Raw genomic sequence first — 57,671 nt, forward strand, 5'->3', positions numbered from 1 at the left:
TTGTAGTTCATGTGCGGACCCGGTTTCTAATGGATGAAATTGTTTCTGCTGTTTGTTGTATAATAAGAGTCCCTGATTTGTTCCCACCCATAACCGGTTCCGGCTATCTTCAAAAACGGAAATCACAGAAATGCGTGTGGAGGAGGAAGATGCATTTGTGTTAAGAGGGATATTCGTTATTTCCTTAGTTGCCGGATTCAGCTGGTGTAAACCACTATAATCGCCAATCCAAAGGTTGCCTGATGTGTCGCTACAAATAGTTTTGATGGCGCTGTTTAATACTTTTGCCCCGCTATAGCTGCCGATATGTTCAAAAGCGTCTTTTTTCCTGTCATACAAATCCAGGTAGCCTCCATTGGTGCCTATCCATAAGTTTCCGGCTTTATCCTCGTAGAGGCAGTTGATATCATTGGCTGAAATGCTGGTTGTATCATTGGGTTTATGGCGATAGATAATAAACTGAGTACCATTGAATCTGTTCAGACCGTCTTCTGTGGCAAACCACATCCATCCGAATTTGTCTCTCAGCATATCGTTCACCATATTGGATGAAAGACCATGCCGGGTATTCAGTGATGAGAAACTGATATGACCGGATTGTGCATAATTTATACCTGCAACGAAAAAGCAGAAAATGGCAGTAGCAAAAGTTCGAAACAGCATATACAAATGTAAAAGGAACCCCACAAAAAATGGTAACGCCATACTATTCCGGATGGAAGAAATGTAGATAATTGAAGTATTTATGTTTTAGATGGCCTATATGTGGTGTGTGCAGATGGTATTGGACATTTTTGCTATCATTTTCGTCAATACTAAACTTGCGTGTATCTGCCGGATACTACATTTGATTATATCTAAAGAGGGGCACATCCCTGCATCTCAAAATATTACTAACTACTTGCCAATGAAACTATTAAAACGAACCGGGATCATTTCCTGGCTCTCCCTGCTGACATTACTTCCTTCCATTTTACAGGCTCAATTCACCTTAACAGGTAAGGTAACAGATGAAACCGGCCAGCCTTTAAGTCATGCCAGTGTTAAACTTAAAAACAAGCCTGTTGGGACGAATACAGACAGTCAAGGCGCATTTTCTCTTCAAATTCCTGTTGGTGTAACTGCCATTGTGGTGTCTTATGTGGGATACGCTGATATTGAGCGGAACATTTCTGGTAAAACACAAAGTATTGTTGTTCAACTCACACCCAATGCCAAAAGCGATGATGTAATTGTGATCGGCTACGGTTCGCAACGAAAATCAGATCTTACCGGAGCAGTTGGGTCGGTAAAGGCAGAAATTATCGAAAAATCAGGCGCTACATCTATTGATCAGGTGCTACAAGGAAGAATTGCTGGTTTGCAAATGACGCAGAATTCGGGTATGCCTGGTGGTGGCTCATCTATCCAGATACGGGGATTAGGGTCTATTAATTCAACCAATGAGCCCATTTTTGTGATTGATGGGGTGATTATTAGTTCGGGAACAGGTTCTTACAGTGACAATGCTTTCGCCGCTATCAACCCGGCTGACATTGAAACGATTGATGTATTGAAAGACGCCTCAGCAACAGCAATTTATGGCGCACAGGGTGCCAATGGAGTTATTATTATTACCACCAAAAGGGGCAAGGCCGGATTAACGCGTATTACGGCAGACGCAAAATATGGAGTACAAAGCTTACCTAAAGAACTTGCGGTTTCAAACCTTCAGGACTATGCCCGGCATCAGAACGCGTTGTATACTTTACTGGGATATCCCATCAATAATTATTTTGCCGACCCTTCATTACTGTCGAAAGGAACCAACTGGCAGCGGGAAATTTTCAAGCCGGCTTCAATGGGCAACTATTCACTGGCGTTTTCCGGCGGGAATGAATATACCACCTACCGCCTTTCCGGTGGTTATTTAAAACAGGAAGGCGTAGCCAGTGGTTCCGGATTTGATCGCATCACTGTTACGTCGAATCTCGATACTAAAATCAAAAGCTGGTTAAAAGCGGGGGGGGCTGTTACAATCAGCCGTACTAGCCAGGTTATTACCATTGCCGACTGGAATCTGATCAACGCTGCTGTAAGGCAATCTCCTTCTGTGCCTGCCAGAAATTTGGATGGTAGTTATGGAGGTCCCGAAGACCCCAACGACCAGTTATCCAATCCATTAGCACTTTCAGAACTCTACGATAAGGGAAACAAAAAGCTTGGACTTCGCGGAAATGTATACCTCGACATGAAATTGTTGAAGAATCTTTCACTCAGATCTGAGTTTTCTTCGGACATTAACCAGGAACGGGTCTGGAGTTTTGTACCCACTTTTACGCTGGGTGGCCGGACCAATTCAGAAATTACCAACAGCAAATCACAGCGCCTCTCTGCAAACTGGAACCTGCGTAACGTACTTACTTACAATGGTCAGACACGCAGTGGCCATGTGTTGAATGCAATGCTGGGACAGGAAATTACTGAACGTACGTCTGACTATCTATCCGCATTCCGTTTTGGTGGCAATAATTCGCTGAGAGATATTGATGCCGGTAATGCTTTAAATGCCACTAACGGAGGTAATACCAGCCGTTATGCTTTCAGTTCTTTGTTCGGACGTGCTATTTATTCCTATAAGAAAAGATACCTGTTAACCACCACATTACGGTATGATGGTTCTTCCAATTTTGCGGATGGTAATCGCTGGGGCCTGTTTCCATCTGCGGCATTCGCCTGGAAACTTTCTGACGAAGCTTTTATGAGACATTTGAAAGACGACATGAACCTGAAGGTACGACTAGGATATGGTAAAGTAGGTAATTCAAATGTTCGACAGTTTGCATATACGGCTAATATATCCAATGTGCCTACTACCTGGGGAAATGGTTCACTGATAGCGAATGTACCTAATCCTGATCTTACCTGGGAAAGTACTGACTCTTATAACCTGGGCTTAGACCTGGGGATACTTGATAACCGTGTAGAAATTGTAGCTGATGTTTACCTGAAGCGTACCAACCAGCTATTACTGGAGTTAACCTTGCCTGGAATTACCGGTGCACAGCAGGATGGCCCTCCCGGATCTGCTGCTGCTCCCTGGGCTAACGTTGGGGCTATGCAGAACAAGGGAGTGGAATTAACGATCAACACTATCAATTTACAGAGTAAACAATTCCGGTGGACTTCTAACGTGGTATTTACCCTGAACAGGAATAAGGTGATTCGCCTGAATTCAGATGTGGCACAAATCAATAAAACGTATCAGCTATCAGGGAGCCCTATTATTGTAAGTAGAACAGAAGCAGGAAAAAGCATTGGGGAATTCTGGGGTTATAAAACTATCGGACGCATTAATTCTGCGGCAGACCTGTATGACAAAGAGGGTAAATTAAGAATTGCCTTGCCTGAAAAGCAAACTGTAAATGAAAAGACCGGTATATGGGTAGGTGATCTGATTTGGGACGATTATTCAAAAGATGGAGTGATAAATGACAAAGATCGCCAATACCTGGGAAGCCCGCTTCCTTCTTTCACCTATGGATTTGGCAACAACTTTACTTATAAAAATTTTGATCTTAATTTTTTCTTTACAGGATCTTATGGTAATAAAGTAATGAATTTCCTTAACCTCAATCTGGACAATCCTAATGTTCAAACCGGAAATATTACGAGGCGGGCTGCAAGAGATTATGCGCAATTAGGGTTGATAGATGCTGGTGGATCTGCCTCTGATATTAATAATGTAAGGGTGGTAAGTGGCGATCCGTCTATGCCCAGGATGACGGTAAATGATGTAAACAACAACAATAGGTTATCCTCACGTTTTGTGGAAAGTGGATCTTACCTGCGATTGCAAAGTGTTGCATTTTCCTGGTCTTTTCCTAAAAAAGTAATTTCCAGGCTAAAAGTGAGTAATGCAAAAGCTTATTTCAGTGCCCAGAATGTATTCACTGTTTCAAAATACTCCGGCTACGACCCTGAGGTGGGAATGACGAAAGATCAATATTCCAATGGTAGCCAGAATGCATTGCTGAACGGCCTGGATCCCGGACGTTATCCCACACCACGTACAATAACCTTTGGCCTTTCTATTGGATTATAAAACGAATTGCAAATCAACTGCCATGAAAATTAGTTTACGAATAGCGTTGTATGTTGCTATTATTATGATAGCCGGTGGCTGTAATAAGTTTCTTGATACGAAATCTAACAGCCAGCCTACCCTGGATAATTATTTTACTACACTAAAGGATTGCAGAAGTGCAACGGCTGCTATGTATAGCAGAGTTTGGTATAGCTTTTCCAGCAAATTTTATTTTGATATGGGTGATGGTAGAGGTAATAACCTGTTTCAGCCTTATACATCGGGCCAATCTTTTATACGATTAACGGAAACAGGTGAAACAACTACATTACAGGAAGGATGGGCTTCGCTGTATGTAGTGATTACCCAGGCTGATTATATTCTCAATAATATTGACAGGGCATTGCAATTCAATGTATCGGAACGCGATGTGAATGCCTGTAAAGCAGAAGCCCGTTTTATGCGTGGCCTGGCATATTGGTATGCAGGATCTACCTGGGGGAATATACCGATTGTGGAAGACCCGGTAGCATTATCAAAGAATGCTAAAGTACCTCCACATTACTTTGAGGACGTGTTACAATATGCTATTAGCGATCTCGAATATGCTGCAAAAAACCTGCGTACAACAGATGAAAAGGGAAGGGTAACCAGGTATAGTGCACTGGGTATATTATCCCGCCTTTACATCACTGCTGCCTGTTATGCACGGGGCAACAGGTTTAGTGAACGTTGGACAAAAAATGCTACAGAATACTATGAGCTGGCCAGAATAGCTGCCAAAGAAGTGTGTGAAAATTCCGCTTATACATTAATGAGCGATTATGAAGAACTGTTTCGGCCACAAAATAATAACAACACTGAAACCTTGTTTGCCTTACAGTTTGTGCCAGGCTCTACAGATTATGGAGCCGGCAATCGTAATCAGGAATGGCTGGCTTACAGTACCACATTAACTGACGGATTAAATGCTTATGGAAGCAGCACTTTTGCTTCCGGTGAACTGGTGAAGCTGATGCATGACAGGGGAGAGCTTAAGCGTAAAAAAGCGGCCTTCTTTTATCCGGGTGCGGTATATGATTATATAGGTACTCACACTGCTGATGGTAAATGGATTGTAACCGGCGCTAATGCAGTACGTTATCCGAATATTAAAAAGCATGTAGTAGGCAGCAAAAAAGATACGGATGGAATGGCTATTAATGGCAACTCCGGATTGGCAGCGCCCATGTTACGATTGGCGGAAGTGTACCTGCTATATGCAGAAGCAATACTGGGAACACAAGCCAGTACTACCGATGCAGAAGCGCTGAAGTATTTTAACCTTGTTCGTAAAAGAGCTGGCCTTGACCCGGTTACTGCTATTTCAGTAGCCGATCTATGGGATGAACGCCGGTGCGAACTGGCTTTGGAAGGGCAATTCTGGTTTGATATGGTGCGTCGCGGTTATTGGGATCAGGCCTGGGTATTGGACTATATGAACCACCAGCGACGCTCTGAGTATTACTACTACCTGAGCAATACAGCACCCAATGGTTTCGCCTGGAGGAATGTGGGTGACGGACAGGAGCAGAATACAGCAACAGAAGCGCGTTTGCTACTTCCGTACCCTTCCACTGAATTGGTAATGAATCCAAAGTTGAATGAAGCTCCTGTTCATTTTACATTTTAGATCAAACTATTTGAGTGTCTAAAAATTAAATTATGCGATCTGCTAAATATAAAGCCATACTGGTTGTTCAGATATTTACAGCAATAGTTTTGCTGAGTGCATGTAAAAAAGGTTATTGGGATGCGGAAGGGCCTACCTCAAAAGAGATAAGCGTAACCAACGTTACGCTGCAGAGTGCGGCCACTACTACACAGGTAATTACACAGGCGCGAGTAGGTACGCTTGTACGAATTAACGGCAAAGGCTTTTCAGAAGCTAAATCAGTATATATGAACGGGGTTAAGGTAGCTGTAAATCCCGGCTATGTTACAGAAACTGCTATTATGGTAACCATTCCGTCCAGTCTGCCTTTTGGTAAGGACATTACAGATACTGCTACAAGAAACACTATCCGGATTATTACGAGTAATGATGATTACGCTTTTAAGTTTTTGATCCAGGGGCCTGCACCTGCAATCAGCGGCGTATCACATAGCCTGCCTAAAGCAGGAGAAACAGTTGAAATATACGGCACAAATCTGCGTGACCTGGATACAGTGAAACTACCGGGAAATATAGTATTGCTGTCCGGTGAGTTTGAAACCTCTTCGGACTTTAGCAAACTCTCCTTTACAATGCCGGCCGCTGCAATAGCCAGTGCCGGCGGCATTTATGTTTCCGGCGCTAATGGCAGTGATTATTTATATAATTATATGAATCGCAGGAACTGTATTTTTATTGAGAAGTTTTCCAGTGATACGGCAGTAAGCGGGGGCACAGGCGATTGTTATCAGCGTACTTATAATTTCGGCAGCAGCACCATTTCTGCTAATCAAACTGCAGTACTGCCTGCTACTGGCACCGGGCATAAAAATCCGGCCACTTATCGTCAGTTTCCTGCTACTGCGGCAACTGCTGCCATTGATGCCACAGTTGGTAGTTTCGATTTTCGTACATGCCCGGCAGCCACATCTGTGTTGAGAACGACAGGAGGAGCTATTACAACAGCTTCTGCCTGTAATAACCTTGCATTACAGTTTGATGCCTATATTCCTGTAGAATGGTCCTGTGGTTTTGTACGCTTTGAATTTGTAAAAGGCAATACTGACTGGAGATATAACTACGCCCCCTGGTTGGTGAATGGAAGTGTAAAGCCGGTTAAAATGACTGGCTGGCAAACCATCAGCATACCATTAAGTGCTTTTAAGGCGCTCAATGGTAAGACGTATCAATACCTGGTGGACCAGGCGGTAAGCAAGGGGGGATATTTTGCTTTTATCAACGGCAGCTATACAGACGCCAGTGGAAAGAGCTGGCCTCCTGTTGCTATTCCAAACTTCCAGATGTCTTTTGGCAATTTCAGGATAGTGCCTTACGTCAAAAGCTTATAACTCTTTGCATCATCTCAATATAGTATCATGAAAGGCGGTTTATCATTTGTTTTTATTTTTTGGAGCTTGTGTTTGCAGGCTCAATCGATAGTTGCTGAACAAAGAGGAAAGGACGATTTTTCTATTCTGGAAAGCGGGAAGCCTGCATCTATTGTTTGCGATATTGACGATGATACATTAGTGAAAATTTCCGCCAGCCTGTTGGCGGAAGATCTGGGACGCATTGGTAATATGCCTGCAATGATACTGAATCAGGTACCGGCAAGCGGTAGTATCATCATTGCGGGCAGCATCGGCCAATCCGGATTAATTCGTCAGTTAGCGGATAGGCAGTTAATTAAAACGGATAGCCTGCAGGGGAAATGGGAAGCCTACCAGTTGCAGGTGGTAAAACATCCATTTGACGGCATTGAACAGGCCCTGGTGATTGCAGGCAGCGACCGAAGAGGTGTTGCGTACGGAATAATGGAACTGTCCAGACAGATGGGCGTATCGCCCTGGTACTGGTGGGCTGATGTTCCAGTACAAAAAAAACAGGATTTGTATATACCTGCTGCTACTTTCCTGGCCGATGCGCCCCACGTAAAATACCGGGGTATTTTTATCAATGATGAAGCGCCTTGTTTAAGTAGCTGGACCAGAAAAAAATTCGGAGGGTTTAATCATGAGTTCTACGTTAAGGTGTTTGAGTTGATCCTGCGTTTGAAAGGTAATTATTTGTGGCCGGCAATGTGGGGCAATGCTTTTAATGAAGACGATGTACAGAATCCTGTATTGGCAGATCAATGGGGAATTGTAATGGGTACCTCTCATCACGAGCCTATGCTACGTGCCCAGAAGGAATGGCGCAAGAACGGAACAGGCGATTGGAATTATACCACTAATAAGGAGGTGCTGCAACATTTCTGGACAAAAGGTATTGAGAAAATGGGCAGGCATGAAAGTGTTGTTACTATAGGCATGCGTGGCGACGGTGATGAGCCTATGACAGCGGGAACTGCTACGAAATTACTGGAAGGTATTGTGGCCGATCAGCGGAAAATTATTGAAACGGTGACCGGGAAGCCGGCTTCCCAGACACCACAGCTTTGGGCGCTGTACAAAGAGGTGCAGGACTACTATGATAAAGGAATGAGGGTTGCTGATGATGTGACGCTGTTACTTTGCGATGATAACTGGGGGAACCTGCGAAAGCTGCCCAGGTTAACCGATAAGCCAAGAGGAGGTGGATATGGCATCTATTACCATTTCGATTACGTAGGAGGCCCCAGGAATTACAAGTGGATTAACACTAACAATATTGCAAGGGTATGGGAACAAATGCACCTGGCTTATCAATATGGTGCAGACAGAATATGGATTGTGAATGTTGGTGATATTAAGCCTATGGAATTACCCATTTCCTTTTTTCTGGATTATGCGTGGAATCCCTCACGTTGGAATGAAGATAATATAAATACCTATTATACACAATGGGCAACTGGTCAGTTTGGAACTACATATGCTGAACAGATCAGCGAAATGCTGTCGCGGTATGCACAGTTTAGTGCGAGAATAAAACCGGAACTACTGAATGCAGGCACTTATGCTATTGAAAATTATAATGAGGCTGAAACGGTAATCAGGCAGTGGCGCCAATTGACAGAAGAGGCGATGCTGATAAACAAGGTTATTGCGCCGGAATATAAAGATGCTTATTTTCAGCTGGTATTACATCCCATATTAGCCCTGGGTAATTTGCATGAACTTTATTATGCAGTGGCTATGAATGCCAGCTGTGTAGCCAAAAAGAATATTGAGGCCAACAAGTATGCAGAAAGGGCTGCTTTTTATTATCAGCAGGATTCGCTCATTACCCGCAAATATCATCTTCTTGCCGGTGGTAAATGGGAACATATGATGAATCAGGTGCATATTGGTTATACCAGTTGGAATAACCCGCCTTTTAATAAAATGCCAGCTGTGGAATATGTGTCAAAAGAAGAAACAACGCTTACTCCAATTGTGTATAAAGAACTACCGGTTGCCAGATCTATTGTGCCCGCAACGGAAACCGGCAACGTTTTTTATGAAGAAAACGGTGTCATATCAATGGAGGCATCTCATTGGACGAGAGCGTTAAATGTCAACGGCATTCAGTGGAAAGTTATTCCAGGTATAGGCAGAACAGGTTCGGGAATCAGTACATTTCCTGTAACTGCATCAGTTAAAAAAACAGCCAACTCTCCTTATGTAGAGTATGATTTTTATGCTTATGACAGTGGTAAGGCGATTGTTCATCTTTATTTTTCACCCACATTAAATTTTCATCAGGATGACGGAATGAAGGTGGCAATTTCTGTAGATAACGGAATGCCGCTAATAATTACTATTAACAAAGAAGATTTTCTTACCAACTGGGAACGTTGGGTTGCCAGTAATGTGATATTGGGGAAAACAGAAATAGCAGTAAGGTATGCTGGTAAACATACACTTAAATACTGGATGGTGAGTTCCGCGGTAGTGCTTCAAAAGGTTATCATTGATTGGGGAGGAATGAAGCCCTCTTACCTGGGCCCTCCGGAAACATTGTCTCCTGCAAATGCATCGGAAACGATGAAAGGTCTAAAGGATTATTATCAGAACTATTTCCCGATAGGAGTGGCTATTGAGCCGGGAGATCTGAGGCACAAGGAAAAAGCAGACCTGATATGCCGTGAGTTTAACAGCCTTACACCTGAAAATGCAATGAAGATGTCCACTATTCATCCTTTACAACATACCTATCGTTGGGAGCAGGCAGATGCAATAGTTTCTTTTGCCCGCCAGCATCAGCTGAAGGTGAGAGGACATACACTCTGCTGGCATTTGCAGACGCCTGACTGGATGTTTGAAGACAAACAGGGAAATAAGGTTGGCAGGGATACGTTATTGCAACGTCTTCATGATCATATTAAAGCTGTTGTAGGCAGGTATAAGGGGCAGGTTTACGCCTGGGATGTGGTGAATGAGGCAGTTGCTGATGGGAAGGAGTTTCTGCGTCCTTCAAAGTGGCTGGAAATTATTGGCGAAGACTATATAGCAAAAGCATTTCAATGGGCTCATGAGGCAGACCCGGATGCTGTATTGTTTTATAATGATTATAATGAGATTAGCCCTGTAAAGGCGGAGAAGATTTTACAGTTACTTACAAAACTAAAATCGCAGAACGTGCCTGTTCACGGAGTGGGACTTCAGTCACATTGGGCTATAAATGAACCGGGTAGGGAACAATTAGACTCAACGCTGGCGCGTTTTGCCAGGTTGGGACTTGCAATGCAGATAACAGAGTTGGATATTTCCGCGTATTCAAAAGAGCATCAGGCCCGCGAACGAACAAAAAATGATTCTATTGCATTGTTTACGCCTGAAAAGCAATTAAAGCAGTCTTTACAGTACAAGATGTGTTTTGAAATGTTTCGCAAGTACAGACAATACATTACCGGTGTAACCTTCTGGAATCTTTCTGACCAACATAGCTGGCTCGATGATTTTCCTGTAAAAGGCAGGAAAGATTTCCCTTTACTATTTGATACAACGTTGAAGAGAAAAGAAGCATATTATGGCGTGGTAAACTGGTAAGAGTAAAATCTAAAGTCAATAAATAGTATTTAGCATATAGTTATGACAAAGTGGTTGCTTTTACCCCTGGTAATCGGTTTCGGTATGCAAGCTGCCGGTCAGTCTGTACCGAAATACAATAATCCTATTCTTGCAGGCTTCTATCCAGACCCCAGTATTTGCAGGGTAGACTCCAATTATTATCTGGTAAACTCCAGTTTTGCTTATTATCCCGGGTTGCCTGTATTTCAAAGTACTGATTTGGTTAGCTGGAAATTATTGGGTCATGCAATGGATAGACCCGGGCAGTTGAACACAATTGGCGTTCATGTGTCTGAAGGTCTGTTTGCTCCTACGATTCGGTATCATAAGGGTGTCTACTATATCGTGTGTACCCTTATAGGTAAGAAGGGCAATTTTGTGATTACTGCAAAAAATGCGGCCGGCCCGTGGAGCGATCCTGTCTGGTTGCCTGGCATCAATGGCATTGATCCCTCACTTTTCTTCGACAATAATGACAGTGCATATATTGTTTACAATAGTGTGGCACCTGATAACAACCCATTATGGAATGGTCATCGCAGTATCCGTATGCGTGGATTTAATTACCACTCATTACAATTGTCAGGTAAAGAGGAGCTAATTGTGAATGGAGGTGCCGACATCAGGCAAAAGCCGGTTTGGGTAGAAGGGCCTCATCTATATCATATCAATGAATGGTATTATTTAATGTGTGCGGAAGGAGGTACAGGAGATAGGCACTCTGAAGTGGTATTTAGAAGTAAGGCAGTGGATGGTCCATATCTGCCTTACGAACTCAATCCAATTCTTACTCAGCGGCAACTGGATGCTAACAGACAGGCGCCTATCACTTCGTCAGGACATGCAGATCTGGTAGAAACATTGGATGGTAAATGGTATGCAGTGTTTCTGGCATGCCGGCCATATGAAAAGGGTTACTACAATACCGGAAGGGAAACATTTTTGGCCCCCGTTACCTGGACCAGCGATGGGTGGCCGGTAATTACAAAAGAAAAGGAAGCCATTCAGTACAGTTACCCAACACCTTCAGGCAGGGCAGTAAAGGGCAATGGCGCAGTACCTTTTACTGGTAGTTTTACCTACAGAAATAATTTTTCCGATACCGGATTAGATAAAAGGTTTGTTTTTCTAAGAACGGTAACTGAGCCCTGGTATAATACGACAGCAAGAAAAGGCTTTTTTCGCCTGCAACTGCGTAAAGAGAATATTAGCGGTACCGGCAACCCCTCTTTTTTAGGATTCAGACAACAGCATCATAGCTTTTCAGCAACAACCTGTATTGAGTTTGAGCCAAAGGATAGCAGTGATAAGGCAGGATTGGTCATTTTTCAGAATGAACAACATTATTATTTTTTGTCTAAATCGTTATTGAATGGGCTGCCAGTTGTACAGGTGTTTTCGTCTGCCGGTATTGGTGATCGTATGCAGTTGTTAAGTACGCAATACCTACCTTTTAGAAAAAAAGAAATTTATCTGCACATCATTCAGCGTGGTGGTCAATATGTTTTTGCATACTCCTTCGACAATAAGCGGTGGCATAATATACACGAGGCAGATGCCCGTTTATTGAGTACCGCCGATGCGGGTGGATTTGTAGGATGCGTATTAGGCCTATATGGTATCACCGCTGAAACAAATAGAATACTGGATGCAGATTTTGATTGGTTTGAATATACGGGTAGATAGCAAATGAAGTTGGAGGATTAAATAGTTGAAGGGAATGGAGGCAGTCTTAAATTGTTTAAAAAAATTGTTTGATATGAGGTCTTCTGTTTTCATAATACGGACGTATAATTTCAAAAGAAAATCAAGGTAATCCCCAATTTTCAGATTTACTCAGTTTATGAGATAGTATCTTATGCGATGCTTGATTCTTTTTGATCTTTTTTGAATTTTCCCTATGCAGTAGAATTCATTTTAACCACTTCTTGATTGAATGCCGCTAAATACGCATCTGTAGTTTTTGTGTCTGTATGCCACATTGCATCTCTGATATATTCTTTGTCCACATTGGTATATTTCAGATCGGATGCGAATTGAATTCGGCTATGTTTAGCGGAAACAGGAGAGATGCATAATCTTTCTGAAATTTTGTTAGTCCATTCACGTATGAAGTCGTAGTCCGTTTTACTTTTAATGTTTGCTCCAGTTCATTCATACCCGGTTGAAGGATTGGAAACAGGTAGCTGTCAAGTGACTTGTTGGTATTTCCCCATTTTTCGATAATTCTTTGTATATCATCATTTACAAAAACAGTGATTGTAACCGTAGTGTCTGCTGTTAGTTCGCTTTTTGCCCTGATGAATGATATATACTGACCGTTAAAATCACTCCATTTTATGTAGCACATATCTTTTGGATTCATGCCATTGCCGAAGTACATAAAAAACCAGTAGTCTTTTGCTTTCTCTTCACTGGGGCAAGTTGGGGTATACTCATAAAACGCAGCCATATTTTCTGGTTTAATAGCAGTTTTCTGTTTTTTTACGCTTGGTATCTTATATCGTCTTTTGTCAAATGGATAGTTTTCGGGGGATTTTATCAGTAATCCATCTTCTATCGCATCATTAAAAGCACCGCGTAAGTGTCTGAATATTGAACCTACCCATGCGCGGCTACACCCATTTTTGTCTACCATCCAGTTTTCAAATGACTTTAAAAATCTAACATCGATTTCTTTAAAGCTTAGATTTCCTGCTTTTTTATAAATAGAGGGAAAGCTGTCATGGTATTTTAAGGCTGTTCCGATGCGTTTATCCTCGATCAGTTGTTTCACGATCTTTAAATAGGTATACCCGATTTTGCCTTTTTCCTGTAAGTTCTGCTTTCGCAGAATCATGATTTTTTTTCGTAGGGCTTAAAATCAAACTCAAACGGGTTTTGTTGAGTAGTAATTGCCTCCACTTTTTTTTGCTTTGTTTGTAGAAATAAGGGGTTATTAAAGATGTAGTTAAGCCTGAATTTTTCGTGGCAAAACGGGTCAAACTGCTTTAACACCTCTTGTGCTTTCTCCTCAATTTCCTTAATTCCATTCCGTATCTTCTTTAGCCGTCCATTAATATTAGGTGCTTTCAGTTTTAAATAATCCTGCGGAGTCATGCTAAGATTGTAGTGTACGGTACTGGATTCCGTTGGTTGGTAAGGAGTCAGCCGGATGGGACACTCTCCATCTTTTTTTTGGGTATGCACCCTGTTTGAAAGGAAAATGGTTTCAAACTTCTTTCAAACAAACCGGTAGTTAAACGCTCTTTAGGTTAGCAAGACGAAATTAAGCCTATTTAGATAAATCATTGATTTCTAAGTTGCTAAGTTAAATTGAGTAAGGATAGGTTAAACGGCATTCGCCGCCTTGGTGGTGGAACTGGTAGACACGCAGGACTTAAAATTCTGATCGCAAGAATGCGAGTAACGGTTCAACACCGTTCCGGGGGCACACATTGTTAACGGTTTTTAAAGTCGCTTCATTGGGGTTCTTGTCGTTTTAAAGGCTCTACACCAACATTATACAAACAAAATAGCTTTTAAATGTTTGATAGAGTTCTTAAACTATGCCTCCTACACTTTCCTTTTCAACTTGTATTTTAAAAAGCTTTTTAACTATAGATAATGCTGATTCTTGTCTTTGCGCTGATTAATAACAATCGTTGATGTTTTGGGCAATGAATATGTTTCGATCTTATGATTCTTCTGATCTGTTAAAATAGATTAAGTGGATATGTAGTTATCCTAATTAATTTTAATTCGGTTTCAACCTTGGTGAGTTATTTAAGTGCTAACTTTATAATGATAGTTCTTTTCAATTCCGTTTTAGGCAGATTCTAGTGTTTGAAATCCGTTTGTTTGCTAAATGTTTGCAAATGGGAAATTCAAGATTCTTATTGAAGGCATGTATTTACACTGTGTGAGTTACAATAAGAAATTTCAAATACTCATGGCAGAAATCAATTCAGAGTTTTCAATCTCAGTATCAGATGTTTATAAAGCGGTAAAGGTGGTGGACATAAAAAAGCCTCCATATTGCTATGAAGGCTTTCTCTGTGGGAGCACACGGGATCGAACCGCGGACCCTCTGCTTGTAAGGCAGATGCTCTAAACCAGCTGAGCTATGCTCCCGTTGTGCATTTCGTTAATTCTCAATGCGTTTGGGAGTGCAAATATAGGAATGCAGATATTAATTGCAAATTTTTGGGCAGAATATTTTTTTCTTTTTTTCTCAAACTATAACAAAACATAAATAATAAGCTGCTGGTATTACAACGTTTATGGGGTTATCACTTAGGTTTGTATCATGAAGATTGCGATTATTAACGGACCCAATCTGAACCTGCTGGGCATCAGGGAACCGGGTATATATGGAAACAGTTCATTTGAAGCTTTTCTGGAAAAGCTGCCGTCTCTTTTCCCCGGGGTGGAGTTTACTTACTTCCAGAGCAATATAGAGGGGGAGCTGGTAACGGAATTGCAGCGGGTAGGGTTTGAGTATACGGGTATTGTATTAAACCCCGCCGCCTACACGCATACTTCTGTGGCTATTGGCGATGCTATTGCAGCTATTGCCACACCGGTGGTAGAGGTGCATATAAGCAATGTGCATGCCCGTGAAGAATTCCGTAAAATTTCGCATGTTTCTGCCAAAGCCAAAGGTACTATCTGCGGCCTGGGTATGAAGGGGTATGAACTGGCAATACACTGGCTGGTAGCACAGGCGGGTGGTTTGTACCAATATGCATAGCAATACAATGAAAAACCTGAAAAATAACGACTGTATGAAGTGGGCTTTACTGATAATAATGCTGTTACCTGTGGCGGCAATGGCGCAATGTAAAACGTTTCGCATAGGGGCTAATGGCGATACGCTTAACTGCATAGATCAGCAGGATCGGAAGCAGGGAAAATGGGTAATACATGTGGAAGCTTTACGTGGTGAATCGGGTTTTGAGGAGGAAGGGATTTTTAAAGATGGGCAGAAAGAAGGGCTGTGGCGGGCTTATAACCTGAATGGCGATTTGCTGGCGTTGGAAAATTACCGCTGGGGCTATAAACATGGCACCTGCCAGTATTACAATATTTCGGGGATGTACCGGGAAGAGAACTGGAAAGCCACCAATCCGGAAAACCCATATGATACCATTGAGGTGCCCGATCTGCACGATCCTTATAAGGTAGATCTGAAGGTGGTGAAGGCCGAAGGTTCTACGGTAAAACATGGCAGATGGCAGTACTACGAACCTGCTACCGGAAGAATTATGAAAACAGAAAATTACATGCTGGGTAAGCTGGAAGATCCTGCCAAAAAGTATTTAACGGCAAATTCAGCTTCTGACTCTGCTATGCAGGTACGTAAGAAGTTATCAGACGAGGCGAAGCCGCAGGAAGTAAAGGACTACGACAAAAAGAACTCAAAGAAGAAAAACTATAAAGTGCGGGATGGCAAGGTGGGTTATTAAACCTGCTGCTATGCAGTACAAAAAAGCCCGGTGCAATGCAGCCGGGCTTTTTTGTGGAAGAAAGTAGAGGATCTGGTTATAACTACCGGTTAATGATGACCGGGAACAAGAATGGGATAAGGGTAATCGACACTCTGTATCAGTTGCAAGGGAATGCCATATGCCTGTTGCAGGGTGGCAGGTTGAAGCACCTCCGCAGCAGTACCTGCTGCCAGCAGGCTGCCTTTTTGCAGCAGCACTATTTCATCGGCGTATCTGGCGGCCAGATTAAGATCGTGAAGTACTATCAGTACGGTGTAGCGTTGCTGTGCCAGTTTACGGGCTTTGCCCAGCAGCAGCTGCTGATGTTGTATGTCCATGCTGGAAGTAGGCTCGTCCAGCAACAACATTTTACCGGGTGCAGCTTCGGGGCGTTTGCTCCATAGCTGCGCCAGTACACGGGCTGCCTGTACACGTTGCTGCTCGCCACCCGACAGGGTTTGAAACGGCCGGCTGCTCAGGTGGGTAACATGCATTTCTTCCATGGCGGCTTTCACGGCAGCTATATCATCAGCAGTGGGTTGGTTGGTAAAATGCGGATAGCGCCCCATCAGCACCACTTCTTCGCAGGTAAAAGGCAGCGTAATAGCATATTGCTGGGTAAGCACAGCTCTTTGTGTTGCCAGCTGCGCCGGGGGAATCTGATGCAGCGGGCGGTTGTGCCAGCTTACAGTGCCGCCGGAAGGTTTTAACTCGCCGGATAGCAGCCGCAGCAGGGTTGATTTACCGGCGCCGTTAGGCCCCAGTATAACGGTAACCTTACCGGGTGCCAGGGAAAAGGAAATGTTGTTGAGTATGTTTCTTTTTCCTGCTGTATAAACTAATTGATTTACCTGCATCATGATGCCCAGCTTTTAATGGCTTTTTTCTGTTTTAGTAATAGTGCAATAAACAACGGTGTACCCAGCAGTGCTGTTACAATGCCTATGGGTAATTCTGCGGGGGCTATAATGGTTCGGCTAAAGGTATCTGCCAGCGTAAGCAGTGAGGCGCCCAGTAATGCACTATTGGGCAGTAGTGAACGGTGATCGCTGCCGGAAATACCCCTTAGAATATGCGGCACTATAAGGCCCACAAACCCGATGATGCCTGCAGCCGCAACAGATGCACCTACAGAAAGGGTGGCCAGTACAATGATGGTGGTTTTTAAACGCTTTACGTTTATGCCCAGATGCATGGCTTCTGCTTCGCCCAGCGAGAACGCGTTTAACGATTTGGATAGCTGTGGCAACAGGCATATGGGAACCAGTATAAAGGGTAGCAGTGATAACACCATGCCCCAGCTGGCACCACCAAGGCTGCCCAGTAGCCAGAAAGTAATATTGCGCAGCTCTTCGTTATTAGCGGTAGAAGTAATAAGGCCAATAATAGATTCGCATAGGGCGTTGATGCCCAGCCCGGCCAGCAGCATGGTAGTGGTCATGGTTTTATTACCGGCTTTGGATATGCGGAAAACTACTACAGAAGCCAGACAGGCACCGGTAAAGGTGGCTGCGTTAAGCAGATAATACTTTGCCAGATGATTGCCCGCCAGTGCAGGAATGCCGGATATGGCCACAATAGTTACTACTGCAAACAGGGAGGCGCCGGAAGATACACCTATCAACCGCGCATCGGCCAGCGGATTGCGGAACAGGCCTTGCAGTGATGCGCCAGCTGCTGCCAGACCGGCCCCGATAAGCACACCCAGACAAACACGTGGTAAGCGGATTTGTATAAGTACACCTGCCATGCCTTCGTTATAATCTACAGGCAGGTGAATGCCTATGCTGTTGCAGATAATGGAAACTACCTGCATAGGGGGTATGTGCATAGCGCCCATTCCAGATGCAAACAGTACACTGGCTATCAGCAGCAGAATGAGCGTGGTGGTAGTAAGAGAACGACGCATGTTTATTTCAGCTTATTATAAAGTTCCTGTAGGGCTTGTGGTAAACGAATGCTGAAGCCGCTGAGCAGCTCGCCATCCATGCTGATAACTTTTTTGTTTTTACCGGCGTTGGTTTGTGCAATGCCGGGTATTTTTTGCAAACCTTCTGCACCGCCAACGCTGCCCAGGCCGCTATCGAACATAAGAATAACATCGGGGTTGGCTGCTACCAGCGCTTCTGCAGAAAGGGGTTTGAAATCGGTAAACCCTGTCATGGCATTGGTGGCGCCAGCCAGGGTAATCATTTTATCAATAGAGGTATTGGTGCCGCTTACCTGCATAGCGCCTGCGCCGCGGGCATAAATAAACAATACTTTTTTATGAAGGGCAGTGGTTTTAACAGCAGCCATTTGTTTGTCGAAGGTTTGCTGCAGTGCAGCGGCTTTAGCGGTAGCGCCTATAGCAGCAGCTAGTTCACCAATGAGGTTGCGGGTGCCCTGTACAGAAAGTTCCTGTTTAAGAATAACTGTTTTTACTTTGGCAGCTTTCAACTGATCCAGCAGTTGCGGGTTAAGCTGGTTGTCGAAAGTAATAACCAATGTGGGTTGCAGAGATAATACGCCTTCAGCAGAGATGTTGCGGTTATGGCCTACTTTGGCTTTAGTCTTTAATGCTTCGGGATAGTTGCTGGTAACATCAACCCCCACAATTTGTGATTCTGCCCCCAGTGCGCACAGTATTTCACTGATGGCGCCGTTAAGAGATATAATGCGTTGCTGTGCCTGTGCAGTAAGTGCTGCAAACATGGTTATTGCAAAAAATAAGAGTGCTTTTTTCATAATCTATCTGTGTTTTTAATAATTAGCCTGCCCCGTTTTACCGGGGCAGGGGAAAAGCAGCTACCTGTACAGGCAACTGCTTTGTAAGGGTATTACGTAGCATTAGAAATTGGCGGTGCCGTTTTGCTGAATGCTGTATCTGAAAGTATAATAACGGGATGGTGTTGAAAGCTGAGGTGCTGCAACGGCATCTTTATAATAGCTGAGAATAGAAATTTTTGCGTATTTGTTGTTGGCAGTTTTTACCACAATAGTGTTTCCTGCTTTTGGGGTAACAATGTGAGTGGTAGGGTTATAGTCGTACCAGGCAGCAATAGCACGTCCGCCGGCGCTGTCGCGTAAATAGCCGGTAGCCGGTGCGGTGGTAAGGTCTGCAAAGCCGGTGGCTACGGTTTGTGCTGCAGCAGTGCCGGGGCCGCTTACGCCACCGTTAACAATAATGCTGGTGGTTCTGAAACCAATATCCCATTTGGTAGAAGCAGAATCGGACAAAGGAACGATAGTGCTATCGCTTAAACGAAAGAACACATAGTGGCTGGTGTTGCCGGTGTCGGCTGCCAGGTTTCTTACAGTAACAGTGCTGGTAACCGCAGGGGCTGTGGTATCGGCATCATCGTCTTTGCTACAGGAAACTGCTAACACGGACAGGGCTGCAAATGCACACAGGAAGAGTTTGTTCTTTTTCATCTGATGTTTGATTTATCTATTTATTTGTTGCTTGTTGAGATTGATTTTTCACGGGCACCGAATTTTACTATAACACCACCGTACCATACCGTTGGTGCCAATGTAGGATCGTAAGCACTGGCGGCTTTGAATACATTATTTACACCCGCTTCCAGCACAATGCTGCGGATTGATTTTTGAACTGCCAGGTTGCATACAGTATAACCATCGGCATATTCACGTTTATCATCCAGTATGGAGTTGGCGTTTACATCACCCCCATATCCAAACCGGCCGCGGTAAATAGCTCTGGCCATTACATTGAATGCATATTTTTTGTTCTCGTAGTTCAGTTTAACGTTTCCTGAATGTTTACTGCGATTGTACAGGCCGCCGTATTGAGAAGTTTTTACTTTTCTTTCATCGCCATTGGCATCGCGGTAATAGATTTTGCCTGCTTTTATCTGGTTCAGTACTTCCTGGTCTTTGGCTTCCAGATACTGGTAGCCGGCAGAAAGGGTAAGGTTGCGTGCGGGTGTATAAGTAAGCTGCACATCTACCCCCTGCGTAAATACATTGTTGTAATTAAAGTAGCTGAACACGTTTTGACCGTTTGTTTTCAGTGCAATGGCTCTGGTATCAATGAGGTCTTTAATATTGTTGCGGAACAGGTTTACCGACAGGCGCAGGTTGCTTACCGGTGTAATATCGGCGCCGGCGTTATACCCCATAGAGCTTTCTGCTTTAATGGTGGGTATGGTGGCAGGGTCTATATACAAAGAAGCTATTTGCCCGTTCTGCTGCAGTTTTTGTACGTTTTCTGTAATAATGCGGTTGCCCAGTACCGTATATCCTACCAGCGGGCTGGTAAAATTGAGCAGCAACTGGCTGAACGTAGGTGCTTTGTAGCCGCCACCTGCGGATGCTTTTACCGTAATCCATCTTGCAAAGCGGTATTGCATAGCCAATTTGGGGCTCAGGCGGCTGGCGTATTCATTGTGTTTGTCAAAACGCAGCCCCGCCACCAGATTAAACCGGTTGTTTACCTGCCATTGGTGCTGTGCAAACAGGTATTGCTGGTTAAAGGTGTTTCTGTTATCGTAACGCGTAGCTTTTGCTACTTCTATAATATTACCTGCGCCTGCTGTGGTAAGGTGTGCTGACGACAGTTGCAGATCGTATTGTGCTTCTGTGCGGTTGAACGACTGATTAAAGTAGCTTTCATCATACAGTTTGCCATCTGCCACCGTATTATCTGTGGTACGTGTGCGGTAAGAGGTATAATAGTTTTTTACCTGTAAACGCTGGCGGCTGTTGAGTTGTATGCTAAGGGTAGGTGTAACGGTTACTTCGGTAAGATTAGTGTGTGTACCTACTATGCTGTTGCTGCTGGTGCCGGTAACCAGATACTTGTTATCCTGCTCTTCGCGGTACAGCCTGGCGTTTAACGAGAAATTGATTTTACTGCTGAGCGCATAACGGAGCCCTGTGCCTGCCGTGTAGGTGCGGTAGGAGGGGATAGCTTTGGATATACTATCTACCGTATAGTACCCGTTGGTGCGGTAATAGTTTCCAAATACTGACCAGCCAAAGCGTTGCAGTTGCTGCCCCATTTCAGCAGTAACATCTGTGGTACTGTATTTGCGTTGCCGTGCATGCAGGCTGCCTGTAAGTACAGAGGGCAGTTTGCGTGTAATAATATTAATAACGCCGCCCATAGCCTCGCTGCCATAGAGGGATGAAGCGGGGCCTTTTACTATTTCAATTCTTTCTATGTTGGCAATAGTAATGCGCGAAAGATCCAGTGTGCCTGCATTACGGCCTATCAGGGGTTCGCCGTCTATCAATATCAGTACATAGTCTGCGCTCATGCCCTGCATCTGAATACCTGTACCGTGGTCGCTTACTATTTGCAGGCCTGTTTGCTCGGCCAGTACCTCGTTCAGGCGCATAGACCCCATTTTTTCAATGGTTTGCCTGTTAATAACGGTTACGGGCATGGGTACGTCCTGTAAAGGGCGTGCGCTTTTAGTGGCGGTAACCACTACCTCTTCCAGTTTGCCGGAAGCGGTAACACTATCCTGCTGCGCATAGCCTGCACTGCATATACATAAACAGGTAATACCTGTAAGCCATTGATATTTCATAAATACTGAATTGTGTGTAATACACGGGTATTACAGAATGGAGCAGAAACAAAGCACCTTAGTGCGTAGCGAGTAAATGAGTAGGCAAAAGTAGCCGGTGCGCCTGCGGTTGATTTATTAAATGCGAAAAACGGGTTACGATATTGGAAAAACGGGTGTTTTCCTGATACCGTAAATCCATTTCCCGATTTTGTAAAAGCAGTAGCAGGCATTTGCCGCACCTTTGCATTATAACTATCTTTTGTAGTATAATCTATCACTATCATCAATTTCAGGCGGGGTGTTCTCATCCTGCTTTTTTATTTATACGATTTACCTGTTGCGTAAATCGTTTTTCCAGAATAAGTAAATCGTTTACAATACGGTGGTTGAAATTTGTACCTGCAAAAGCCTGATATTTTAGGTTTCTTTGTACATGCAAAAGAAGAAGCGGGGTTTTAAATACCTGGTAAACCAGATACATCTGTGGCTGGGCCTGGTATCGGGAACAATAGTATTTATTGTGGCTGTTACCGGCTGCTTGTTTGCATTTCAGAAAGAGATATCAGAGTTGTTACATAAGAACAAGCTATTTGTTGATGTGCCGGCAGCGGCTAAAACAATGCCTTTAAGCGCGTTGCTGCCCAAGGCACAGCATGCCCTGGGAGATTCGATGGTGATTAGTAATATAACTACCTATAAACAGCCTGACCGGAGCTGGGAGTTTATGGTATACGAAGCAGGAGACCCGGAAGCACTTACAATAATGGGAGGTATAAAGCACTATTGCAGTGTACATATTAACCCTTATACCGGTGTGGTAACCGGCAAAACAGATTATAAAACAGATTTTTTTGTAATTGTTAAAAACCTGCACTGGAGTCTTTTGCTGAATACCCCTTACGGGCAGCCGATAGTAGGATGGGCCACTTTTATTTTTGTGGTGTTACTGATTACAGGTTTGGTATTGTGGTGGCCAAAGAAATGGAATAGGCATATACGAAAACAGCGTTTTAGTATAAAGTGGGATGCGAAGTGGAGGAGGCTGAACTATGATTTGCACAGTGTGTTGGGGGTTTACGGAATGCTGATTACACTGGTGCTGGCACTTACAGGTATGGTTTGGGCTTTTGAATGGTTTAATAAAGCAGTATACACGGTTGCTGCGGGCACTTCAAAACACCCTGAACAAAAAGCATTTACCTCTGTTAAAGGCACAGTGCTGCAAACTAATCCGCTGGACATAGCTTTCAGCCATGCGCAACAAGCCAGGCCGGAAGCGGATAGAATAGGGGTTAGCCCTGCTTATGGCGAAGAAGGACTGATATATATGTATTGTTACAGGGGGAAGGAGGTGTATTATGACTACGATGCCCTACAGTACGATCAATATAGTGGAAAGCTGTTGCACACAGAAAACCGCAGCAGCAGAAACAGGGGAGAAGTGTTAACCGGTATGAACTATGACATACATGTGGGGGCGATAGCGGGATTACCAGGCAAAATACTGGCGTTTATGGCCAGTTTAATTGCCGCCAGCCTGCCGGTTACCGGAGTGCTGCTCTGGTGGGGAAAAAGGCACAAGCCTTCCCATAAAGCGGCAGTATAAACATTGTGTATTATTAAGGTGGATCTATAAAAACGTAAAGGGCTGATATTCCTATCGGCCCTTTTTTATGTGCGTACGTTTGAGGTAAACGGCTGGCTGTCAACATTTTTTTTGAAAATTTTCTTCAAAGTTTTTGCAGAATCAAAAATCGCCCTATATTTGCACTCCAATCGACACAGAACAACGGTTGAAAACGGCTCCTTAGCTCAATTGAATAGAGCATCTCACTACGGATGAGAAGGTTTCAGGTTTGAATCCTGAAGGGGTCACTAAAAAAGAAAAAGGTTTCAAGCAATTGAAACCTTTTTCTTTTTAACCTGTTTTAGAAAAGCATCGCGCTAACACTTTTTTACTTCCTATAGATTGATTTTTAAAAACACTAAACAGCTTAATTAATAAGATGATGAGCAAAATTCTATTGATGACTTTTGCATTGGGCATGCAAATGACTGTAATTGGGCAAAATAAAAAGCAGCTACCACCACCCATCAAAAAGCCAGCTGCAGCGCCTTCTGTTAACGCTCAAAAAACGGTGAGTGTTTATGAGAAATTGTTGAAAGACCAACATCCGCCTTTGGCATTTCGCTGGACAGTACAGCAGGATACTTTACTATTGCCCAATCAGATATTCAAAAAGCATATTGAAATAGGCCTGTACGAAGCAGCATTAAATTATGCTATAACAAAGGATTCTGTTACGCTGAAAAAAGAAGAAATATACCAGCCGCTTTCTCATAAGGTAAAATACATGTTTTTTAGCGTTAGCTTAAATAAGGATATCCTGACATTAACGGATAAAAAAACAGAGCAGGTTATGAAATTTCAACTGTTTCTTAACCCTGAAAAAAGCGGGATTATAAAAATTCAAGACCTGATTAGTAAAGAAATATATCAGCCTACCGCTTTTGAAGGGCCGGCAATATCCATGTAAATCCTAAGGTTCAAAAAGGGGATGGTATTGCGTGGGGGTATTCAGGTTGACATGGCAATGTAAAATGCGGTGCTTTCTTATAGGTATCCTCTTTTGTATGGTGCTGTTTACTCTATATTTGCAGCGCATGTTGGTTCTCCTACAGATTAAAATGGGAATCCGGTGTAAGTCCGGAACTATCCCCGTAGCTGTAAGTTCCTTTCAGGTGAATGCCATTAATGCCACTGTAGTGTAGCGCTATGGGAAGGCGGTATAACACCGGAACAAGTCAGAAGACCTGCCAGTATGCATGTATACGTAGCTTTCGGGTGAAAGGCAACGGGATATAATGGCGCCTGCTTCCGGCAGGGGTATGCCTGCATTCCTGTATGTAACAGTCTTTTGTTACGGTAATCTACGTTTTATAATGCAAAGTTTTGCTGCTGTTATGGCAACCCGCTGTAAATGCGCGGATAGCTGTATGCAGTGGCACACAGGCAGGTAAACATGATGCTACCAGACAAAAATATTTATGGTGGGTTGTTGCCGGCAGCACTGCTGCTGTGTGTTTGCAGCCATGCACAAAGTGCAGCAGACACAGTGCGGGTACTGCAAAAGGTACAGGTAACTACCAAGCTGCCCCAGCGCGATATTACACCTGTACAAAGAATGAACGCGCAAACACTGGAGCAACTGAGCAGTCAGTCTGTTGCAGATGCCATCCGTTACTTTTCAGGGGTACAGCTGAAAGACTATGGCGGAATAGGAGGGCTTAAAACGGTGAACATACGCAGTATGGGCACCAACCATACCGGTGTGTTTTATGATGGTATACAACTGGGAAATGCGCAGAACGGGCAGGTAGACCTGGGAAAGTTTTCGCTGGATAACGTAGAGGAAGTAAATCTGTATAACGGGCAGAAAGCAGAGATTTTTCAACCGGCGAAGGACTTTGGATCGGCTGGCTCTATTTATCTGCAATCGGCACGTCCGGTGTTTAAAGGCGATAAAAAAGATAATCTGCGGCTGACGTTTAAAACAGGATCGTTTGGGTTAATAAACCCGGGCATAACCTGGCAGCGGAAGATAAGCAGTAAGGTAAATGGCCATATAAGTACTGAATGGACGCATGCCAACGGGCGTTACCGGTTCCGGTATAAAAAACACAACAGCGATGGCAGTATTGCCTACGATACCACAGCGATAAGAGAAAACGGAGATGTAAACGCGGTGCGCCTGGAAGGGGGGCTGGATGGTAAAACAGAGAAAACGGAATGGAAATGGAAAACCTATTCTTATATCTCTGAACGGGGCCTGCCGGGGTATATAGCCAACAACGTATTTAAACATGGGCAGCGGCAGTGGGATAGCAATTTGTTTACACAGGGGTGGTACAGGCGTAAAGTAACAAAGCGTTACAACCTGTTGCTGAGTGGTAAGCTGGCTTACGACTATACCCGCTACCTGGATACCGATACGGCCAATATGTATACAGATAACCGGTATAAACAAACGGAATTGTATTTGTCTGCAGCCAATGAATATACAATAGCCGGTAGCTGGAAGCTGGCATTATCTGCCGATTATCAATGGAATAAACTCAATGCCAATCTGGTTGATTTTGCTTATCCTGTGCGGCATACCGGCCTGCTGGCAGCAGCTACCTCGTGGCGTATCAATGGCTTTGCTGTACAGGGCAGTTTGCTGGGTACGGTGGTAAAAGATCTGGTTCGGGTGCGTGATGCGGCACCGGTTAAAACCGTATACACACCGGCTGTTTTTCTTTCCTGGCAACCCTTTGGTAAAACAGATGTAACACTGCGGAGCTTTTATAAAAAGATATTCCGCATGCCCACCTTTAACGATCTCTATTACACTTTTATCGGCAATTCACTGCTAAAGCCGGAATATGCCACCCAATACGATGTGGGGGCTACCTGGAGCCGCACGGCAGAAGGTAAGCTGTTGAAGCAGGCAAGCATACAGGTAGATGCTTATTACAATAGTGTAACAGATAAAATAGTAGCGGTGCCTACTTCCAATCCTTTCCGCTGGATGATGATGAACCTGGGTAAGGTAGAGATAAGAGGGCTGGATGTGGCAGCGCAGGCCGATTGGCGGTTGTCTGCGCTGGCATCTGTTAACACCAGACTAACCTATACTTTTCAGCAGGCGCAGGATTTTACCGATGCTACAGATGCCTTTTACGGTAATCAGATACCTTATATTCCCCGCCACAGCTTTTCGGCTATCGCTACAGCGGGCTATAAACAATGGAGCCTCAACTACAGCTTTATTTATACCGGCGAACGGTACGATCAGAAAGCCAATATTCTTAAAAATTATCTGCAGCCCTGGTATACTACCGATGTATCTATCAGCAGATATGCAGATATAGCAGGTGGCAGATGGCGGGTGGCAATAGATGTAAACAATGTTTTTAACCAGTATTACGATGTGGTGCTCAACTACCCCATGCCGGGCAGAAACTATAAACTGGTAGTACAGGTAAACTTATAACACATAGCTATGAAAATACAATTGTTAGCGTTACTGATGCTGTTGGTATTACTGGCATCGTGCCGTAAAGAGGCCAGGGTAATTGAGCCGGTAGAAACCGGTTTGCAGCCGCCCGATCCTGCTTCGGCGCTTAAAGGGTTTTATCTGCTGAATGAAGGGAATATGGGCAGTAATAAATGCACACTGGATTATTTTGATTACGCCACCGGTAAGTATAATGAGAATATTTACGGAAAGGCCAACCCCACCGTTGTAAAAGAATTAGGCGATGTGGGAAATGATATACATGTATACGGTGGAAAGCTGTATGCAGTAATTAACGTTTCCAATAAGGTAGAGGTGCTGGATGTAAGTACGGCCAGAAGAATAGCACAGATTAATATTCCCAACTGCCGGTACATTACTTTTTACGGCGGTAAGGCTTATGTAAGCTCCTATGCAGGCCCGGTGCAGCTGGATCCCAATGCGCAGATAGGCTATGTGGCTGAAATAGATACGGCTACGTTAAAAGTTACCCGGCAGGTAACGGTGGGGTATCAGCCGGAGGAAATGGCAGTAGTGCATAACAAGCTGTACGTAGCCAATTCCGGAGGGTATCGTTTTCCCAATTATGACAGAACTGTTTCTGTAATAGAACTGTCGTCTTTTATGGAAATAAAGAAAATTGATGTGGCTATTAACCTGCACCGGTTAAAAGCGGATAGTGAAGGTGACTTGTATGTAACCTCCAGGGGCGATTATTACAACACTCCTTCTAACCTGTATGTGATTGATACCCGCACCGACCGTGTAAAAGATACTTTGCAAATACCTGCCAGTAACATATGTATTACGGGCGATTCTGCCTATGTATACAGTGTGGAATGGAATTGGAATACCCAGGCCAATACGGTTAGTTATGCTATAGTAAATACCCGCACAGAACAGCTGGTAACCAGAAACTTTATTACAGACGGCACAGAAAAGAATATCAGAATACCATATGGTATTGCGGTAAACCCGCTTACACAGGATATCTATGTTACAGATGCGAAGGATTATGTATCGCCCGGTACACTGTATTGTTTTGATAAAACAGGCAAAAAGAAATGGTCGGTGGTAACGGGAGATATTCCCGCCCATATGGCTTTTGTATGGAAGTAATAACTATGAATATGAAAAAGTACAGTGTTGTTATAGCACTATTGGTAATGGCTTTAGCGGAAGGATGTAAAAAAGAGGATGCAATAAATGATGCACCGGTTGCTATTAAAGAACCCGCCGGCGGCTTTGTGGCAACACGCTTAAAAGGGCTGTTGCTGAGTGCCGATGCGGGAACCATTACAGCGCCTGTATATGAATGGGCGGTAGATGGAAAAGTGGTTACAGATACCAGAGACTTTTATTTTGTAAGCGCGCAGGAGGGGGCGCATGAAGTGAAGCTGACGGTGGAAGCCGGTGGGCAGCGTTTTACCAGAACCGTTACGGTGCAGGTGAATAAAGAGGCGGTTACTTATTCCCCCAGGGTATCTAAAGTGTTTGATTATTTTCCGGCGCCGGGCCAGTTTGTAAATACCATGCCGGAGTTTAATGCCGGCGAAACAGAGGCACAGGTAATTGCCCGTGCAGAAAGCGCTCTAAAAGGGGCTACTATGATTCATCTTGGTGGATTTGGCGGATATGTGGTGGCAGGCTTTGACCATACTATTATGAATATTGCAGATAGCGCCAGCTTTAAAGTGGTGGGCAATGCATTTGACAACTGGGCGGAGCCCGGCGTTATTATGGTATCGTACGATGCCAATAAAAACGGATTGCCCGATGATGAGTGGTATGAAATTGCCGGCTCGGAGCATAACAGTGCTAAAACAGTAAAGAATTATCAGATTACTTATTACAAGCCGGATGAGAACAAGCTGCCTGTAACGGATGAGAATAATTTTTACATGTCAGACCTGGAGTATATCCGCTGGAAAGATAACCAGGGCGGCAGTGGTTATTTGTCAAAAAACATGTTTCACACGCAAAGCTACTATCCTCAGTGGAAGGGTGATTCTATTACTTTTAAGGGAACTAAGTTAACGGGCGACAATGTAGTGGATCAATCAGGTGTGGGTACGTATTATGTAAGCCCTGCCTTTGATTACGGATATGCCGACAACTGGGCCAATACCGATGCGCGGATAAATATAAAGCTTGACTGGGCGGTGGATAAAGACGGAAAAAAGGTAAAGCTGACGGGTGTTGACTTTATTAAAGTGTATACAGGAATACGGGCCGAAGCCGGATGGCTGGGGGAAGTATCTACTGAGGTAACAAGCATTGAAGATGTTAATATAAAATAGGTATAAAAGGGCGAACGTAAAATGTTCGCCTTTTTTGTTAAGCCGTGCTGCAGGTGAATGGGGTATACATTCTTTCTATATTTGCCGCAAAGGCATAAAGCGTATGGAGAACAGTGGACCGGAAAATGCACATGTGTTGGATAATCCTATATGGAATGCCCTGCAAACGGGCAACAGGGGTATGGCGCAAGGCAGCACACAGGCTGCATACTTTAATGCAGCAATAGCGCCTTTTGCAGGTATGCCACAGCTGAGTGAAGAGGGGTGGTTGCAGTTACAGGCGGCTGACCGGCCGGAAGGAGATGTGTTTATTCTGTTTAGTACAGCAGCCATTGCCGTTCCGCAGCCGTGGAAGGTGCTGGCACAGCTGCCGCTGTATCAGATGGTATATGCCCACCGCCAGGCACCGCAGGTAAAGCAAGGGGCAGCTATGGTTTCTTTAACAGCGCAGGATGTGCCTGCTATGCTGGAATTGACGCGGCTAACCAACCCCGGCCCGTTCCGCAACCATACTATAGATTTTGGACATTATTATGGTGTAAAACACGAAGGGCAACTGGTGGCTATAACTGGCAGACGGTTACGGCCTCTGCCTTATCATGAGGTGAGTGCGGTATGTACCCATCCGGATTTTTTGGGAAGAGGATATGCGGCGCAGCTGATTGCCAGGCAGGTGCAGTTAATACTGGAAGAAGGGGGGATTCCTTTTTTACATGTAAAAGACGACAACACCGCTGCGGTAAAACTTTACGAAAAGCTGGGTTTTGAAACGCGTACGGCTATTGTATGTACGGTACTTGCTTTAAAGGCGTGACATTGTATATTTAGTGTATGAAAATCTGTTTGCTTGCTGGCATTGCCAGTTTGTTATTGTGTGAAGCGAAGGCGCAGCTGCCGGTGCCCCGTAATATTCAGCCTGCTTATTTAAAAGGAACCCGTACCACAGACGGCCGCCCCGGCCCCCGTTACTGGCAAAACCGGGCCGACTATGCTATAGATGTGCATTTTACACCTGCTACGCGCAAGGTGAGTGGCGCTGAAGAAATTACCTATTTCAACAACAGTACAGATACGCTGAAGCAGGTGGTTTTTAAATTATACCCTAACCTGTACCGCAAGGGAGCAGAAAGAGATGCTAAAATTCTGCCGCAGGATGTAACGGACGGCGTAAACATTACCCGGCTGCTGGTGAACGGCGAAGACAGAACCAAAGCCATACGGGTAGAGGGCACTAATATGACGGTGCGTACTCCCGCGCTGAAGCCTGGCGATACCCTGCATTTTACGGTAGATTTTATATACACTTTAAACGAACGATCGCACAACCGCACCGGGCAGGTAGATACCGGCGCGCACTTTATAGCCTATTTTTTTCCGCGCATAGCTGTGTATGACGATATTGACGGCTGGAACCGCATTCCATACACCGGTACCCAGGAGTTTTATAACGACTTCTGCCGTTTTAAGGCGGCTGTTACCGTGCCTGCCGGTTATGTGGTATGGGCTACCGGCACGCTTAAAAATGCAACCGAAGTGCTGGCTAAACCCATTTGCGACCGGCTGGCGGCGGCAGAGAAAAGCGATACTGCTATTGAGGTAATACGCCACCAGGATATTGCAGACAATGCCGTTACAGCCGCCCGGGAAAATACCTGGCATTTTGAGGCAGATGAGGTAACAGACTTTGTATTTGCCACCAGTAACCACTATATATGGAAGGCCTGCAGTGTGGAGGTAGATGCTGCTACACGGCGGCGCACACGGGTGGATGTGGCCTTTAACCCGCAGCATAAAGATTTTTATGAGGTAATTGATTACAGCCGCAAAACAGTGGAAGCCATGAGTTATGTGTTTCCTAAATGGCCTTTCCCGTATGAGCATGAAACTATTTTTGACGGGCTGGACCAGATGGAATACCCCATGATGGTGAATGATAACCCGCTGGATAGTAAAGAGGCTACCATTGAGCTGACTGATCATGAGATATTTCATACCATGTTTCCTTTTTACATGGGTACCAACGAAACCAAATATGCGTGGATGGATGAGGGCTGGGCCACTTTGGGTGAATGGCTTATTTCGCCCATGATTGATAGCACTATTAAAGATGATTATGGTATTGGCCCCTATAGCATGGATGGTGGTACGGAGCAGGATATGCCGGTGGTAACGCCTTCCAGCCTTATTAAAGGCACGCCTTATTTTCTGAATGCTTATGCCAAACCTGCTATGGGTTACCTGTATGTAAAAGAAATGCTGGGCGATAGTTTGTTTTTGCAGGCGCTGCACTATTACATAAAGCAGTGGCATGGCAAACACCCCATACCGCAGGACTTTTTTAACTGCATGAATACCGGTGCGGGCAGGAATATGGACTGGTTTTGGAAGCGCTGGTTTTTTGATAACGGATACGCAGACCTAACAGTGAATAAGGTAACCCAGAAGAAAGACAAGGTAACCATTACTGTTACCAATACCGGCGGTAAGCCGGTACCTGTTTCAGCTACCGTGTATCTGGCTGATGGCAGTACCCGTACCGTACAGCGCGACATATCGGTTTGGGAAAAGCAACAGGTGGTAAACATTGCTTTTGCCGAAAAACAGAAGGTAACAAAGGTGGTGCTGGGTGGTTTGCATGTGCCCGATAGCCAACCGGCAGATAATACCTTTACCCTGCCGTAACGTACCGGTGTTTAATTGACACCGGAATTTGTTATTTTTAGTTTCTCAGAACGATTGCCACTCTTATTGCCATGACAAATAATTCTCTTTTTAACAGCGCAGATAAAATGCCGCTGCCCAAACAGATAGCCCGGCATGTAGCCCGGCAGATAGACAATGACGAGCTATTGCCGGGGCAGATACTACTTTCTATTAATGAATTCAGTGCAAGGCACAAGGTGGCGCGGGATACAGTAGAAAAGGCTTACAAAGAGCTGAAAAGTACCGGGTATATTGTTTCTGTACGCAATAAGGGATATTATGTTTCCGGCAAATCCAATGCGCGCAAAAAGATATTACTGATTTTTAATAAGCTGAGCAGTTATAAAAAGGAGGTGTACTATGGTTTTATTGAAACCATAGGGGATAAGGCTGCGGTTGATCTGCAGGTGCATCACTACAGCTCCGGCCTGCTGAAAGAGATTATTGCCAATAACCTGGGCAACTACCATTCTTATGTGCTGATGGCCCATTTTGACCGGCGGGAGGCCAAGAAGAATTATCTGGCCATAATAAAGGAACTGCCACAGGAAAAGTTGTTGTTGCTGGACAAAAAGCTGGTAGAGCTGAAGGGGGTAAAAGCAGTATATCAGGACTTTAAGCAGGATATTTATGATGCCTTATCTTCCGCCAATACTTTACTGGCTAAATACAAAGCGGTTACCATAGTGTTTCCACCCGATAGTAACCACCCGGGGGAAATTATCAACGGCATCAGAGAATATTGTAATCATAACAAAAAGCGGTTTGCACAGGTAGATGATGCTGCTACGGTAACACCCGCCCGCGGAACGGTGTACATTTTTATCACTGATGAAGATATGGCGGTGGTAATGAAAGAGATGAAGAAAAAGAACCTGCGCCAGGGGGCAGACGTGGGTATCATTTCTTTTAATGAAACGGTACTGAAGGAATTGCTGGATATTACTGTTATTACCACCGACTTTGTGCAAATGGGTAAAACCGCTGCGGAAATGGTGCTGAATAATACACAGGCGCAGGTGCGCAACCCCTTTCACATGATACAGCGGGGGTCATTGTAAAATAGTTGCACCGGTTTTCTGTTTACTGTTCCAACGCGTATACAACCCCTCCGTTTTTAAACTCGTAACCTACCAGTCCCTGATTTTTACCAATCCATATGCGCGATAACAGATCGGCCGGGCGCGCATCGTCTGATATAATTTCCTGCACCTGATTGTAAGTGTGGCCGTTTAATATTACAGACGGATGGTAAACCGTATGGCCGTAGGGGGAGTTGCTGCTCACATAACCGGTATCGGAAAGGTGGGTGGCGAAATAATACATACCATCTACACTAATCTCCGTTTGGGCTATCTGGCCATCTACCTCTGTTTCCGAAACGTTGAAGCGTACGCCGCTACTGTTGTTGCCAGACGTAAGGGTGGCACCCTCGCTGCACGCAAAAGATTCGTAGTGGTTACCGCTGGTGTACGGTGTTGATTTGTCTATCGCTGTCAGTTGCAGAGAATCTACCACACCATTGCTTCCCCTGAAATAGTACTGATGCCCGGTACGGTACGGAAACCAGGTTTCCAGCTCCGGATCAGAAAACGCAGGGCAGCTTTTGGGGCTGGAGCAGGCAGAAAAGAGTGTGGTAATAATGATGAAGGTGGCAATTGTGGTAAAAGCCACGGTACGGCGGATGCTCAAAAGAGCGGTTATGGCAAACATTGTGGGTACGTTTTTGTTAGAAGTGGTTGTGAAAAGGACCTGACTACCTAACAGAACAATGCTGCAAAAGTTCTTTTCCGGAGGTGATTTCCTGCCTTAAATACCTCAGAAACACCACTTTGTCGGCAAACAACACTAAAATTAACGGTGAGGGCTTGGAATTTTGGAGCAGAAGCAATTACATTTGTGTTCAAAATACACAATAGATTGCCGTTGCCAATGAAAGTCTTTTCGTTTATACAGCCACTTTTCCATTTTGCTTTATTTAAACCAGATAAAATGCGCAAAACATTTCTTTTAGTTTGTATTGGTTTCCTGTGCCATTGGGTGAATGCGCAGGAGCTTACTTCGCCTGACAAAAACCTGAGTTTACGGTTTTCCCTGCAGCAAAAAGGGGTACCGGTGTATGCCTTAACCTACAAGGGCAAAGAGGTGGTTAAAACCAGCCACCTGGGGTTGGAGTTAAAAAACATAACCTCTTTGCTGGACAGCTTTGAAGTAAAAGAAGCAAAAACATCCAGCTTTGATGAAACCTGGCAGCCGGTATGGGGTGAGGTAAAAGACATCCGCAACCATTATAACGAACTGGCAGTTACCCTTCACCAGACTTCTACCGATCGTTACCTGGTGGTACGTTTCCGTTTGTTTAACGATGGCCTGGGTTTCCGTTACGAGTTTCCGCAACAGAAAAACCTGCAATACTTTGTAATTAAAGAGGAGAAGACGCAGTTTGCGCTGGCAGGCGACCACAAAGCTTTCTGGCTGCCGGGCGATTACGATACACAGGAATATAGCACCGTAACCTCCAACCTGTCTGAAGTAAGAGGCAAGATGAAAGCGGCCATTACCGAAAACACTTCACAAACCACTTTTTCGCCAACAGGGCTGCAAACGCCGCTGATGATGAAGAGTAAGGATGGTTTGTACATTAATATACACGAAGCAGCGTTGATTAACTATTCGGCCCTGTCGCTGAACCTGGATGATACAAACATGGTACTGGAATCGGTACTTACACCAGATGCAGTGGGCGATAAAGGCTACATGCAGGCACCCTGCCAAAGCCCATGGAGAACAGTAGTGGTAAGTGATAAGGCTGCTGATATTCTGGAGTCTAAACTGATTCTGAACCTGAACGAACCTACTAAGTTTGCCGATGCCGGCAGCTGGATTAAGCCCATTAAATATGTGGGTGTATGGTGGGAGATGATTACCGGCAAAAGCACCTGGAGTTACACCGATCTTTCTAACGTGCAACTGGGTGTAACTGATTTTTCTAAAGCAACGCCTAATGGCAAACATGCTGCTAACACAGCGCATGTAAAGGAATATATTGATTTTGCTGCCAAACACGGTTTTGGTGGTGTGTTGGTAGAAGGCTGGAACGAAGGCTGGGAAGACTGGTTTGGCAAGAGCAAGGATTATGTGTTTGACTTTGTAACGCCGTATCCTGATTTTGATGTGCAGGAACTGCACCGTTATGCAGCCTCTAAAGGTGTAAAGATTATTATGCACCACGAAACCTCAGGCTCTATACGCAACTACGAGCGCCATATGGATACTGCTTACCGTTTTATGGTAAACAATGGCTACAATGCGGTGAAGAGCGGTTATGTGGGTAACATGATTCCGCGCGGTGAGCACCATTACGGCCAATGGCTGGTAAACCATTACCTGTATGCCATTACCAAAGCTGCGGATTATAAAATTATGATAGATGCGCATGAGAGCGTGCATATGACAGGTTTATCCCGCACCTATCCTAACCTGCTGGCGCAGGAAAGTGCCCGCGGTACAGAATATGAGTCTTTTGGGGGTAACAATCCGGACCATACTACCATTCTGCCTTTTACCCGTTTAATGGGTGGGCCTATGGATTATACGCCGGGTATTTTTCAAACAAAAATAAGTGCATACAACCCGGATAATAACTCCTGGGTGCGCAGTACTATTGCCCGCCAGCTGGCGTTGTATGTAACCATGTACAGCCCTTTTCAAATGGCGGCCGATTTACCGGAAACCTATAACAAGTTTCTGGATGCTTTCCAGTTTATTAAAGATGTAGCGGTGGATTGGGATGATACGCACGTACTGGAAGCAGAACCGGGCGACTATATAACCACTGCCCGCAAAGCCAAAGGAACCAACAACTGGTTTATAGGCAGCACCTGCGACGAAAATGGCCGTGTATCTAAGATTGATTTCAAATTTCTGGACGAGGGTAAGAAGTACATTGCCACCGTGTACAGCGATGCAAAAGATGCACACTACGAAAAGAATCCCCAGGCATACACCATACGCAAGGGTATTGTAACCAGCAAAAGCCAGCTGGCACAACTGTGCGCTCCGGGTGGCGGCTACGCCATCAGCGTAGTTGAAGCAACCGATGCAGCGGCACTGAAAGGGCTGAAACCTTTAAAATAACGGTTACTATATAATGCAATGGAGAGAGTGGGGTGCATGCCTCACTCTTTTTTTTATGGCTATCTGCTGTTGAAGTAAGCGCTGCGCCCTTTCAGGTGTAAAAGACCTGCCGGGAAAAAAATACCGCTTTACCGTGCAGGCAAGCCATTGAATGGTGCAGGCACTCCGTTGAACGGCGTGCCCCATCCATTCTGCGGAGCAGACAATTTATCCGGTGGGGCAGATGCGCCGCTGAACCGTGCAACTGCTCCGGTGGACGGTGCATCCGGTAAAATCAACGGGGTGGTTGCACCGTTCATTGGATGTTCTGCTCCATTCAATGGAGCAGTTGCACGGTTGAATGGGGTGTCTGCTCCGTTGAACGGAGTGCCTGCTCCGCTCCATAAATTGTCTGCTCCATCCGGCGGATGTTCTGCTCCATTCAACGGAGCAGACAATTTACGCATCTGTATAGTTGCTCCACTCGCCTGTAACCGGCCCGGGCAGCAGGGAGTGGAAGGCTGAAATCCTTGCTGGGTAAGGGGGGGCGAAAATATACGGTAGGCACCCGGGTGGTGGGCGGGTGTTGTAAAGTGCTCAATTTGTTGTAAACCAATATCTTACTTGTTTTTCTCTCTTGTGTCTGCACCATCAGAAAACTATTTTAAAACTTTTTTTCCTTATCTGGCCTGCGTTTCAGCTATACCCACCCGGTACCCGGTTTTGGCCGGTCCGGTACCTTTTTGAAATTTTACATCGTTGCAGGGGCCCCGCGATTATTTCAAATCACATTTTTAAAACACGTTGTATTATGAAAAAGCAACACGTACATTTTGTGCCACGTTCACACGCAGAAAGAGGCCCCTGGGCAGGTAATGTTAAAGAGAAAATAGCTGTTATAGGCCCTATGCTGGGTTTAGATGCGGTGTGGGTAACACGGGTAGAAACCGCCGCCGGAAATATTCAAAACAAAGTAGATACCGTAGAGGTACGAAAGCGCGATCTGGAAAGTGCGGTAGCTGCCAAAAACCAGAGTATGGAAGAAGATCTGATGGTAATTTTAAATGCTGCCGGTATTATGAAACGCCATCCCGACTACCGCGAACAGCTGGGCAGCGACCTGGGTATTGTAGGTTATACTGTGCAATTTGATGAGAAAGACCTGAAACCCACCCTGAAGCTCCGCGCTTTTGAAGGTAAGGTAGAGGTTTCGTTTAACCTGCAGCTAATGAACAGTATTACCATTTACAGCCGTATTAAGGGCACCCTGGGCTGGGAAAAGATAGGTAACGATAAAGCTTCGCCTTTTATTGATACCCGCCCGCTTGTGTTAGCAAACCAGCCGGAAATAAGGGAATATAGAGGATGCTATTTTGATGGTAAGGAAGATGTGGGGCAGATGAGCAGTATTGAAACCATTGTATTTGCCGGGTAAGGCACATACGCGGTTGGTAAAAGCGCCTTCGGCAATGCCGGGGCGCTTTTTTTGCTATTGGTACACTTGCTATACCGGGCGTAACCATTCAGCTACGCCGGTTACTGTTGCAGCATAAAGTTTACCTGAATGTTAATGTTGATTCTGATTTTTTCGAACTCAATTTTAGGGGGTTCGTACTTGGCTTTGTCGGTGTAGGTACCGTAACCACGTATCATAATACGCGAAGCATCGCCAGGTGCGCCCTGCACCCCTTCCGTATTATTGTCGTGTATATAAATAACCTTGCCCACCCGCTGATTTACGGGCGCTGCCAGGGCGTTGGCGCGTTCTCTGGCTACCAGCATGGCATTTGCGCGGCATATAGCTGCAAGCTTTTCCAGCTCAGTATGGTTTACATGGTCTACCCATGCGTTAGATAAATCCAGGTCTTCCAGTTTTACAAATACCTTACCGGCCAGTGCGGCAGTGTTTACCTTCAGCATGTACTCTTTCGATTTAATAATATCTTTCTGTTTCAGCAGATAAAAGCGATAGTTGCTGATAATGTCGCTGGTGGTAAGATCTGTTTCGGTGTTAATGCCAAGGCTTTTCAGGCCCTCCACCATTTTTGCCTCCTGTGCTTCCAGCGAAATTTTATCTCTCGTGTCTTTTTCAGATAGCGTGATTTTGATAAAGATTTCGTTTGGAGTGATAAGGGTATCGGCATTACCATTAACCGAAATGTAAGGCAGATCAATAAAGTTTTTGGTTTGCGAAAAAGCCGGAATGGCAAGCAGGCACAAAATGGCACAGGCAGTAATTGGTTGTTTCATATCTGATGAATGATTGGTGTGTGATGGAATTTACTGAAAGATGCCTGAGAAGCCTGCTTTTACATAACTGGCAGTCGCTTTTTTTTTATACTATAACGTAGCAAGCTCCGTAGTTACCTCAATAGGGTTAGTAAGCGTTTTATGAATAAAACAACTGTTGGCAATAGTAAGCAGCCGCTGGCGTTGTGTTTCATCCAGTTCGCCCACCAGTTCCACGGTGCGTACAAAGTGAGAGGTGTTTTTAACAGCATCCCTTTCAAAGGTTACTTTCACTTTTACATCCGTTAAATTCCATGCCTTTCTATCGGCGTACATGCGCAATGTGGCGCAGGTACAGGCGGCCAGTGAGGCGGTGATAAGATCGGCGGGAGAGAAGCCCAGATCCTGCCCGCCCAACTCCAGCGGCTCATCGCCAATAATGCTGTTGGTGGCAGTATGTATTTCTGTTTTATAAGGTTGTTTGCCTATGCTGGCGTGTACAGTATTCATTATTGTTTTTGTTTGAGGGAGGAATTAAGTTCGGGTAATGGAATGTAACCGGTTTCACCAGGAATGGTGGGGAAGCGTTGTGCTTTCCAGTCTTCTTTGGCTTTTTCTATAATAGCCAGATCGCTGGCTACAAAGTTCCAGTAGATATATCTTTCTTCTGCAAAAGGCTCGCCGCCAAAAATATAAATGGTGGTATTGGCTTCCATGGTAAAGGAGCAGAGGCTGCTGTCTTTAGATACCAGAATGCGCTTAGGCTGGTACGTGTTGCCTTCGCTTATTACAGCACCTTCCAGTATGTACATACCTGCCTCGCCATAAAGTTCGTTGCCAATGGTAATGGTGGTTTGTTCCGTAGCTTTTATTTCCAGTAAAAACAGCTTGCTGTATACAGGTACGGGCGATGTATGGCCCAGGGCAGTACCAGCTATCAGTTTATAGCTAACACCATCTTTTTGCCAGGTGGGTATATCCTCTTTATTGGCGTGAAAAAACTCAGGGTCCATCTGCTCCAGGTGTTTGGGCATAGCTACCCATATCTGCAGGCCGTGCAAAGGTTTATCTGAATGGCGCAGGTAACCGGGGGTACGTTCGGAGTGTACAATGCCTTTACCGGCCGTCATCCAGTTTACTTCACCGGCTTTTATTTCTACTTCTGTACCCAGGGTATCCCGGTGCATAATATTGCCTTCAAACAGGTAGGTAAGGGTAGACAGGCCTACGTGCGGGTGCGGGCCAATGTCCATATTGTGATGGTCGTCCAGGCGTACAGGGCCCATATGATCGATAAAGATAAAGGGGCCAACCATTCTTTTGCCACGGAAGGGAAGCAGCCGGCCTACCAGAAAATTACCTATATCGGCAGGGCGTTCTTCAATAATCATATCAATATGAGACATGCGGAATTGTTTTGTTGCGAATAAAGGTAAAATAAATGAGGGCGGGGCAGAAATGAATTGTATTAATACACTTAACTATAGTGGAAAAACACTTTGCTTACATTTGATGTAATTAAAGAAATAGTATGACGGAAATGCAGCTACTGGCAGAAGCTTTACAACAGTTTGCAGGTATAGATGCCGCGGCTTTTGAAGTGGCTGCGCCTTACTGGCAGGTAAAAACGTATAAGAAAGGAGAGTATTACAATGAATACAGGAATGTGTGCAAACATTTCGGTTTTATTATAAATGGTGTTTTCAGAACCTATTACGTAAATGAGCAGAATGGGGAGGAGAAGAACCTGCTGTTTTATACCCAAAGGCAGATGATAGCGGCGTATAAAAGTTTTTTAACGCAGAAGCCATGTAACTATTATACGGAGTGTATGGTGGAGAGTTCCATTGTGTATATTCATATCAGTCACTTACATGAGTTATACCGCACGCACCACCAGTGGGAGCATTTTGGGCGGCTGGTGGCCGAAATGGCTTTTAACCTTATTATGGGGCATACAGAAAATTTTCTGTTCCGTACACCGGAAGAAAGGTATCTGGAACTGATGGAGCACCACCCCGATATTTTTAATGCGGTGCCGTTGTATCATATAGCCTCTTACCTGGGTATTCAGGGACCATCGCTCAGCCGCATACGCAAAAGAATGGCAGCGGCGGCCGGTTCCTAAATGTTCCCACAGAAGCGGGGTTGGTGACTGTATAGTATGAAGGGGTGTTCGTAATTTTTTGGCAGAATATATCCCTTTTTACTATGAAAAATGAATTGCCAACAACAACCCATGCTGCAGCAACTGCCTACAAAGACGATTGCCTTGAAAACCGCCCCGGTGAATTATGGAAAGAGATACCTGGCCTGCACGGTGATTTTTTAGTATCTAATTTCGGACGCATTAAAAGGGTGGAGCGCCAGGTGGTGGATTCGCAGGGCGGTATATACAAGCTGCCTGCGCGTATAAGAAAGGCGCAGGTAAATAAAGACCGTAACATGCGCTGCCACGACTGGACGTACCGCCTGCAGGTAGTGCTGCAGGTGCGCAATGTAAAGTACTCGTTTCAGGTAGCGCGCCTGGTATATCACTGCTTTGTGGAGCCTTTTAACCTGAAGGATACTACTGTAAATGTAACCACCCGCAACGGCAACGGCCTGGATGTACGGCCGGAGAACCTGATACTGGTTAGCCTGCGGGAAAAGGCGCAGCGGCCTTATGATACCGGCCGGCAACTGAGCCATTTGCAGACAGACAAATACAAACTGCTGGAAATAGTAAAGGCTTCGCGGGAAAAAACCTCGCTGATGATATCGCAGTACGATAGCAAGGGCCTGTGGCTGAAAACCTATCCCAGTATTATGGAAGCTTACCGCAACACCGGTATTTCTTACGGCAACATATCCAAGGCGGTAAAACGCCCTGCCAGCAAGGCGGGCGGCTTTTACTGGCGTTATGGCGATGGTAACAAGATTAACCTGAAAGAGGTGCATGACCATGAAAAACGCCGCCAGCGTTCGTACAAAGAAAAACAGGGTCGTAAGGTAACGCAATACGATATGGAGGGTAACCCGGTGGCCTGGTACAGTGCGCTGAGCGAGGCGGCCAGAAAAGCCAAGGTTTCGCACAAGAGCATTACCACCCACCTGAAAGGTTTAACCCGCCATGCGGGGGGCTTTTTGTGGAAATTAGGGCACCATACCGATAAATTTCTGCTGCATGCGGTTATTTCGAGGGCGGTGGGAGAAGGTAACCTGCTAAGGGCCAATGGGTAACAAATTGTATGTTTTTAGCAAAAAACATTTGCGGGAATAATTATGACATTGGTTTTTCTCTTTGTACTTTTACTATATAAATATTTTTAGCATGAAGCTTTTTGTAGCAGGTCTAACCCATGATTTTGACGATGTGGATTTGAAGGAGATGTTTGAATTGTACGGCGACGTAACTTCCGCGAAGGTGGTTGTAGATAGAGAAACAGGAAAAAGCAGAGGATTTGGTTTTGTGGATATGCCTGATGCAAACGATGCCCGCCAGGCGATTGAAACCCTGGATGGTGCGGGGCTGAAAGGTAAAAAAATGTCTGTTAAAGAAGCAGAAGCCCAGCAAGGCGGCGGTGGAAACCGTGGCGGCGGAGGCTATGGTGGCGGCAACCGCGGTGGCGGTGGTGGCTACGGCGGCGGTGGAAACCGTGGCGGTGGTGGAGGCTATGGCGGCGGCGGAAACGGCGGTGGCTATGGTGGCGGTGGAAACGGCGGAGGTTACGGTGGTGGCAACCGCGGTGGCGGTGGTGGCGGCCGTGATTTTGGCGGTGGAAACGGCGGCGGACGCAGATACTAATTTTTACAAAAACTACTATAGAAGGATAAGGTGTGCTACGTACATCTTGTCCTTTTTTTATTGTGTACAGGCAGTCCCTTAAACGCGGGAGATTGCTTGTTTTTCGATTTAATGTCAGACCTTCATATTTCACCCTAATCCATTATCTGGCCCTTGCATATAAAAGTTTTATTTACCCGCCTCTGGCACTGGCTTATCGGAAGCCGGCCCGCTTTTTCCAAAGCGAACATTGCGTTTAATACCATTGGTATTATTACACTGATTATTCTGTTGGTGTTTTTGCCGTTTAATCTGGTAATGGGGTTGTATGATATATCTGCCGTACTGGGGTCGCTAATCCTGCTGCAGCTGGTATTCTATTATTTTTCCCGTTTCAGAAAACAGTATGCTTTCAGCATTGTGTGTTATGCAGTGGTAAGCTATATAGCTATGGCCGGGTTGTTCTTTTTCAATTCGGGCAGCAGAGGGCCTACCATTTTTCTGTGTTTTCTTACTTTTCAGTTGCTGATAGCCTTTTCGGCCAACCGCTGGCATTATGTGTGGTTTATAGCCCATTTGCTGCTGGTGCCGTTGCTGATGACGGTGGAATACTTCTGGCCTGGTCTGGTGCCGGATAGCTATCTGGCGCGTAAAGATCATTTTATAGATCTGGTAATAAGCTACCTGGTAATTTTGGTGGGTATATACTGGATTACCAATTACCTGCGTAAAAGCTACCTGCGTAAAAAGAATATTGTAGATGAATATGCGGCCAAGATAGAGCAGCAGCACCGGGAAATTGTGCAGCAGAATATAGAGCTGGAGCGCCTGAACCAGGAAAAAGCCAAGCTGTTTTCTGTAGTATCGCACGATTTACGCAACCCGCTGGCAGCAGCCGTAAGTTTAAACGAACTGATTAACGACTATCCGCTGGAAGAAGAAGAGAAGAAGCAGCTGCAGCAGGAGTTGTACGGGCTGGCCAGAAATACACTGGATATGTTTAATAACCTGGTGGCATGGTCATCCGGCCAGTTAAAAGGTGGTGTACGGGTAAACCTTGCGCAGGTGCCGGTAAGGCCGGTGGTAGAAAGGGTATTAACTGCACAGCAACTGTTTGCCGCTAAAAAACAGGTAAAGGTAAATGTTGATATTGGGGAGGATGAAACCGTAACGGCGGATGCAGATATGCTGGAACTGGTAATACGTAACCTGGTGCAGAACGCTATTAAATTTACCCCTATAGCAGGCTCTATTATTATTGAACATACAGCCTATGAAGGCAGGGGTATTATTACGGTAAAAGATACAGGCGTAGGCATGACGCCGGAAAAAATACAGAACCTGTTTATAGTTCAGGTGGCGCCCAGCTACGGTACCGGTAACGAAAAGGGCAACGGTATAGGACTGCATTTGTGTAAAGAGTTTATGGAGATGCAGAAAGGGGAGATATGGGTAGATTCATTGCCAGACAGAGGCAGCACTTTCTATGTGGCATTGCCTTCCGCTTCTTAAAAAAGCTTCAAAAAAAACAGGAACAACCGATGTGTTGGTTGCTCCTGTATAAGTTGGATGTGGTGTTTTTAAGGTTAGCAACACCTTGATTGTTTGAACGCTTACGGCCATATTTCAGCCAGCTTCTTATTTAACGCTTCGCCGCGCAGGTTTTGCGCAATAATTTTTCCGGAAGGATCTATCAGAAAGTTGGCAGGTACTGCGTTAACGCCATACAACTGACCTACTTCATTTTTCCAGCCTTTTAAATCAGATACATGTGTCCAGGGCAGGCTATCCTGTGCAATGGCTTTTTCCCAGTTCTCTTTTACATGATCCAGCGATACTGCCAGTACTTCAAAACCTTTCTGGTGGTACTGCTGGTAGTCTTTGCGCAGATTGGGGTTTTCAGCACGGCACGGTCCGCACCAGCTGGCCCAGAACTCAAGCAGTACATACTTGCCTGCGTAGGATGACAGTGATACAGGCTGGTTTTGTACGCTCTGCTGCGTAAAGGCAGGCGCCTGTTTACCCGTTACAATGCTGCTGAGGGTTTTAATGCGGGTGGCAATTTCCTGCCCCAGCGAAGACTGTTGTACGGTTTTATCCATAGCGTTGAACAGCCTGCTGCTTTCTTCCAGGTTTTTATCGCTTACTATGTGTACCAGCTCCCATGCACTTACCGGGCTGTGCGGGTGTTGCTTAATGTACGCCATCTGAATATCCGCCGCCTGCTTTGTTTGCAGATTACGGGCAGAATCAAAAGCGGCACGTGTGGTTTTTAAAGCTACTGAGTCGTTTGCTTTATAGGCAGCCAGCATTTGTTCGTAAATGGTTTGTACGGGCTTGCGGGTATCCAGCAGTTGCTGGTTGTATTTCGCAAACTCGTTTACCACGGCTGGCCCGCTTACTTTTACATCATAAACACTATCTACACTGCCGTTAATGGTAATGGCACCATTGTCTACAAACATATCTACTTTAACAGAGTAGTTTTTATTAAACAGCATGCCATACAAAGGCTCTTTTACCGAACCCTTAAATACAAAGCTGCCGTTAACTACCCTGGCGGTATCCGCCTTCATGGTACCAAGGGTGCCGTAAGCCAGATAAATAGCAGAATCGGTAAGGCCACGGATATGCCCTTTTACTACAAAGCCTTTTTTGTTATCAGCCGGCTTGTGAAAGCTGAAAAAAAGCAACGCACCGGAAAGGAGCGTTGCTGTAACTGCGGTTTTCTTGTTCATTTCTTTGTGTTAGTTTAAACCTCTTTCGGCCATATCAACAGGAGCGCCTGGCAGGCCGTCATATTTTTTAATAACGGTGCCAAATACGCCCGTGCTTACGTTGAGATAGTATAAAGTGTTTTCTACACCTACTGCCAGTGTGTTGTTATCCAGCAATTTCATCATGGTAATAGCTTTACCATTGAAGGTGGTAGTAAGTTGTCTGAAATCGTTGTTACCGGGGTTGTAGCGATATACCACATCTCCGGAAGTGAAGTAAATAATCTGTGCGGCGGTAATATCCCATTTGGTATCGGCTTTCACTAATTCAGGACGGGGGAAGGGACGTTTCTGGAGCGCCTTAAAACCAATGGGTTCTGCACCCTGTATAAACTGGGCTCTGAAGTTTAATTCGTACAGGGTTTTGTCTGCTGCACGGCAGTAAGCAAAGCAGATGCCGTTGGTGGCATGCAGTAACCGCTCAATAGGCATGCCTACGTTTTTAGGGTCGAATGCATCGCCTTCTACCGCATAGCTGGTGCCGATAAATACCGGGTCTGCACCGGTGGGGAAAAAGCGTAGAAACTGGTATTTTACGCGGTCAAAAGCAATGTAAGCAGAAGGGGCACGTGGCTCGTCTGGTACCGAATATACATAAGCAATTTCGCCAGACAAATCGTAATCACCCACAGCACCACCGCTGAACATGCCGTAAATAGGCGCCAGGTTCCAGGTATTGCGGGAGCCTTCGTACAGTCTGCCGTTTACCACGCCCGACATTACATTCAGCATGTTGGGAATAAGCTTGAAAGGGTTGATAGTATCCGGGGCATCAAAGAAATGATCTTTGAAGAAACGGTCCTGTATAAAGTTGTTTGCATCTACCCGTACGCCTGTGTTAGGGCCACCTTTACCAAAAATCCAATATTGCTTTACACTTTTAGGAAACTGCCATTCAGGCACTGCCACCAGTTGCGTAGGTTGTGTGGGTAGCGCTATGCCGGTGTTGAATACGTTAAATATATCTGCCTGTACCGTGCTGTCTGGCTTTACAAATGAGAGTATGGTTTTGCCATTTTGTACGGTAAGCACCGTAGTGCCTTTGGCAAAAGCAGTTTGGCCGGAAACAACAAATTTGTAAAAATACTTCATACCGTTATCCTGATTAATAACAGTAAGCTGTGCACCATATCGCATAGCATCTAATGTAAAGAGTATACGAAAAGAAGCAGATGAATCTATTACATCTATATTGACATCAGACGGTACACTTATTTTCCATTCGTAAGCCAGGTGGGGGTTACCCGCTACCTTTACATGCGGGTCTATTATCAGGCTATCGCCCAGCGTTGCATAATACAGCGTATCAAGGCTCAGCTCGGGCCTTGGGGGCATGTTATAGGTATAGTTGCCTTTGTCTTTATAACAACCCTGTATTAACAGGGCGCTGAGTAAAATGGCCGGAAGGTAGAATAGTATTTTTTGTTTCATACAATACAGTTGGTTTTAGTGCACTTCATTACCGTTTTCATCAATGAAATAAAACAGCCCGTTCAAATTGTTTTTCTTGTAAAGCACTTTATTGTTAGGCGTGTTGATGTTGTAAAAATCGTAGTTGCCATCCGGGCGCAGGTCCATCTTATATCCTTTAGTGGGATTTTTCTCCACCCATTTTAAAGGAGCTGCCAGAAACGCCTGTACCAGACTGGCGAGGTATTGATTTTTAGGGGCGTCCAGGCCTACTTCCGAAAGGCGTTCCAGACCTGTTACAATAATGAAGAACTGGTTTTTGGTAACAGACCAGGTTGAGGCCACAAACCACATATCCCACCATTTTTCGTGCTCCAGCTTATTAGAGAACACAAGTTTGGTTTTGTTTCTTTCCGGAATGTTGGCACCCAGGTCTGGTGTGGAAAACAGCTTAATACGCAGAGATACGGAGCGGGTGGTTAACGCCGGGTCTGTGTTAAGCAATACTACCGGAACCCTGGTAATAGTAGTGTTTTTAAGCATGGTGTAGATGGGTAACAGCGGCACATAATGCACGTTTTCCTTTGCGGTAGAAGAATCCTTTAACACCTGCAGAGAAAATGTTCTGTCATAATCTCTTGCCAAACCGGCTATACGTACCGGTACCAATATAGTATCGCTGCCTTTATCAGGATGAAAGGCAAAGGTAGACAGCACACTATCGGCTTTACTATCCCAGTAATCGATATACACGTTTTCTGCGCTGTCGTATGTGTTTTCTTTAGCCTTCTGGCAGCTGGTGAATAAGGTAATGGCTATCAGGCTAACAAAAGCTATTGGTTTTACAGACTTTGTCATATAATGCTTTTAAAAGTGATGGATATTACCGGCCTCCGAATTGAATTTCGTCAGCAGGCAGGGGCAGTACCCAATTGGTAGCACTGGGAACGGTAACCAATCCCTGCTGCCCGGGTATGTTTCTGTTAAGTCTTTTATACATGTAAAAAATCTGCCCTTCTCCAATCCATTCTTTACGGGCTTCTTTTAACAACTCTGTATAAAACTTATCCTGTGTAGAAATATCTGCTGCCTGGTTAATGCTTCTTTTAAAGCGTACATAATCCAGATAAGCAGATGCCTGTGCGGGACTGGTTGCATACGAGCATTCTGCGGCTATATAATACAGCTCGCTGATGCGGATGGCCGGAGCCATAAGTGGATGCAGGTTAGAGGTGGTATCGTCTTTGTCTGTTGTAAGCTCTCTTCTGTACTTGGTAATCTCTACTTCTGTACTGCCTATTATTTCCATCCATTCTTTGGCCCGCACATCTTCGCCACCAACACCATTGGTTTCAAACATGGTTCTGTAAAACTCAGGGCTGAGACTAAGGTTTTCGTTGTCTTTTTGAAAGCGGTCTCTTACCCAGGTAGATTTCTGAGGCAGGTACCATGCAAACACCAGCTCCTTATACAGAATGCGGTCTTTCAGTTTGGGGGTTACCTCTTTAAGGGCACCGGCATCATCTGCCATAACAAATTTATTAGACTGGATTACCTCAGTAGCATTGGCCAGCGCATTCGCTTTATCACCTTTGTGCAGGTATACCCGCGCCAGTTGGGCGCAAACTGCATAGTAGTTTAAGCGATGCCGTCTGTCTCTTAAAAAAGAAGAAGTGGCAGTGGTTTCTGTTTGCCCTTTTTCGTTAGGGTAACCAATTACATAGCTTTTAGTGGTAATAGAATCTGCATCTTTCAGCAGCAGTTTAGCTGCATTCAGGTCTTCTATCATTTTGGTCATTGCCTCGTCAGGAGTGGAAATAGCTGTTGGGGCAGTAGAGTAAGTAGTTACATAAGGAATGCCTTTTTGCGTACCACCCAGTGTACTCTGGCCAAACAGCCGGAATATATCAAAATGCAGGTAAGCACGCAATGCCAGTGCCTCGCCTTTAATAAGGGCATACTTCTTACCCTGGAACAGTGCTTTCTTTTCTTCAATGTTCAGCAGTATCTGGTTGGCATTCAGAATGCCGTTATACAGCCCGCGCCATATTTTGTCTTTCTTCTCAATAATCTCCTTATACTTAAAATCGTATTTCGCTGTTTGGGCATACTTAAGATAGTCGTTCTGGAAGGCGTAGTTCTGAGCCATTACATCTGTTATGCCAAACGTAAGTTCGCCTCCGTACAAATCTGTTTCGGTACACTTGGTATAGATGCCTATGAGTGCTTCTTCAAATCCCTTTTCCGAGCTGAACAGTTCTTCCCGCGGAATCTGCGTTTGCGGATTTACATCCAGCCATTTTTTGCAGGAGGTAAGCGTTAACGCCGCCAGTATGATATATGTAAGTTTTCGCATTGTTATAAGCTTTTGCCGGTTTCAGTTAAAATGATGCCTGTAAGGAAAAAGTAAAGCTGCGTGCAAACGGATAGTCTATACCTCTTTCCTGTTTAATGGTTGCCCATCTCCACAGATCGTTAAAAGTGAGCGCAAACCGCAGGCTTCTCATGCCCAGTTGTGAATAGAAGGGTTTAGCGGCATCGTAAGACAGGTAGAGCGACTGTAGTTCTATCGTATTGTCTTTCTGCACAAAGCGGGAGGTAACATCGGTTTGTCCCAGATCTGCAATGTTTTTATAGAAAGTGTGGTCACCTGCTTTTTTCCATTTGGCTTCAAATACACGCTCATCCACATTGTAACGCGGGTCAGCATTTTCAACCCTGTCTACCAGTGTCTGGTTGTATAGTTTACCACCAAAACGGGTGTAGAAAGTGAGGTTCATACCAAACTGCCTGTAGTTAATGAAAGTGCCGAATGTGCCTTCTGCTTTGGGGGTGCTTACACCTACCGGAACCATGTCTTTTGCATCCCATACATAGGTAAGCGTTTTGCCGTCAGCTTTTACATACAGTTCGCGTCCGTTTTCAGGGTCAATACCCAGTGAGCGTACTGCATAAATAGCATCCATAGACTGTCCTTCCTTAAACCTCAATATCGGTGTACCCTTGTTGTTTCCTTCTGTCTGCTTTACATCAGCAGAATCGTTGTAGGCCTGTAAAGAATTAGATATTTTAACAATGGTATTGCTGTTGTGTACCAGGTTACCAAACACGCTTATCTGCATGTTTTTAGTTCTCATAACAGCGGCCTGTATGTTAATTTCAAAGCCTTTGTTACGCATGTCACCTACGTTGGCGGTGTAAGAAGAAACACCGGTAGAGGGTGCTACGTTAATATCTGCCAGTAAGCCTTTGGTTAATTTGGTGTAATAACGCGGCATAATTACAATACGATCCTGCAGAAAGCCCAGTTCTGCACCAATATCGTAGTTGGTGGTTTTTTGCCACTGCAAACGTTCGTTGCCAAAGCTGTTGAGCTGGGCGCCGATGCCTGATGAATACCAGTTGGAATTATTGTAATTGTAAATGCTTTTGGCCTTGTACGAATCAAAGGAAACAGAGCCGGTAAGACCTGTGGTAGCCCTTAATTTCAGGCGGCTTACTACAGTGTTCAGCAGAAACTTCTCTTTATGCATGTTCCAGCCCACACCAAATGAGGAGAAGGGGGCCACGCGGCTTTCGCTACCAAATTTAGAAGAGCCATCCTGACGGAAAGTAAAGTCCATCAGGTATTTGTTATCGTACGAGTAGTTTACGGAGAAAAAGGAACCTGCCAGTCTTTCCTGATCAAGACTGCTGGATGGGCGGTCATTTTCAGGATAAGAGTAAGCAAAGCCAATGTCTGTAAACCGGTCGTTGGCAAAACCTACTGCGGCCACACCCTTACGGTTGGCGGTATAACTTCTCAGGTTACCGCCTATCATGGCGTTAATGTAATGCTTTACTATCTGCTTGTTGTAGCTTAAAGTAAGGTTTCCGTCAACAGTGGTTTCATCAAGCGTATTCAGTTCATACCTGCCTCTTTCTTTATCCTGGTTGGCTGTATAATTGAAGTAATAATTAGACAGCGGAGAGGCGTATTTATCGGCAGTGGTAGCTGTTTTATTTAAACTTATCTGACCACGCAGGCGCAGGCTGGGTGCAATACCCCATTCTGCACTAAGGGCATCTATAATTTCTACATAGCGTGTTTTATCAAAGCTGGCCAGTGTAGAGTTGTATAAAGGGTTAAGTGCATAATGTGTTCTGGGTACACCAGCTTCACGCGCAACCCATGTATCAATTACCTGTGGAATATTGTTAGAGGAATCTCTTTTAGGGTAATAGGGATTCATTTTAACATAGTCCGCAAAGCTGCCATATGGCGACTCTTTGGCATTGGTTTGTGTAATAGTAAGGGTATTGCGGAACTGTATTTTTCTGCTGGGGTTATAGGTAAGGTTAAGGCCTGTGCTATAACGGTCGCGGTAAGAACCTTTCATAACACCGGGCATAGTCTGGTAACGTGCTTCCAGGCCATAACGCATGGTAGCATCTCCACCTTCCACATAAATAGAATGTTTGTGGCCCAGCGCTGTTCTAACCGGTTCAGATAGCCAGTAGCTGTTAATACCACCTGCCACCAGTTCTTTTTTATGATAAAACTGATTGGTAAGTGCATCCTGGCCCAGATAACCGTTTTTGGTGGCATCGTACAAGCCAGCCATCATTTCGTAGTCCAGCTTTTGCGTTGCGTTCAACAGATTGTACTGAGAAAGATCGGGTGTAGATACGTTCAGCTCGTAGTTGTAAGACATTTGTAACTGGCCCGGCTTGGGTGGCTTGGTTACAATTACTACCACACCGTTGGCGGCTCTGGAGCCATATACGGCTGTGGCAGCAGCATCTTTTAACAGGGTGATAGACTGGATGCGGTTGATATCCAGATCGTACACCTTTTGCAGGCTAACCTCAAACCCATCCATAATAAACGTAGGCAGGTTCATGTTGCCGCTCAGGTTGTTTCTGCTGATAAGATCAGAAGAGCTACCGGAAGGCAGGGCAGTAGTACCCCGTACATTAATTTTAGGAAGACTGTTGGGGTTAGAGCCCAGCAGGTTGTTTTCTACCAGTTTAAAAGAAGGATCGAATACCTGCAGGCTTCTCAACACGTTCTGGGGGTTTACCTTTTTCAGGTCTTCGCCGGAAACAGTAGTGCTGGTACCGGTAAAGCTTTCCTTTTTTATCTGCTGGTAACCGGTAATTACAATGGTATTGGCAGGGTCTTTTGCAGATTGCGATACCAGTTTAACGGTAAGTTTAGTGCTTTGTTTTACAGGTATTTCCTGTGTTTCAAAACCCACATAGCTGATAACGATTACAGCGCCGGGGTCGGCAGTAATGTTGAAGTTTCCTTTTTTATCGGTAACCGTACCGCGTGCGGTACCTTTTACCTGTACAGAAGCGCCTTCTACTGCTGCGCCACCATCTGCTTCGGTAACCTTACCGGATATTTCCACTACCGGCGGGGGCGCATTGAAGATAGGAGTGTAGGCGCGCTCTTCTTTTTTACTGATGACAATGGTTTTGTTTACAATCTGGTACGAGAGTGGCTGATTGCTGAAGCATTCATCCAGTACGGCCTGTAACGGCTTATCCTGTACATTGATGGTAACCGCCTGGCTGCTGCGGAGCAGGCTTTCATTCAGGAAAAACGTATACCCTGTTTGTTTTTTAATCTGCGTAAGCACCTTTTTAAGCGGGGCATTTTCCTCCGCAAGTGTTACTTTCTGTGCATTGGTGGTGGCAGCTACCTGAAGGCAGCAAACCAGTAGTAGTGCAGCTGTTAATTGCATAACCAGCATTGTTTTGGACTTCACACACCGGGCCCTGGCCACGGCTTTGTAAAGAGTGGTAAAAATCATACTTTTACAAGTTGGGTTTACGTTAATAAGAACACTCCGAATGTTTTAAAAAGCGGCTGACCCTCCGGGCCGGCGGCATTGCAGTGCTTCCGGCCTTTTTGTTATCAGCTTGTTGTACTGAATTACGTTTGCATGTTGTTGAATATTAGTTTTGGTAAAAAAGGGTTTAGGGTTTTATGGTTAACACGTTGCCATTTACGGTGAAATGAATATTACTCAGTTTTAGTATTTTAAGTACCTCCTCTACATTGCTGTTACGCGGAATTTCGCCTGAGAACTTTTCCGGTGGTACGGCACCTTCATATACTACTTCTATATTGTACCAGCGCGCTATCTGCCGCATAAGTGTACCCAGGTCGGTATCGTTGAAGTAAAACCTGCCATTAATCCAGGCAAGGGCTTCATCAACATCGGCATCGTTTACCACATGCAGGTTGCCGCCTTTACTTAACCGGGCCTGCTGGCCGGGCTTCAACAGTTTAGGCTGTGTGCCACCCGCAGTACTAATATCTACACTGCCCTGCACCAGCGTGGTTTTTGCCTGGCTCTCCTCTTCATAAGCCATAATATTAAACTGTGTACCCAGCACATTTACTTTCATATCGTTCACCTGCACCTGAAAAGGCTGTGCTGCATTGCGGGTAATATCGAAATAAGCTTCTCCTTTCAGGGATACTTCGCGGCTTTTGGCGGTGAAGGCGGTAGGAAAACGCAGGCTGGAAGCGGCGTTGAGCCATACCTTACTGCCATCGGGCAGAATAACCTGGTATTGGCCGCCACGGGGGGTAGTAATAGTATTGTAGCTAACCTGGCCGGTATTGGGCGCGGCAGACAAATCGTACGTAAGCTGGCCGTTTTTGTTTTTTACAATACGTGTGTGGCCCTGCATGGTTACGGTGCCGTTGGCTACACTGTCCAGTATTACCGTACTGCCATCATCCAGCGTAAGCACGGCTTTATTACCGCCGGGTACAATAGTTGGTTTGTGTAAGGGTGTTTTGCCGGCGGCAGTAAGCGGTTGGGGCTGTGGCCTGGTAAGCCAGAATATGGAAAGGCCCACGCCGCCCAGTAATAATGCAGCAGCACTATATTTTAACCAGGCAGGTATACGCCGCGGGGCAGGTTTGTATTTTTCTGCCTCTATGGTTTGCTGCAGCCGGAACAGCATGCGTGCCTCTGTAAGCATTTCTTCTGCCTCAGAATCGGCAGGTACGTTTACAGTAACATCGTCAAATGCGTTGTACCATTCCTGCAGCAGCTGTTTTTCTGCTTCAGTAGCTTTTCCCTGAATGTATTTGCCGGCCAGTTTACCCAGCTCGGCACGGTTCCATTGTTGCATGTTAGTTTTGCCTATATAAATAGTATAGTACAGCAACAACGAGAGTACCCTACCTGTGTACCCGACTTTTTTTTGAAAATATTTTTACAGGAACCAGAGCAGGCTTTTCAGCTGCGAGCGGATGGTGCGGATGGCTTTGGTAATATGCTTTTCCACGGCTTTCTGCGATATATCCAGCGAGCCGGCTATTTCTTTGTTGGAAAGGCCAAGGTCGCGGCTGTACTGAAATACCAGCCGGCATTTTTCGGGCAGTTTGTTTACCTCTTTCTGTACCATCTGTTCCAGGAGCCTAACGTCCTGAATTTCATCAAATACAGGTGCTTTTTCCTGCGTTTGGTTGATGGCGGAGGCCTGCGCGGCTTCTTTATTTAACTGACGGAAAACGGCGTACCGCGTAGCGGCAGCCAGATAACTTTCCAGGTGGGATATTAAGGAACTGTTACGCCTTTGCCAAACACCTGCCAATACCTCCTGCACCACATCTTCCGCTGCCTGCTTACTGCGCAAACGCTGAAATGCCAAAGCATAGAGTTTGCGCCAGTAGCGGTGGTAGATCTGATTAAAAGCCTGCTCATTATCAGCTGTTAACAGACGAACAAGGTCTTCATCGGGATATGTAGAAAGGGGCAACATGCTATCACTAACCGGAGTTGAAGATACAACAAAATCGTATTAGTATAGGAGCTACAGCTATCAGGCCGGTAAATTCGCCGTAGCTTTCGGTATAGTTGCCAGGGGTACTTCTGTAATGGCTGTATGCGCTGCAGGCTGGTAAATGCCGCCCGCAATTTTTTCCACCAGACGTTTGGGAAAGAATTTGGGAAGGAAAGCATTCAGCTTATTGTGCCAGCCCGGCAGAATTTCTGCTTTACCTGCAAACAACCCTTTCAGGGCTATTGCTGCCACCTTTTCCGGCGTCATATTAAACCGTTCAGCAGTTTTGCGTATAGAGGCTCCCATGCGGGCACGGTTTACAAAATCGGTATCGGTACTGCCGGGGCTGAGGCAGCTTACAGAAACGGATGAGTTGCGCAGTTCGTAGCGTAGCCCTCTGGTAAAGGACACGGCAAAGGCTTTGCTGGCTGCATAAATATTTAAATAGGGTACGGACTGGTAGGCGGTGGTGCTGCCCAGGTTTAGCAGGTATGCCTTGCGGTGCGCACGTAATACCGGAATGTATTTGTGGGAAATGGATACCTGCGCCCTTATGTTCACATCAATAATATTCAGCTGCTCCTCCAGCGTAAGTGTTTCAAAGGCACCGTTAAGTCCGTAACCGGCGTTGCTTACCACTACAGACAACTGATCGTGAAATTCGGCCGTCCATTCCTGCAGGCGTTCTATTGCATCCGGCTCCGATAAATCCAGATGCAGGGTAAAAGCAATAACGCGGTACTGCGCTGCCAGTTCAGCAGCGGTGGCCCGTAGCTGCGGCTTATCAATATCCACCAGTAATAAATCGTAATTTCTTGCTGCCAGGCCTGCGGCAAGGGCTTTTCCTATTCCCTTTGCCGCGCCGGTTACCAATGCAAATGCCATATAAAAGAAGTATTAAGTTAGATAGACAATTTTTTAGGCTTCAGGGTGCTGAGCCCTAAGCGGCTGGTATAGTTACTTACTTTAAACTGCGCCAGTTTGTGATAGAACGGGGTAGGGCTATCTGCATGTTTAACCTGCAGTGCACCTGTAATAAAAGGAATATACATTACCCTTCTGCGGCTGGCCTCTCCGGTGAGTGTTGATTGCTGTACGCGGTGCCAGAGACGACCATCATGAATGGTAAGATCACCTGCTTCAATATCAAAGCCCAGTTCTTTTTTATCAGGCGTATTATCAATAAAGTATTTTTTGCGGAAGAGCAGTTGAAACAGGTTTTGTTTATGTGTACCTGGCAGCACCCGTAAACCACCGCTGGCTGCTGTGCAGTTATCCAGATGCAGCCCTACGTTCAGCATAGGTAAAATGCGCGAACCCAGAAACAGATCTCTCGGGCTATCGGTATGCCAGCCCATTTGTTTAAACTGGCTGTTTTCGGTATTGATATAGTGGTTTACTACCAGACCGTCTTTTTCATTTTCACCAATACGGCCTTCATATGGCCCCAGTAATGGCAGCAGGGCCTGCAACCTGCTGTCTTTTAAAAAGCGGCTCAACGCTTCGCTATGCTGCGAGGCAAACGCCAGGCGCTGTATTAAAGGTGTGCCGTTTACATCAGAACCAAACTTAAGCGGAATACCATTGATTTTACTGATGTTATTGTGTAACAGGTGTGCCTGTATGGTTTCTACTTCGCGAATAAAAAGGCTAACGGTTTCCTTATCAATAAAGTTTTTGAAATGCAGAAAGCCGTGCTTGTGAAAAAAGTTCAGTTGCTGGTTAGAGAGGTGCTTTTGCAGCTGAAAGGTGGCGTTGGTAAACTGGCTCATAACACTGTTGTTGGTGCATAGCGTAGCCTTTTGCGCACAGGTATGCGCAATACTACAAGGCCGTGGCCATGCGGGATGATGGAAATAAATAAATGGTATTAACGTGTGCCAGACTTACGGGCACTAAGCAGATTAATAGCTACAACAGCAGCGTTGCATTCGGGCAGAAAGCAGGTAATAGTTTTGCCGGTTAACCGGTGTAATAGTACGGGCGCCGCCTGGCGGATAATAATAAGCTAACATAAAGTTGAGTTTAGTTAGTGGATTGTTGTGAAGTCAAAGATAAGTGTAAAGTTTCCGAATAAAAAAATAAAACCTACTAAATTTGTGGACTAATGTAATCTCCGGTACATTTGTATTGCCATACAAAAGGATAAGCCGTAAAATAGAAGTGTGTAAAGGATTTGAAGCAGTAACAGCGGCGTGCTATCTAAGGTACATTTTATCCTTTTATTTATAAACAATTTTATTATGCTTTTATCAAAAACACAAAACAAAGCCGGCAAGGTAGAATACATCCTGAGCGCGGCACAACACCTGGCTGATTCGTATGGCCTTCAGCCTTTGAAAATACTGGTAGTAAAAGATGATGCCGTAAAGGAGCGGTTACAGCCTTTCATACGCCGGCAGAAAAAGAAAAGTTCTGATACTTTTTATATTGTATTTGCTATCTGGAATGTTATCAGCGAGCAAAAAATAGATGCCTATATATCACGCGTAGCCGCCTCCCGGCAGGCCTCGCCTGCTTTATTGCGGGAAGACCGTAAAAATGTGGTGAAGGCGGTTAACCGCCTGAATGAGGAAGGGAAGAAATGGGCCGCTAAACAGGCCGATATTGCGGTGCAGCATTTATTATCGGCTGCTACACAGGTGCAGGCAGAAGCTGCGGTGGAAGAAGTGGATTTGTCTGCTGTTGATAAGTTGCTTAACCTGCCGGCGCAGGGTTTACATGCCGTAAACGTGGTATCGCTTCATTTTGATTTTGTACCATCAACTTTATTACAGCCACAGGCAGCGGCGGAGGACGCTTTATTTGCGGTTATTTAACGCAGTTACCGCCCATGCGGAACTACCTATATTTGCGGTAAGTAATTACCGTATGGAAGACTATATTATTGATGTAAGGCAGATTGAAGAGTTGCAAATGATTAAAGATGTGCCTGCCCTGGAGGAAATATTGCAGCGTGCGAAGGTGAATCTGGTAAGAGGGGGGCAGGTGGCACTGGTGCGGCCCGATGTACTGGGTAACCAGAACCGTTTTGACACATTTACCACGCTGGATGAATGGGCTGCCTATCGTAAAAATGTATTGAAGTACCTTATATAGGTGGCTTTATTGTAAAAGTTAAGAAAATCTTAATTCGGGCCGTCCAGGTAGGACGGCTCGCCTGTTTAAGCGTCTTTATCGGTGAAAGGTGAACGGTTTGTACCGTTCAAACCCTATTTTTGGAACCGAAACAAAGAAATTTTGCAACCAGACTGCTCCTCCAATTGCCTGAGCCTAAGGCGGGTATCGAAAATATTGCTGTCAGATGCAATGTTCCATTGTGCTAACCATTCTATGATCGGCCCCGATAGTAACCATTTTCACAAACCATTATTGTTTATAGTTAGAGTTTAAATTGTTAAGTTGAATTATGCGTAAATCTTACCTGATTTTCTCGGTTTGTCTGGGTATTGGCGTAACAGCTGGTGCACAACGGAAAAAGCCGACTACTCCGGCGCCGGACACAGCCAGAAAACAAACCATGTCGCCCATGATGGGAGCGCCCGGAATGGGCCGCCCGCAGGGAGCGCCTTCCCAGGGGCCAAAGCCTTATAAGGAAGTAATTACCGGAAAAGCGGTTACCCAAAGCGGTATGTTTAAGGTACACAAGGTGGAAGACCGTTACTTTTTTGAACTGGCCGATTCCATTCTTAACCGTGATATTCTGGTGGTGAGCCGTATATCCAAGGCTGCCGTAGGTGGCCGCGCACAAATGATGGGGTATGCCGGAGACGAGATTAACGAAAACGTAATCCGTT

45 protein-coding genes, 3 tRNA genes and 1 riboswitch (2 of these 49 cut by a window edge) are annotated in these 57,671 nt (G+C 45.1%); of the genes, 26 read left to right on the forward strand and 22 right to left on the reverse strand.

Annotation, left to right across the window (positions count from 1 at the left end):
• Positions 1-663, reverse strand: the 5' portion of a protein-coding gene (locus IEY13_RS03860) for a hybrid sensor histidine kinase/response regulator transcription factor (RefSeq protein WP_188950632.1). The gene continues 3,399 nt to the left of window position 1, outside the view; the window shows 663 of its 4,062 coding nt (coding positions 1-663); the start codon lies at positions 661-663; its stop codon lies beyond the left edge, outside the window.
• 244 nt (positions 664-907) lie between these two features.
• Between IEY13_RS03860 and IEY13_RS03865 the strand changes: the two genes are divergently transcribed.
• The 5 genes from IEY13_RS03865 (at position 908) to IEY13_RS03885 (ending at position 12,415) form a co-directional block, all read left to right on the forward strand.
• Positions 908-4,084 carry a SusC/RagA family TonB-linked outer membrane protein gene (locus IEY13_RS03865; protein WP_188950633.1) on the forward strand — a complete coding sequence of 1,059 codons (3,177 nt, stop codon included), beginning with the start codon at positions 908-910 and terminating at the stop codon, positions 4,082-4,084.
• A 22-nt stretch (positions 4,085-4,106) separates the two neighbouring features.
• Entirely contained in the window at positions 4,107-5,738 is a 1,632-nt protein-coding gene (locus tag IEY13_RS03870; protein WP_188950634.1) for a RagB/SusD family nutrient uptake outer membrane protein, read from the forward strand.
• A 32-nt stretch (positions 5,739-5,770) separates the two neighbouring features.
• A complete protein-coding gene (locus IEY13_RS03875) occupies positions 5,771-7,108 on the forward strand; it encodes a glycan-binding surface protein (RefSeq protein ID WP_188950635.1) in 1,338 nt (445 codons plus the stop codon).
• A 72-nt stretch (positions 7,109-7,180) separates the two neighbouring features.
• Positions 7,181-10,708, forward strand: a complete 3,528-nt coding sequence (locus IEY13_RS03880) for a glycosyl hydrolase 115 family protein (RefSeq protein ID WP_229687714.1) — start codon at positions 7,181-7,183, stop codon at positions 10,706-10,708.
• A 54-nt stretch (positions 10,709-10,762) separates the two neighbouring features.
• Positions 10,763-12,415: a glycoside hydrolase family 43 protein gene (locus IEY13_RS03885; RefSeq protein WP_188950637.1), complete on the forward strand. Its 1,653-nt coding sequence runs from the start codon at positions 10,763-10,765 to the stop codon at positions 12,413-12,415.
• 334 nt (positions 12,416-12,749) lie between these two features.
• Here the strand turns inward: IEY13_RS03885 and IEY13_RS03890 are convergent, their stop codons facing one another.
• Positions 12,750-13,568: a site-specific integrase family protein gene (locus IEY13_RS03890; RefSeq protein ID WP_188950638.1), complete on the reverse strand. Its 819-nt coding sequence runs from the start codon at positions 13,566-13,568 to the stop codon at positions 12,750-12,752.
• A gap of 507 nt (positions 13,569-14,075) precedes the next feature.
• Between IEY13_RS03890 and IEY13_RS03895 the strand changes: the two genes are divergently transcribed.
• A tRNA-Leu gene (locus IEY13_RS03895) sits at positions 14,076-14,162 on the forward strand.
• Between the two features lie 605 nt (positions 14,163-14,767).
• Here the strand turns inward: IEY13_RS03895 and IEY13_RS03900 are convergent.
• Positions 14,768-14,842 (reverse strand) — tRNA-Val (locus IEY13_RS03900).
• A gap of 175 nt (positions 14,843-15,017) precedes the next feature.
• On the opposite strand from IEY13_RS03900, the gene aroQ reads away from it, so the two are divergent.
• Together aroQ and IEY13_RS03910 are read left to right on the forward strand one after the other, a co-directional pair.
• A complete protein-coding gene (gene aroQ, locus IEY13_RS03905; protein ID WP_188950639.1) occupies positions 15,018-15,461 on the forward strand; it encodes a type II 3-dehydroquinate dehydratase in 444 nt (147 codons plus the stop codon).
• Between the two features lie 34 nt (positions 15,462-15,495).
• Positions 15,496-16,176 (forward strand): toxin-antitoxin system YwqK family antitoxin, encoded by a 681-nt coding sequence (locus IEY13_RS03910; protein WP_188950640.1) that lies wholly within the window; start codon positions 15,496-15,498, stop codon positions 16,174-16,176.
• 89 nt (positions 16,177-16,265) lie between these two features.
• Here IEY13_RS03910 and IEY13_RS03915 read toward each other — a convergent pair whose 3' ends face one another.
• The 5 genes from IEY13_RS03915 to IEY13_RS03935 all read right to left on the reverse strand — a co-directional run bounded on the left by IEY13_RS03915 (position 16,266) and on the right by IEY13_RS03935 (position 21,737).
• A complete protein-coding gene (locus tag IEY13_RS03915; protein ID WP_188950641.1) occupies positions 16,266-17,057 on the reverse strand; it encodes a heme ABC transporter ATP-binding protein in 792 nt (263 codons plus the stop codon).
• Positions 17,054-18,106: a FecCD family ABC transporter permease gene (locus IEY13_RS03920; RefSeq protein ID WP_188950642.1), complete on the reverse strand. Its 1,053-nt coding sequence runs from the start codon at positions 18,104-18,106 to the stop codon at positions 17,054-17,056. Before IEY13_RS03920 ends, IEY13_RS03915 begins: the two co-directional genes overlap by 4 nt.
• 2 nt (positions 18,107-18,108) lie before the next feature.
• Positions 18,109-18,924, reverse strand: coding sequence for a heme/hemin ABC transporter substrate-binding protein (locus tag IEY13_RS03925; protein ID WP_188950643.1), 816 nt, complete (start codon positions 18,922-18,924; stop codon positions 18,109-18,111).
• Between the two features lie 102 nt (positions 18,925-19,026).
• Complete coding sequence (locus IEY13_RS03930; protein ID WP_188950644.1) at positions 19,027-19,611, reverse strand: HmuY family protein; 585 nt, start codon at positions 19,609-19,611, stop codon at positions 19,027-19,029.
• A gap of 20 nt (positions 19,612-19,631) precedes the next feature.
• Complete coding sequence (locus IEY13_RS03935; protein WP_188950645.1) at positions 19,632-21,737, reverse strand: TonB-dependent receptor plug domain-containing protein; 2,106 nt, start codon at positions 21,735-21,737, stop codon at positions 19,632-19,634.
• A 415-nt stretch (positions 21,738-22,152) separates the two neighbouring features.
• Between IEY13_RS03935 and IEY13_RS03940 the strand changes: the two genes are divergently transcribed.
• From IEY13_RS03940 to IEY13_RS03980, 9 genes are all read left to right on the forward strand, one after another.
• Positions 22,153-23,325 (forward strand): PepSY-associated TM helix domain-containing protein, encoded by a 1,173-nt coding sequence (locus IEY13_RS03940; RefSeq protein ID WP_188950646.1) that lies wholly within the window; start codon positions 22,153-22,155, stop codon positions 23,323-23,325.
• Between the two features lie 195 nt (positions 23,326-23,520).
• A tRNA-Arg gene (locus tag IEY13_RS03945) sits at positions 23,521-23,594 on the forward strand.
• 131 nt (positions 23,595-23,725) lie between these two features.
• Positions 23,726-24,256 carry a hypothetical protein gene (locus tag IEY13_RS03950; protein WP_188950647.1) on the forward strand — a complete coding sequence of 177 codons (531 nt, stop codon included), beginning with the start codon at positions 23,726-23,728 and terminating at the stop codon, positions 24,254-24,256.
• A gap of 114 nt (positions 24,257-24,370) precedes the next feature.
• A riboswitch (cobalamin riboswitch) is annotated at positions 24,371-24,555 on the forward strand.
• 187 nt (positions 24,556-24,742) lie between these two features.
• Complete coding sequence (locus IEY13_RS03955) at positions 24,743-26,755, forward strand: TonB-dependent receptor (protein WP_229687715.1); 2,013 nt, start codon at positions 24,743-24,745, stop codon at positions 26,753-26,755.
• A gap of 9 nt (positions 26,756-26,764) precedes the next feature.
• A complete protein-coding gene (locus IEY13_RS03960) occupies positions 26,765-27,898 on the forward strand; it encodes a YncE family protein (RefSeq protein ID WP_188950648.1) in 1,134 nt (377 codons plus the stop codon).
• An 11-nt stretch (positions 27,899-27,909) separates the two neighbouring features.
• Positions 27,910-29,079, forward strand: a complete 1,170-nt coding sequence (locus tag IEY13_RS03965; RefSeq protein WP_188950649.1) for a cell surface protein — start codon at positions 27,910-27,912, stop codon at positions 29,077-29,079.
• A gap of 103 nt (positions 29,080-29,182) precedes the next feature.
• On the forward strand, positions 29,183-29,893 hold the full coding sequence (locus IEY13_RS03970) for a GNAT family N-acetyltransferase (RefSeq protein ID WP_188950650.1): 711 nt from the start codon (positions 29,183-29,185) through the stop codon (positions 29,891-29,893).
• 17 nt (positions 29,894-29,910) lie between these two features.
• On the forward strand, positions 29,911-31,761 hold the full coding sequence (locus IEY13_RS03975; protein ID WP_188950651.1) for a M1 family metallopeptidase: 1,851 nt from the start codon (positions 29,911-29,913) through the stop codon (positions 31,759-31,761).
• A 71-nt stretch (positions 31,762-31,832) separates the two neighbouring features.
• Entirely contained in the window at positions 31,833-32,843 is a 1,011-nt protein-coding gene (locus IEY13_RS03980) for a GntR family transcriptional regulator (protein ID WP_188950652.1), read from the forward strand.
• Positions 32,844-32,865: 22 nt separating this feature from the next.
• On the opposite strand, the gene IEY13_RS03985 is transcribed toward IEY13_RS03980, so the two are convergent.
• Entirely contained in the window at positions 32,866-33,495 is a 630-nt protein-coding gene (locus IEY13_RS03985; RefSeq protein WP_188950653.1) for a hypothetical protein, read from the reverse strand.
• 279 nt (positions 33,496-33,774) lie between these two features.
• On the opposite strand from IEY13_RS03985, the gene IEY13_RS03990 reads away from it, so the two are divergent.
• Positions 33,775-35,919, forward strand: a complete 2,145-nt coding sequence (locus IEY13_RS03990; protein ID WP_188950654.1) for a glycoside hydrolase family 97 protein — start codon at positions 33,775-33,777, stop codon at positions 35,917-35,919.
• A gap of 128 nt (positions 35,920-36,047) precedes the next feature.
• On the opposite strand, the gene IEY13_RS03995 is transcribed toward IEY13_RS03990, so the two are convergent.
• The gene (locus IEY13_RS03995) at positions 36,048-36,365 is read right to left on the reverse strand and encodes a ribosomal eL19 family protein (RefSeq protein ID WP_188950655.1); all 318 of its coding nucleotides are present in this window, start codon (positions 36,363-36,365) and stop codon (positions 36,048-36,050) included.
• A gap of 344 nt (positions 36,366-36,709) precedes the next feature.
• Between IEY13_RS03995 and IEY13_RS04000 the strand changes: the two genes are divergently transcribed.
• Positions 36,710-37,333 carry a hypothetical protein gene (locus IEY13_RS04000; RefSeq protein WP_188950656.1) on the forward strand — a complete coding sequence of 208 codons (624 nt, stop codon included), beginning with the start codon at positions 36,710-36,712 and terminating at the stop codon, positions 37,331-37,333.
• A 101-nt stretch (positions 37,334-37,434) separates the two neighbouring features.
• On the opposite strand, the gene IEY13_RS04005 is transcribed toward IEY13_RS04000, so the two are convergent.
• The 3 genes from IEY13_RS04005 to IEY13_RS04015 form a co-directional block, all read right to left on the reverse strand.
• Positions 37,435-38,148, reverse strand: a complete 714-nt coding sequence (locus IEY13_RS04005) for an SIMPL domain-containing protein (protein WP_188950657.1) — start codon at positions 38,146-38,148, stop codon at positions 37,435-37,437.
• A 90-nt stretch (positions 38,149-38,238) separates the two neighbouring features.
• Complete coding sequence (locus IEY13_RS04010) at positions 38,239-38,637, reverse strand: OsmC family protein (protein ID WP_188950658.1); 399 nt, start codon at positions 38,635-38,637, stop codon at positions 38,239-38,241.
• Positions 38,637-39,533 (reverse strand): pirin family protein, encoded by an 897-nt coding sequence (locus IEY13_RS04015; RefSeq protein WP_188950659.1) that lies wholly within the window; start codon positions 39,531-39,533, stop codon positions 38,637-38,639. The genes IEY13_RS04010 and IEY13_RS04015 overlap by 1 nt, the downstream gene beginning before the upstream one ends.
• A gap of 125 nt (positions 39,534-39,658) precedes the next feature.
• Here IEY13_RS04015 and IEY13_RS04020 point away from each other — a divergent pair, with 125 nt between their 5' ends.
• From IEY13_RS04020 to IEY13_RS04035, 4 genes are all read left to right on the forward strand, one after another.
• Positions 39,659-40,255, forward strand: a complete 597-nt coding sequence (locus IEY13_RS04020) for a Crp/Fnr family transcriptional regulator (RefSeq protein ID WP_188950660.1) — start codon at positions 39,659-39,661, stop codon at positions 40,253-40,255.
• A gap of 83 nt (positions 40,256-40,338) precedes the next feature.
• Positions 40,339-41,349, forward strand: coding sequence for an NUMOD1 domain-containing DNA-binding protein (locus tag IEY13_RS04025; RefSeq protein WP_188950661.1), 1,011 nt, complete (start codon positions 40,339-40,341; stop codon positions 41,347-41,349).
• A gap of 91 nt (positions 41,350-41,440) precedes the next feature.
• Positions 41,441-41,914 (forward strand): RNA recognition motif domain-containing protein, encoded by a 474-nt coding sequence (locus IEY13_RS30275; protein WP_188950662.1) that lies wholly within the window; start codon positions 41,441-41,443, stop codon positions 41,912-41,914.
• 153 nt (positions 41,915-42,067) lie between these two features.
• Positions 42,068-43,405: an ATP-binding protein gene (locus IEY13_RS04035; protein ID WP_188950663.1), complete on the forward strand. Its 1,338-nt coding sequence runs from the start codon at positions 42,068-42,070 to the stop codon at positions 43,403-43,405.
• Between the two features lie 101 nt (positions 43,406-43,506).
• On the opposite strand, the gene IEY13_RS04040 is transcribed toward IEY13_RS04035, so the two are convergent.
• The 9 genes from IEY13_RS04040 to IEY13_RS04080 form a co-directional block, all read right to left on the reverse strand.
• Positions 43,507-44,631, reverse strand: coding sequence for a TlpA disulfide reductase family protein (locus tag IEY13_RS04040; protein WP_188950664.1), 1,125 nt, complete (start codon positions 44,629-44,631; stop codon positions 43,507-43,509).
• Between the two features lie 9 nt (positions 44,632-44,640).
• Positions 44,641-46,101, reverse strand: coding sequence for a PKD-like family lipoprotein (locus IEY13_RS04045; RefSeq protein WP_188950665.1), 1,461 nt, complete (start codon positions 46,099-46,101; stop codon positions 44,641-44,643).
• A gap of 15 nt (positions 46,102-46,116) precedes the next feature.
• Positions 46,117-46,938: a DUF4843 domain-containing protein gene (locus IEY13_RS04050; protein WP_188950666.1), complete on the reverse strand. Its 822-nt coding sequence runs from the start codon at positions 46,936-46,938 to the stop codon at positions 46,117-46,119.
• A 25-nt stretch (positions 46,939-46,963) separates the two neighbouring features.
• Positions 46,964-48,436 (reverse strand): RagB/SusD family nutrient uptake outer membrane protein, encoded by a 1,473-nt coding sequence (locus IEY13_RS04055; RefSeq protein ID WP_188950667.1) that lies wholly within the window; start codon positions 48,434-48,436, stop codon positions 46,964-46,966.
• Positions 48,437-48,461: 25 nt separating this feature from the next.
• Positions 48,462-51,812: a SusC/RagA family TonB-linked outer membrane protein gene (locus tag IEY13_RS04060; protein ID WP_188950668.1), complete on the reverse strand. Its 3,351-nt coding sequence runs from the start codon at positions 51,810-51,812 to the stop codon at positions 48,462-48,464.
• Positions 51,813-52,047: 235 nt separating this feature from the next.
• Positions 52,048-53,220 carry a FecR family protein gene (locus tag IEY13_RS04065; RefSeq protein ID WP_188950669.1) on the reverse strand — a complete coding sequence of 391 codons (1,173 nt, stop codon included), beginning with the start codon at positions 53,218-53,220 and terminating at the stop codon, positions 52,048-52,050.
• Between the two features lie 84 nt (positions 53,221-53,304).
• Positions 53,305-53,853 (reverse strand): sigma-70 family RNA polymerase sigma factor, encoded by a 549-nt coding sequence (locus IEY13_RS04070; protein WP_188950670.1) that lies wholly within the window; start codon positions 53,851-53,853, stop codon positions 53,305-53,307.
• Positions 53,854-53,913: 60 nt separating this feature from the next.
• Positions 53,914-54,759, reverse strand: coding sequence for an SDR family NAD(P)-dependent oxidoreductase (locus IEY13_RS04075; protein ID WP_188950671.1), 846 nt, complete (start codon positions 54,757-54,759; stop codon positions 53,914-53,916).
• A 17-nt stretch (positions 54,760-54,776) separates the two neighbouring features.
• A complete protein-coding gene (locus IEY13_RS04080; RefSeq protein ID WP_188950672.1) occupies positions 54,777-55,646 on the reverse strand; it encodes a phytanoyl-CoA dioxygenase family protein in 870 nt (289 codons plus the stop codon).
• A 471-nt stretch (positions 55,647-56,117) separates the two neighbouring features.
• Between IEY13_RS04080 and IEY13_RS04085 the strand changes: the two genes are divergently transcribed.
• The 3 genes from IEY13_RS04085 to IEY13_RS04095 form a co-directional block, all read left to right on the forward strand.
• Complete coding sequence (locus IEY13_RS04085; protein ID WP_188950673.1) at positions 56,118-56,693, forward strand: nitroreductase family protein; 576 nt, start codon at positions 56,118-56,120, stop codon at positions 56,691-56,693.
• Between the two features lie 52 nt (positions 56,694-56,745).
• Entirely contained in the window at positions 56,746-56,973 is a 228-nt protein-coding gene (locus IEY13_RS04090) for a hypothetical protein (protein WP_188950674.1), read from the forward strand.
• Between the two features lie 310 nt (positions 56,974-57,283).
• Positions 57,284-57,671, forward strand: partial view of a zinc-dependent metalloprotease gene (locus tag IEY13_RS04095; RefSeq protein WP_229687717.1) — the 5' portion only. The gene runs 2,171 nt beyond the window's last position; the window shows 388 of its 2,559 coding nt (coding positions 1-388); its start codon is at positions 57,284-57,286; its stop codon lies beyond the right edge, outside the window.

Source organism: Filimonas zeae, from assembly GCF_014641615.1.
Lineage (GTDB): Bacteria > Bacteroidota > Bacteroidia > Chitinophagales > Chitinophagaceae > Filimonas > Filimonas zeae.

Excerpts from the sequence above, each read along its gene's own strand:
- IEY13_RS03865 (WP_188950633.1), top strand. The coding sequence starts at position 908 with ATGAAACTATTAAAACGAACCGGGATCATTTCCTGGCTCTCCCTGCTG.
- IEY13_RS03870 (WP_188950634.1), top strand. The coding sequence starts at position 4,107 with ATGAAAATTAGTTTACGAATAGCGTTGTATGTTGCTATTATTATGATA.
- IEY13_RS03875 (WP_188950635.1), top strand. The coding sequence starts at position 5,771 with ATGCGATCTGCTAAATATAAAGCCATACTGGTTGTTCAGATATTTACA.
- IEY13_RS03890 (WP_188950638.1), bottom strand. The coding sequence starts at position 13,568 with ATGATTCTGCGAAAGCAGAACTTACAGGAAAAAGGCAAAATCGGGTAT.
- aroQ (WP_188950639.1), top strand. The coding sequence starts at position 15,018 with ATGAAGATTGCGATTATTAACGGACCCAATCTGAACCTGCTGGGCATC.
- IEY13_RS03910 (WP_188950640.1), top strand. The coding sequence starts at position 15,496 with ATGAAGTGGGCTTTACTGATAATAATGCTGTTACCTGTGGCGGCAATG.
- IEY13_RS03915 (WP_188950641.1), bottom strand. The coding sequence starts at position 17,057 with ATGATGCAGGTAAATCAATTAGTTTATACAGCAGGAAAAAGAAACATA.
- IEY13_RS03920 (WP_188950642.1), bottom strand. The coding sequence starts at position 18,106 with ATGCGTCGTTCTCTTACTACCACCACGCTCATTCTGCTGCTGATAGCC.
- IEY13_RS03925 (WP_188950643.1), bottom strand. The coding sequence starts at position 18,924 with ATGAAAAAAGCACTCTTATTTTTTGCAATAACCATGTTTGCAGCACTT.
- IEY13_RS03930 (WP_188950644.1), bottom strand. The coding sequence starts at position 19,611 with ATGAAAAAGAACAAACTCTTCCTGTGTGCATTTGCAGCCCTGTCCGTG.
- IEY13_RS03935 (WP_188950645.1), bottom strand. The coding sequence starts at position 21,737 with ATGAAATATCAATGGCTTACAGGTATTACCTGTTTATGTATATGCAGT.
- IEY13_RS03940 (WP_188950646.1), top strand. The coding sequence starts at position 22,153 with ATGCAAAAGAAGAAGCGGGGTTTTAAATACCTGGTAAACCAGATACAT.
- IEY13_RS03950 (WP_188950647.1), top strand. The coding sequence starts at position 23,726 with ATGATGAGCAAAATTCTATTGATGACTTTTGCATTGGGCATGCAAATG.
- IEY13_RS03955 (WP_229687715.1), top strand. The coding sequence starts at position 24,743 with ATGATGCTACCAGACAAAAATATTTATGGTGGGTTGTTGCCGGCAGCA.
- IEY13_RS03960 (WP_188950648.1), top strand. The coding sequence starts at position 26,765 with ATGAAAATACAATTGTTAGCGTTACTGATGCTGTTGGTATTACTGGCA.
- IEY13_RS03965 (WP_188950649.1), top strand. The coding sequence starts at position 27,910 with ATGAAAAAGTACAGTGTTGTTATAGCACTATTGGTAATGGCTTTAGCG.
- IEY13_RS03970 (WP_188950650.1), top strand. The coding sequence starts at position 29,183 with ATGGAGAACAGTGGACCGGAAAATGCACATGTGTTGGATAATCCTATA.
- IEY13_RS03975 (WP_188950651.1), top strand. The coding sequence starts at position 29,911 with ATGAAAATCTGTTTGCTTGCTGGCATTGCCAGTTTGTTATTGTGTGAA.
- IEY13_RS03980 (WP_188950652.1), top strand. The coding sequence starts at position 31,833 with ATGACAAATAATTCTCTTTTTAACAGCGCAGATAAAATGCCGCTGCCC.
- IEY13_RS03985 (WP_188950653.1), bottom strand. The coding sequence starts at position 33,495 with ATGTTTGCCATAACCGCTCTTTTGAGCATCCGCCGTACCGTGGCTTTT.
- IEY13_RS03990 (WP_188950654.1), top strand. The coding sequence starts at position 33,775 with ATGCGCAAAACATTTCTTTTAGTTTGTATTGGTTTCCTGTGCCATTGG.
- IEY13_RS03995 (WP_188950655.1), bottom strand. The coding sequence starts at position 36,365 with ATGCGTAAATTGTCTGCTCCGTTGAATGGAGCAGAACATCCGCCGGAT.
- IEY13_RS04000 (WP_188950656.1), top strand. The coding sequence starts at position 36,710 with ATGAAAAAGCAACACGTACATTTTGTGCCACGTTCACACGCAGAAAGA.
- IEY13_RS04005 (WP_188950657.1), bottom strand. The coding sequence starts at position 38,148 with ATGAAACAACCAATTACTGCCTGTGCCATTTTGTGCCTGCTTGCCATT.
- IEY13_RS04010 (WP_188950658.1), bottom strand. The coding sequence starts at position 38,637 with ATGAATACTGTACACGCCAGCATAGGCAAACAACCTTATAAAACAGAA.
- IEY13_RS04015 (WP_188950659.1), bottom strand. The coding sequence starts at position 39,533 with ATGTCTCATATTGATATGATTATTGAAGAACGCCCTGCCGATATAGGT.
- IEY13_RS04020 (WP_188950660.1), top strand. The coding sequence starts at position 39,659 with ATGACGGAAATGCAGCTACTGGCAGAAGCTTTACAACAGTTTGCAGGT.
- IEY13_RS04025 (WP_188950661.1), top strand. The coding sequence starts at position 40,339 with ATGAAAAATGAATTGCCAACAACAACCCATGCTGCAGCAACTGCCTAC.
- IEY13_RS30275 (WP_188950662.1), top strand. The coding sequence starts at position 41,441 with ATGAAGCTTTTTGTAGCAGGTCTAACCCATGATTTTGACGATGTGGAT.
- IEY13_RS04040 (WP_188950664.1), bottom strand. The coding sequence starts at position 44,631 with ATGAACAAGAAAACCGCAGTTACAGCAACGCTCCTTTCCGGTGCGTTG.
- IEY13_RS04045 (WP_188950665.1), bottom strand. The coding sequence starts at position 46,101 with ATGAAACAAAAAATACTATTCTACCTTCCGGCCATTTTACTCAGCGCC.
- IEY13_RS04050 (WP_188950666.1), bottom strand. The coding sequence starts at position 46,938 with ATGACAAAGTCTGTAAAACCAATAGCTTTTGTTAGCCTGATAGCCATT.
- IEY13_RS04055 (WP_188950667.1), bottom strand. The coding sequence starts at position 48,436 with ATGCGAAAACTTACATATATCATACTGGCGGCGTTAACGCTTACCTCC.
- IEY13_RS04060 (WP_188950668.1), bottom strand. The coding sequence starts at position 51,812 with ATGCAATTAACAGCTGCACTACTACTGGTTTGCTGCCTTCAGGTAGCT.
- IEY13_RS04065 (WP_188950669.1), bottom strand. The coding sequence starts at position 53,220 with ATGCAACAATGGAACCGTGCCGAGCTGGGTAAACTGGCCGGCAAATAC.
- IEY13_RS04070 (WP_188950670.1), bottom strand. The coding sequence starts at position 53,853 with ATGTTGCCCCTTTCTACATATCCCGATGAAGACCTTGTTCGTCTGTTA.
- IEY13_RS04075 (WP_188950671.1), bottom strand. The coding sequence starts at position 54,759 with ATGGCATTTGCATTGGTAACCGGCGCGGCAAAGGGAATAGGAAAAGCC.
- IEY13_RS04080 (WP_188950672.1), bottom strand. The coding sequence starts at position 55,646 with ATGAGCCAGTTTACCAACGCCACCTTTCAGCTGCAAAAGCACCTCTCT.
- IEY13_RS04085 (WP_188950673.1), top strand. The coding sequence starts at position 56,118 with ATGCTTTTATCAAAAACACAAAACAAAGCCGGCAAGGTAGAATACATC.
- IEY13_RS04090 (WP_188950674.1), top strand. The coding sequence starts at position 56,746 with ATGGAAGACTATATTATTGATGTAAGGCAGATTGAAGAGTTGCAAATG.